General features: G+C 66.8%; 47 protein-coding genes and 1 tRNA gene (2 of these 48 cut by a window edge). 19 read left to right on the top strand and 29 right to left on the bottom strand.

Features of this window, described 5'->3' with window-relative positions; genetic code table 11:
• The 6 genes from ACWEO2_RS20465 to ACWEO2_RS20440 all read right to left on the bottom strand — a co-directional run.
• Window positions 1-8155 carry the 5' portion of an amino acid adenylation domain-containing protein gene (locus tag ACWEO2_RS20465; RefSeq protein ID WP_452406750.1) on the bottom strand. It extends 5303 nt beyond the left edge of the window, so 8155 of the gene's 13458 nt are visible here — the first part of the coding sequence; the start codon lies at window positions 8153-8155; its stop codon lies beyond the left edge, outside the window.
• A 15-nt stretch (window positions 8156-8170) separates the two neighbouring features.
• Complete coding sequence (locus ACWEO2_RS20460; protein WP_452406749.1) at window positions 8171-8575, bottom strand: DUF6875 domain-containing protein; 405 nt, start codon at window positions 8573-8575, stop codon at window positions 8171-8173.
• 426 nt (window positions 8576-9001) lie between these two features.
• Window positions 9002-10162: an acyl-CoA dehydrogenase gene (locus ACWEO2_RS20455; protein ID WP_452406748.1), complete on the bottom strand. Its 1161-nt coding sequence runs from the start codon at window positions 10160-10162 to the stop codon at window positions 9002-9004.
• Window positions 10163-10319: 157 nt separating this feature from the next.
• A complete protein-coding gene (locus ACWEO2_RS20450; RefSeq protein ID WP_452406747.1) occupies window positions 10320-11006 on the bottom strand; it encodes a TetR/AcrR family transcriptional regulator in 687 nt (228 codons plus the stop codon).
• A gap of 271 nt (window positions 11007-11277) precedes the next feature.
• Window positions 11278-11778: a 5-(carboxyamino)imidazole ribonucleotide mutase gene (gene purE / locus ACWEO2_RS20445; RefSeq protein ID WP_452406746.1), complete on the bottom strand. Its 501-nt coding sequence runs from the start codon at window positions 11776-11778 to the stop codon at window positions 11278-11280.
• On the bottom strand, window positions 11771-12997 hold the full coding sequence (locus tag ACWEO2_RS20440) for a 5-(carboxyamino)imidazole ribonucleotide synthase (RefSeq protein WP_452406745.1): 1227 nt from the start codon (window positions 12995-12997) through the stop codon (window positions 11771-11773). Before ACWEO2_RS20440 ends, purE begins: the two co-directional genes overlap by 8 nt.
• Before the next feature lie 39 nt (window positions 12998-13036).
• On the opposite strand from ACWEO2_RS20440, the gene ACWEO2_RS20435 reads away from it, so the two are divergent.
• Complete coding sequence (locus ACWEO2_RS20435) at window positions 13037-13579, top strand: GtrA family protein (protein ID WP_452406744.1); 543 nt, start codon at window positions 13037-13039, stop codon at window positions 13577-13579.
• On the opposite strand, the gene ACWEO2_RS20430 is transcribed toward ACWEO2_RS20435, so the two are convergent.
• From ACWEO2_RS20430 to ACWEO2_RS20420, 3 genes are read right to left on the bottom strand one after another with little or no spacing between them, the layout of a single operon-like run.
• The gene (locus ACWEO2_RS20430; RefSeq protein ID WP_452406743.1) at window positions 13576-14892 is read right to left on the bottom strand and encodes a sensor histidine kinase; all 1317 of its coding nucleotides are present in this window, start codon (window positions 14890-14892) and stop codon (window positions 13576-13578) included. The two genes, ACWEO2_RS20435 and ACWEO2_RS20430, sit on opposite strands and share 4 nt — an antisense overlap.
• A gap of 18 nt (window positions 14893-14910) precedes the next feature.
• Window positions 14911-15588, bottom strand: coding sequence for a response regulator transcription factor (locus tag ACWEO2_RS20425; protein ID WP_330252467.1), 678 nt, complete (start codon window positions 15586-15588; stop codon window positions 14911-14913).
• Window positions 15585-16097, bottom strand: a complete 513-nt coding sequence (locus ACWEO2_RS20420) for a PH domain-containing protein (protein WP_355189573.1) — start codon at window positions 16095-16097, stop codon at window positions 15585-15587. Before ACWEO2_RS20420 ends, ACWEO2_RS20425 begins: the two co-directional genes overlap by 4 nt.
• Window positions 16098-16404: 307 nt before the next feature.
• On the opposite strand from ACWEO2_RS20420, the gene ACWEO2_RS20415 reads away from it, so the two are divergent.
• Window positions 16405-17358: an acyl-ACP desaturase gene (locus ACWEO2_RS20415; protein ID WP_452406742.1), complete on the top strand. Its 954-nt coding sequence runs from the start codon at window positions 16405-16407 to the stop codon at window positions 17356-17358.
• Window positions 17359-17461: 103 nt separating this feature from the next.
• Here ACWEO2_RS20415 and ACWEO2_RS20410 read toward each other — a convergent pair whose 3' ends face one another.
• Entirely contained in the window at window positions 17462-18262 is an 801-nt protein-coding gene (locus tag ACWEO2_RS20410; RefSeq protein WP_452406741.1) for a biotin--[acetyl-CoA-carboxylase] ligase, read from the bottom strand.
• Between the two features lie 81 nt (window positions 18263-18343).
• A complete protein-coding gene (locus ACWEO2_RS20405; protein WP_452406740.1) occupies window positions 18344-18526 on the bottom strand; it encodes a hypothetical protein in 183 nt (60 codons plus the stop codon).
• A 312-nt stretch (window positions 18527-18838) separates the two neighbouring features.
• Here ACWEO2_RS20405 and ACWEO2_RS20400 point away from each other — a divergent pair, with 312 nt between their 5' ends.
• The 3 genes from ACWEO2_RS20400 to ACWEO2_RS20390 all read left to right on the top strand — a co-directional run bounded on the left by ACWEO2_RS20400 (window position 18839) and on the right by ACWEO2_RS20390 (window position 21585).
• On the top strand, window positions 18839-20479 hold the full coding sequence (locus tag ACWEO2_RS20400) for an acyl-CoA carboxylase subunit beta (protein ID WP_452406739.1): 1641 nt from the start codon (window positions 18839-18841) through the stop codon (window positions 20477-20479).
• A 136-nt stretch (window positions 20480-20615) separates the two neighbouring features.
• A complete protein-coding gene (locus tag ACWEO2_RS20395) occupies window positions 20616-20945 on the top strand; it encodes an acyl-CoA carboxylase subunit epsilon (RefSeq protein ID WP_452406738.1) in 330 nt (109 codons plus the stop codon).
• A gap of 4 nt (window positions 20946-20949) precedes the next feature.
• Complete coding sequence (locus ACWEO2_RS20390) at window positions 20950-21585, top strand: Maf family protein (RefSeq protein WP_452406737.1); 636 nt, start codon at window positions 20950-20952, stop codon at window positions 21583-21585.
• On the opposite strand, the gene ACWEO2_RS20385 is transcribed toward ACWEO2_RS20390, so the two are convergent.
• Window positions 21511-22350, bottom strand: coding sequence for a helix-turn-helix transcriptional regulator (locus tag ACWEO2_RS20385; protein WP_452406736.1), 840 nt, complete (start codon window positions 22348-22350; stop codon window positions 21511-21513). The genes ACWEO2_RS20390 and ACWEO2_RS20385 overlap by 75 nt on opposite strands.
• Before the next feature lie 167 nt (window positions 22351-22517).
• Here ACWEO2_RS20385 and ACWEO2_RS20380 point away from each other — a divergent pair, with 167 nt between their 5' ends.
• The 3 genes from ACWEO2_RS20380 to ACWEO2_RS20370 all read left to right on the top strand — a co-directional run bounded on the left by ACWEO2_RS20380 (window position 22518) and on the right by ACWEO2_RS20370 (window position 26486).
• Complete coding sequence (locus ACWEO2_RS20380) at window positions 22518-23432, top strand: sulfurtransferase (RefSeq protein ID WP_452406735.1); 915 nt, start codon at window positions 22518-22520, stop codon at window positions 23430-23432.
• A gap of 219 nt (window positions 23433-23651) precedes the next feature.
• On the top strand, window positions 23652-25457 hold the full coding sequence (locus tag ACWEO2_RS20375) for an acetyl/propionyl/methylcrotonyl-CoA carboxylase subunit alpha (protein WP_452406734.1): 1806 nt from the start codon (window positions 23652-23654) through the stop codon (window positions 25455-25457).
• A 78-nt stretch (window positions 25458-25535) separates the two neighbouring features.
• Window positions 25536-26486: a patatin-like phospholipase family protein gene (locus ACWEO2_RS20370; RefSeq protein ID WP_452406733.1), complete on the top strand. Its 951-nt coding sequence runs from the start codon at window positions 25536-25538 to the stop codon at window positions 26484-26486.
• A 24-nt stretch (window positions 26487-26510) separates the two neighbouring features.
• On the opposite strand, the gene ACWEO2_RS20365 is transcribed toward ACWEO2_RS20370, so the two are convergent.
• The 4 genes from ACWEO2_RS20365 to ACWEO2_RS20350 form a co-directional block, all read right to left on the bottom strand.
• Entirely contained in the window at window positions 26511-28391 is a 1881-nt protein-coding gene (locus tag ACWEO2_RS20365; protein ID WP_452406732.1) for a protein kinase domain-containing protein, read from the bottom strand.
• Between the two features lie 196 nt (window positions 28392-28587).
• Window positions 28588-28944: a hypothetical protein gene (locus ACWEO2_RS20360; RefSeq protein WP_452406731.1), complete on the bottom strand. Its 357-nt coding sequence runs from the start codon at window positions 28942-28944 to the stop codon at window positions 28588-28590.
• A gap of 93 nt (window positions 28945-29037) precedes the next feature.
• The gene (locus tag ACWEO2_RS20355) at window positions 29038-29688 is read right to left on the bottom strand and encodes a cutinase family protein (protein ID WP_452406730.1); all 651 of its coding nucleotides are present in this window, start codon (window positions 29686-29688) and stop codon (window positions 29038-29040) included.
• A gap of 342 nt (window positions 29689-30030) precedes the next feature.
• Window positions 30031-32532 carry a protein kinase domain-containing protein gene (locus ACWEO2_RS20350; RefSeq protein ID WP_452406729.1) on the bottom strand — a complete coding sequence of 834 codons (2502 nt, stop codon included), beginning with the start codon at window positions 32530-32532 and terminating at the stop codon, window positions 30031-30033.
• Between the two features lie 216 nt (window positions 32533-32748).
• On the opposite strand from ACWEO2_RS20350, the gene ACWEO2_RS20345 reads away from it, so the two are divergent.
• Entirely contained in the window at window positions 32749-33159 is a 411-nt protein-coding gene (locus ACWEO2_RS20345; protein WP_452406728.1) for a DUF1707 SHOCT-like domain-containing protein, read from the top strand.
• Window positions 33159-33497 (top strand): hypothetical protein, encoded by a 339-nt coding sequence (locus ACWEO2_RS20340; protein WP_452406727.1) that lies wholly within the window; start codon window positions 33159-33161, stop codon window positions 33495-33497. The genes ACWEO2_RS20345 and ACWEO2_RS20340 overlap by 1 nt, the downstream gene beginning before the upstream one ends.
• 162 nt (window positions 33498-33659) lie before the next feature.
• On the opposite strand, the gene ACWEO2_RS20335 is transcribed toward ACWEO2_RS20340, so the two are convergent.
• Window positions 33660-34688: a YVTN family beta-propeller repeat protein gene (locus ACWEO2_RS20335; protein WP_452406726.1), complete on the bottom strand. Its 1029-nt coding sequence runs from the start codon at window positions 34686-34688 to the stop codon at window positions 33660-33662.
• On the opposite strand from ACWEO2_RS20335, the gene ACWEO2_RS20330 reads away from it, so the two are divergent.
• On the top strand, window positions 34687-34887 hold the full coding sequence (locus ACWEO2_RS20330; protein ID WP_452406725.1) for a hypothetical protein: 201 nt from the start codon (window positions 34687-34689) through the stop codon (window positions 34885-34887). The two genes, ACWEO2_RS20335 and ACWEO2_RS20330, sit on opposite strands and share 2 nt — an antisense overlap.
• A 189-nt stretch (window positions 34888-35076) precedes the next feature.
• On the opposite strand, the gene lat is transcribed toward ACWEO2_RS20330, so the two are convergent.
• Together lat and ACWEO2_RS20320 are read right to left on the bottom strand one after the other, a co-directional pair.
• On the bottom strand, window positions 35077-36426 hold the full coding sequence (gene lat, locus ACWEO2_RS20325) for an L-lysine 6-transaminase (RefSeq protein ID WP_452406724.1): 1350 nt from the start codon (window positions 36424-36426) through the stop codon (window positions 35077-35079).
• A gap of 66 nt (window positions 36427-36492) precedes the next feature.
• On the bottom strand, window positions 36493-36945 hold the full coding sequence (locus tag ACWEO2_RS20320) for an Lrp/AsnC family transcriptional regulator (protein WP_040686931.1): 453 nt from the start codon (window positions 36943-36945) through the stop codon (window positions 36493-36495).
• A gap of 109 nt (window positions 36946-37054) precedes the next feature.
• On the opposite strand from ACWEO2_RS20320, the gene amaB reads away from it, so the two are divergent.
• The 3 genes from amaB (at window position 37055) to ACWEO2_RS20305 (ending at window position 39390) form a co-directional block, all read left to right on the top strand.
• Window positions 37055-38584: an L-piperidine-6-carboxylate dehydrogenase gene (gene amaB / locus ACWEO2_RS20315; protein WP_452406723.1), complete on the top strand. Its 1530-nt coding sequence runs from the start codon at window positions 37055-37057 to the stop codon at window positions 38582-38584.
• Between the two features lie 74 nt (window positions 38585-38658).
• A tRNA-Met gene (locus tag ACWEO2_RS20310) sits at window positions 38659-38732 on the top strand.
• 181 nt (window positions 38733-38913) lie between these two features.
• Window positions 38914-39390, top strand: a complete 477-nt coding sequence (locus ACWEO2_RS20305) for a DUF3761 domain-containing protein (protein WP_452406722.1) — start codon at window positions 38914-38916, stop codon at window positions 39388-39390.
• Window positions 39391-39510: 120 nt separating this feature from the next.
• On the opposite strand, the gene ACWEO2_RS20300 is transcribed toward ACWEO2_RS20305, so the two are convergent.
• The 6 genes from ACWEO2_RS20300 to ACWEO2_RS20275 form a co-directional block, all read right to left on the bottom strand.
• The gene (locus ACWEO2_RS20300) at window positions 39511-39915 is read right to left on the bottom strand and encodes a hypothetical protein (RefSeq protein WP_452406721.1); all 405 of its coding nucleotides are present in this window, start codon (window positions 39913-39915) and stop codon (window positions 39511-39513) included.
• A gap of 10 nt (window positions 39916-39925) precedes the next feature.
• A complete protein-coding gene (locus ACWEO2_RS20295; protein WP_452406720.1) occupies window positions 39926-40183 on the bottom strand; it encodes a hypothetical protein in 258 nt (85 codons plus the stop codon).
• Between the two features lie 314 nt (window positions 40184-40497).
• Window positions 40498-40716: a hypothetical protein gene (locus tag ACWEO2_RS20290; protein ID WP_452406719.1), complete on the bottom strand. Its 219-nt coding sequence runs from the start codon at window positions 40714-40716 to the stop codon at window positions 40498-40500.
• 90 nt (window positions 40717-40806) lie between these two features.
• A complete protein-coding gene (locus ACWEO2_RS20285) occupies window positions 40807-41286 on the bottom strand; it encodes a DNA-directed RNA polymerase subunit beta (RefSeq protein ID WP_452406718.1) in 480 nt (159 codons plus the stop codon).
• Window positions 41286-41774 (bottom strand): hypothetical protein, encoded by a 489-nt coding sequence (locus ACWEO2_RS20280; RefSeq protein ID WP_452406717.1) that lies wholly within the window; start codon window positions 41772-41774, stop codon window positions 41286-41288. The genes ACWEO2_RS20285 and ACWEO2_RS20280 overlap by 1 nt, the downstream gene beginning before the upstream one ends.
• Before the next feature lie 114 nt (window positions 41775-41888).
• Window positions 41889-42635: a GntR family transcriptional regulator gene (locus tag ACWEO2_RS20275; protein WP_452406716.1), complete on the bottom strand. Its 747-nt coding sequence runs from the start codon at window positions 42633-42635 to the stop codon at window positions 41889-41891.
• Window positions 42636-42707: 72 nt separating this feature from the next.
• Between ACWEO2_RS20275 and ACWEO2_RS20270 the strand changes: the two genes are divergently transcribed.
• The gene (locus ACWEO2_RS20270; protein WP_452406715.1) at window positions 42708-43817 is read left to right on the top strand and encodes a DUF1152 domain-containing protein; all 1110 of its coding nucleotides are present in this window, start codon (window positions 42708-42710) and stop codon (window positions 43815-43817) included.
• Here ACWEO2_RS20270 and ACWEO2_RS20265 read toward each other — a convergent pair.
• A complete protein-coding gene (locus tag ACWEO2_RS20265; RefSeq protein ID WP_452406714.1) occupies window positions 43814-47287 on the bottom strand; it encodes an indolepyruvate ferredoxin oxidoreductase family protein in 3474 nt (1157 codons plus the stop codon). The two genes, ACWEO2_RS20270 and ACWEO2_RS20265, sit on opposite strands and share 4 nt — an antisense overlap.
• A 621-nt stretch (window positions 47288-47908) precedes the next feature.
• On the opposite strand from ACWEO2_RS20265, the gene ACWEO2_RS20260 reads away from it, so the two are divergent.
• Complete coding sequence (locus ACWEO2_RS20260) at window positions 47909-49063, top strand: lipase family protein (RefSeq protein WP_354958142.1); 1155 nt, start codon at window positions 47909-47911, stop codon at window positions 49061-49063.
• A gap of 55 nt (window positions 49064-49118) precedes the next feature.
• On the opposite strand, the gene ACWEO2_RS20255 is transcribed toward ACWEO2_RS20260, so the two are convergent.
• Both ACWEO2_RS20255 and ACWEO2_RS20250 read right to left on the bottom strand, forming a co-directional pair.
• Complete coding sequence (locus tag ACWEO2_RS20255) at window positions 49119-49958, bottom strand: SDR family oxidoreductase (RefSeq protein ID WP_452406713.1); 840 nt, start codon at window positions 49956-49958, stop codon at window positions 49119-49121.
• On the bottom strand, window positions 49955-50902 hold the full coding sequence (locus ACWEO2_RS20250; RefSeq protein ID WP_452406712.1) for a patatin-like phospholipase family protein: 948 nt from the start codon (window positions 50900-50902) through the stop codon (window positions 49955-49957). Before ACWEO2_RS20250 ends, ACWEO2_RS20255 begins: the two co-directional genes overlap by 4 nt.
• Before the next feature lie 69 nt (window positions 50903-50971).
• On the opposite strand from ACWEO2_RS20250, the gene ACWEO2_RS20245 reads away from it, so the two are divergent.
• A complete protein-coding gene (locus tag ACWEO2_RS20245) occupies window positions 50972-51601 on the top strand; it encodes a TetR/AcrR family transcriptional regulator (protein ID WP_452406711.1) in 630 nt (209 codons plus the stop codon).
• On the opposite strand, the gene ACWEO2_RS20240 is transcribed toward ACWEO2_RS20245, so the two are convergent.
• On the bottom strand, window positions 51591-52136 hold the full coding sequence (locus tag ACWEO2_RS20240; RefSeq protein ID WP_354958123.1) for a histidine phosphatase family protein: 546 nt from the start codon (window positions 52134-52136) through the stop codon (window positions 51591-51593). The genes ACWEO2_RS20245 and ACWEO2_RS20240 overlap by 11 nt on opposite strands.
• 148 nt (window positions 52137-52284) lie before the next feature.
• Between ACWEO2_RS20240 and ACWEO2_RS20235 the strand changes: the two genes are divergently transcribed.
• The gene (locus tag ACWEO2_RS20235) at window positions 52285-57099 is read left to right on the top strand and encodes an ATP-dependent helicase (protein ID WP_452406710.1); all 4815 of its coding nucleotides are present in this window, start codon (window positions 52285-52287) and stop codon (window positions 57097-57099) included.
• A 123-nt stretch (window positions 57100-57222) separates the two neighbouring features.
• Window positions 57223-57671, top strand: partial view of a DNA-formamidopyrimidine glycosylase family protein gene (locus ACWEO2_RS20230; RefSeq protein ID WP_452406709.1) — the 5' portion only. It continues 364 nt past the right edge of the window; 449 of the gene's 813 nt are visible here — the first part of the coding sequence; it begins with the start codon at window positions 57223-57225; its stop codon lies off the right edge, out of view.

Raw genomic sequence — 57671 nt, 5'->3', positions numbered from 1 at the left:
TATCGGCGACAGCGAGCGGAACCAGCTCCGGCACAGCGGAATCCGTTGGCACGATGACCTGATATCCGACACCGTCGCGGGCCGGATACCTGGTCCGCAGTGATTCGTGCCGTTCCAGCACGTCACGCATGGCGGCTTCGAGGACTGCCGGGTCCACCTGGCCGGTGAGCCGCAGCGCGATCGGTACGTTGTAGGCGCCGGAATCCGGATCGTATTGGTTGACGAACCACATCCGCTGCTGCGCGGGTGACAGCGGAATCCGCTGTGGCCGTTGCCCACGGCGCAGACCGGTGGTGTCCATCGCGACGGTGTCGCCGAGTGCCGCGGCGAGCGCCCGTACCGTCGGTTCTTCGAAAATCATGCCGACCGGGACCGAGGTCGCCAGGGCCGAGCCGAGCCGGGCCGCGACCCTGGTCGCCGATAGCGAATCGCCGCCGAGTGCGAAGAAGTCATCGGCCGCGCCGACCCGTTCGCGGCCGAGCACCGCGCCGAAGATGTCGGCGACAATGTGCTCCCGGCCGACCGGCTCGACGTAATCGGCCACCGCCGGTTCGAGTTCGGGCAGTGCGCGCTGGTCGACCTTGCCGTTCGCGGTCAGCGGGAGCTCCCTCAGCACGGTGATCGTCGCGGGCACGAGGTATCTCGGCAGACGGTGCGACAGGTACTCGCGCAATTGTGCCGCCGTCAGGACAGCATCCCCGGTCGGCACCACATAGGTGGCCAGCACCTGATCTCCGGCCGGGCCTCGGCGCGGCATCGTGATCGCCGTCTCGACCCCGTGGCACTTGCGCAGCACGGCGTCGACCTCACCCGGCTCGACTCGGATGCCGTGCACTTTCAGCTGGGAGTCATTGCGCCCCAGGTACTCCAGTCGCCGTCGGGAGCTGCGACGGACCAGATCGCCGGTGCGGTACATCCGCTCGCCCGCCGTGCCGAACGGGTTCGCCACGAACCGCCGCGCCGACAGCCCTGGCTGACCGACATAGCACCGAGCCAGTCCAGGCCCCATTACATACAGTTCGCCAGTCGCGCCGAGCGGGACGGGCCGCAACCATGAATCCAGCACAGCCAGACCAGTTCCCGGCAGTGGTGCGCCGAGATCCACCGGCTCGTCCGGACATAACGGTCCGGTGCAGGTCGCCGCCACTGTCGTTTCCGCCGGACCATACGAGTTCAGCACTATCCGGCCGGTGCCGAGGCGCGCGGGCAGGTCGGGTGGGCACGGCTCGCCACCGATGACGAGCACCCGCACCCCGGCCATCGCGGTCGCGGGCACCGTGGCCAGCACTGCGGGCGGTATGAATACGTGAGTGGCGGCGGATTCGATGATCACCGCGGACAGTTCGGCACCGATACTCGCCGATGGCGGCGCGATGACCAGGGTCGCTCCGCAGTAGAAGGTCGACAGCCACACCATGATGGCGGCATCGAAACTCGGGTTCATACAGTGCAGTACGCGGTCACCGGACCGGGCTCCGATGTGCGCGGCGGTACCGGCCACCAGCCCGCTCAGCCCGGCATGGGTGACCACCACGCCCTTCGGCGCTCCGGTCGAGCCGGAGGTGTACACGATGTAGGCCGGATGCCCTGCGCGCAATGGCCGGCGCGCCAGCGGAGTTGCCGTGCGGGCCGCGACGGCCGGATCGTCGAGCAGCAGCCACGACAGCGAATGGGGCAACCGATCCCGCACCGCCGATACGGTCAGCCCGCATAGCGCGCCGCAGTCGGCTGCGATATCCGCGAGACGCTGTGCGGGCTGCGTCGAATCGACCGGTACGAATGCCGCGCCCGTCTTCGCAATGGCCCAGACCGCGACCATGCATTCGGGTGAGCGTGGCACCGCGATCAGCACAGCGGTTTCCGGTTTCGCACCGGCATCGATCAGTACCCTGGCCCATCGATTCGACTGCTCGTCGAGTTCACGGTAGGTCAATTCCGTTGTGCCATAACGTATCGCGACCCGATCCGGCCGCATTCCGCCCGCCAGGATATCGGGGAGCAGCAGCAGTGGCTGCGGACGCGCACGCAGCACATCGCCGGGCTCGGCTCCGCTCATCCCGATGACCAGCTGGTTCGGATCCGCCCCCATGCGCGCGAATATCCGGGTCAGTCGATCCGCCAGCCGGTTGGTCTGGGCGGCATCGAAATACCGCGCCGAACTGTTCAGCACCAGACGCAGACGGTCCCTGCCGTGCGCGGCCAGCGACAGCGGATAGTGCGTGCCATCATGGGCGCGGAACCCGCCGATCCGTAGTGCGGCCCGCTGCGCGGCCGTCATGAGTGCCGCCGCATCCACCGGATAGGACTCGAAGACGAGCGCGGTATCGAACAGCTGGCCGATCCCGGCCGCCGCCTGAATATCGGTGAGCCCCATCGTGTGCTGCTCGAGCAGCGCCGCCTGCTCGCGGTGCACGCGGGCCAGCAGGCCCGCGACCGACTCGTCGGGGGCGAGGGTGATCCGGACCGGAATGGTGTTCACGAGCATGCCGACAATGCGTTCGGCCCCTGCTAGACCGGGCGGACGTCCGGACACGGTCGCTCCGAAGACGATGTCGTGCTCACCCGTCAACTCCGCCAGCAGTAACCCCCACCCGACCTGCACGACCGTATTGAGCGTCACGCCGTAGTCAGCGGTAATACGGTGGAGCGCGGACACATTCGATGCGGTCAACGCAACGTCGATTTTGTGCGTGGATTTCGGTGCCGAGTCGATGGCGGACCGCCCGACGGTCACCAGGGTCGGTCCCGCCAGGCCCTCCAGCGCATCGGCCCATGCGGCGCGGGCGGCGGCATCGTCTCGGGCCGTGAGCCATTCCAGGTAATGGCGATAGGAGACCACCGGCGCGAATGCCGAACTATCGCCGTCTGTTTCGTACAGCGCGAGCAGCTCGCCGAACAGCAGCGGCATCGACCAGCCGTCGAGGATCAGATGGTGATTCGTGATCACCAACCGGACGTCATCCGCGCCGCACCGGACGCACAGCATGCGCAGCAGCGGTGGCCGATCCGGGGCGAAGGGTGTCGCCAGTTCCGTGTCGGCGAGTCGGTCGAAGTCCGCCGGATCCGCCTCGACATAGGTCCAGGGCACGGTTGCCTGCGCCAGTACCAGCTGAACCGGCGCATCGTCCCCGGCCAGGAATGCGGTGCGCAATACCTGGTGCCGCCGCACCAGCGCGTCGGCGGCCCGCGCCAGGCGCGCGGCGTCCACCGGACCCTCGAACTGGATCACCGTCTGCACCGAGTACCCGTCGGTGCGACCGGCAGCCAGCTGCACGTGGAACAGCAGTCCCTGCTGCAGCGGTGCCAGCGGCCACACATCCTCGAATGCCGGGTACCGCGACTCCCATTCCTCGATCCGCTGTTGCGTGGCGGATACCAGCGGCAAATCCGAAGGGGTGAATCCACCCGCGTCCGGTGCGCGCAGCAGGTCCGCGAGCGCGATCAGCTCCGATATCCATTGCCGGGCGATCACATCCACTTCGGCACCATCCAGCACCGCAGGCAGGAACTGCCAAACCGCCTGCAGGACCGGTCCATCGGCGGTCGCTACGGTCACGGCATCGATCGTGACCGCACCGGCCGCGGGCAGATCCTGATCCCCACTGCCCAGAGCCTCGACAATCGAATCCGGCAGCCACGGCGTCCCCGTACCGACGGCAGCCACCTGACCGAGATAGTTGAACCCGAGCTGCGGCCACTTCCCTGACAACTGTTCCCGCCCAACCGGATTCAGATACCGCAACAGCCCGAATCCGATACCACCACGCGGTACCGCACGCAGTTGCTCTTTGACCGCTTTCAATGTCGCAACGGGCCCACCCGCCGCCGCGACATGTAACCGCACCGGGAACTGACCGGTGAACCAACCCACCGTCCGCGAAAGATCCGCCCCCGGCACCAACCCCTCATCGCGCCCGAGCCGCTCAACGCCCACCAACACCGCCCCTTGGTCCCCGCGCCACCGCGTCACCGCGGTCGCCAGGGCGCTCAATAACGCCTCCTCCACCCCACACCGGAACGCCACCGGCAGCCGCTCGACGAGCGTCCTGCTCACCTCGACCGACAACCGCACTTCGATCCGCTCGCGCCTGCCCGGCACCTCGGCATCGACCCGTCCGGGCCGCACAACCGAGTCGCTGTCGCGAGCATCGCATCGCCGCGCCTCGACGGCCGTATCACCGCGCCCGTTCGGCACCGCAGTGTCCCGCTCGCGGCGCTCGGACAGCGCAGTATCGTCTCTGCCCGGCGAGGCACCACGCTCATCGTCCGCAACGCGTGTGCGCATCGAGTCACCATGTGCCTCGGCAACACGATGACCGCGCGACATCCCATCGGCGGAGTCGAGGCCGCGACCGTGCATCGGCGGATCGGGTGTGGCGAGCACCGCCGACCAGTAGTCCAACTCGTCGACCACGGAATCGTCGGCGGCGACCACGGCCAGTGCGTGCGCCCAGGTCCGCATCGACGTGCCGACGGGTGGGAGCACCGGCTCCGCACCCGCCGCGATCTGCCCCCACGCGACGATCAGATCGGCCAGCACGATCCGCCAGGACACCGCGTCGATCACCAGATGATGCGCGACGACGACGAGGCGACCGGCCCGCCCCGGTCCCTCATCCAGCCACACCAGGGCCAGCATTACCCCGTGCGCCGGATCGAGACGGTCCGTGGCTTCCGCGATCACCTGCGCGACGCCGACCCGTTCCGACGCACCGACCAGCAGGGTGTCGGCATCGACCGCACCGACCGGACGGACCTCGAGCTCGCCGTTGACGAGGATGGCGCGCAGCATGTCGTGCCGATCGAGCACGGCCTGCACGGTGCGCACCAGCGGAGTTCGCGCGATGCCGACCGGCAGGGTAAGGACCATCGTTTGGACGAAGCGACGGATGTCGGTCGGCTGTTCGAGCAGCCAGGAGACGATCGGGGTGCGGGGTACCCGGCCGATGCCCGCGCCGGGTAGTTCGTGCAGCACCGGACGGGTCTCGGACCGGGTCGTGACGAATCCGGCCAGTTCGGCGGGGGTCGGATGCTCGAAAACATCGCGTGGCGTGCAGATCAGGCCCGCGGCGCGAGCACGGGACACCAGTTGGATCGCCATGATCGAATCGCCGCCGAGGGCGAAGAACGACGATTCCGCGCCGACCGCAGACGTGCCCAGGATCTCCGTGAACATCGTGCACAGCGTGCGTTCGGTTGCCGTACCCGCCGCACGCACCGGGGCGGTATCGGCCGGTTCGGGTTCCGGTAGGGCGCGGCGGTCGATCTTGCCATTGCCGGTCAGTGGTAGCGCGTCCAATACCGTGATCGATCCAGGTACCAGATGTCCCGGCAGCCGGTGTGCGCAGTACTCGCGCACCTCCGAAATATCCAGGCGCACCGGATTTTCCCGGTGCACAACCGGAACCACATACGATGCCAATATCGATCCGCCCGCGTCGGTGCGCCGCAATACCGTTACCGCGATCTCGACCCCGGGATGGGCGTCCAGCACGGCGTCCACTTCACCCGGCTCGACTCGCATGCCGCGCAGCTTCACCTGGAAGTCCGTGCGGCCCAGGTATTCCAGCACCGAATCCGCGCGCTCGGACGCCCCGTTGCCGCTCGGATCGAACGGCCGACCGGCCTGCCAGCGGACCAGATCACCGGTCCGATACATCCGAGTTCCGGCCGGTCCGAAGGGATCGGCTACGAACCGCTCCGCGGTCATTGCCGCGCGCCCCGCATAGCCCCTGGCCAGCGCGGACCCCGCGATATACAGCTCACCGGCAACTCCGATCGGCACCGGGCGCAACCAACGGTCCAGCACCAGCAATTCGGCCCCGGGCACCGGCCGACCCAAGCCGGACGGGCGCGCCAGCGTCAATGGCTCGGTGAAGGTCACCGCGACCGTGGTCTCGGTCGGCCCATAGGAATTCCGCAGCGTCCGCCCGACTCCGAACCGCGCCACCAACTCCGGCGGGCAGATATCACCGCCGGAAGACAGCGATCGCACCCCGTCCATCGAACCAGCGGGCAGGGTCGCCAATACCGCTGGCGTCGAGTACATCTGCGTCACGCCGAAGTCGCGGACCAGCCGCGCCAGCTCACCTCCGGCCGTGTGATCCCCCGCCGCCACCACAAGTGTCGCACCGACCGAGAAGGCGCCGAGCAACTCCAGCAGCGAGGCGTCGAAACTCGGATTCAAACAATGCAGGACCCGCGACCCCGGCCCGGCCCCGGACGAATCAGCAGCTGCGGCAACAAGTCCCGTCAAACCGGTATGGGTGACCACAACCCCCTTCGGTACGCCGGTCGACCCCGAAGTGAATACCACGTAGGCGGCCTGCTCTGCCCGCACGGCTCGGGCATGCCCGGGCTGCGCGGACTCGGCAATATTCGAGTCATCGAGCACCATCCAAGTCACCTCGTCGGGCAACTCGGAAACCAGCGCCGACATGGTAATTCCCAGCCGCGCACCGCATTCCGCCGCCATCTGCGACACCCGCGCACGCGGATTCCCGGCACCGATCGGCACGAACGCCGCACCCGATCGAGCCGCCCCCCAGAGCGCCAGCACCGATTCCATCGATCGAGGCAGCGCGACCATCACCGGCACCTCCGCACCGGCACCGAGCCCGATCAGCTTGCTCGCCAGCCGATTCGACAGCAGATCGAGTTCGCCATAGGACAGCGTCCGATCGCCACAGACCACCGCGGCCGCATCGGATCCCGCGGCGCGCAGTCCCGCCGCCAGCACCTCGGGCAACGTCCGCGCCGCCGGAGCCCGTGGCCCGCACACCGCACCGTGCAGGTGTCGCTCGTCGTCGAGGAAGTAGTCGAGATCGCGAACCGGCGTATCCGGCGCGGCCGCGAGCATCGATTCGAACAGCCCGATGAACCGGTGATGGTGCCGGGCCAGCGAATCCGCGTCGTACAGTTCCGGATTGGCGGTGAAATCGACGTGGATCGGGCTGTGTGCGCCATGCTGGTACAGGTTGACGAACAGGTCCTCGATCGGGCCCGAGGTCAGCAGGTGCAGGGTGGTTCGGACACCGGTGAAATCGACCTCGGTCGGGAACACCATGATATTGAAAACCGGTCCGACGAATCCCCGCCCGGGTACGGCATCATCGGTATCGCCCGTACCGTTGCGGATCTCCTCGTGCCGATACCGCTGGTGCCGCAGCGCCCCCGATAGCTCGAGCCGCACCGACCCGACGATATCGGCGACCGTGCTGCGATCGGTGACCTCGATCCGCACCGGCACCACATTGGCCAGCATGCCGCCCGAACGCCGCAGCATCGCGGTGGTCCGCCCGGAGACCGGCAGGCTCAGCACCACATCCCGCTGACCGGTCGTGCGCGCGTAGTACAGCGCCAGCGCCGCCATGGCCAGTGCGGGCGATCCGATGCCGAAACGTGCTGCCGCGGTATCGATCCGGTGGGTCGTCAGCTCCGAAAGCTCGATCCGATGCTGGCGCCCCAGCGCATGCGCTGGCGCCACCGCGTCCACCAGACTGCACCGCCGCGGCATACCAGCCATTCGCTCGGACCAGTACGCGGCATCGGCCACGAACCGCGTCGAGGTGCGATAGCTCATCTCGGATTCGTGCACCTCGCGCAGGCTCGACGCCGTCGCGGGCGGCGGCTCGACACCCGCCAGCTCCGAGTTGTACAGCTGCGCAATGCGATACAGTCCGCTCATCGAGCCGAAGCCGTCCGTAACGATGTGATGTACCCGCGTGTACCACAGCACCCGGTCGGCACCGACCCGCAGCAGCATCGATGCCCCGAGCCGATCGCCGAGCAGATCGATCGGCGCGGCCACATCGGCGCGCATCCAGCGCAGCGCCTCGGCATCCGGATCGGCCGCGGACCGGAAGTCCAAATACCCGACCTCGGTCTCGATCTGGTGGTCGACGACCTGATAGGGCCGACCATCCAGCTCGATCAACCGCAGCACACCGGATTCGAACTCGCGCGCGGCCCGACAGCCCGCCCGGATCAGCAGCTCGGTATCGAGCGGCCCGCACATCTCGATGTACTGCGCCTCGTAGAGCGGTACATCGGGATCCAGCTGCTGGGCGTACCACATGCCCAGCTGCGCTGGTGAGAGCGGGAAAACCTGCATCCCGGGAGCCCTGGCCTTGGCAGGCGACAGGCCGTGCGCCATGACGAACCGCCCAGATCAGTCGCTTCGATGCGGTCCGGCGGGCACCGGTTTTCCGTTGGTGCGGGCGAGCGCTTCGATCTCTACCTCCTCCGGTTCGAGCGGATACGCCTCGACATCCCCGGTCGGCCCCGCGGTCAGCCTCGGCTCCATCGCATCGGAAGGCACCAGCCGAACGAACGACGGCCACGGATGCGCGCCGGGTATCCGGCCGGTGCGCATCAGGTCTCGGCGCATGGACGGTGCGACATACCGACAGACCGGCCCATCGCGACCCAACTCCTGGTTATCGGCCGTCAAATGGTCCTCGGCCCACATTCGGACCATGTCCAGCGCGCTTCTCGCGAATGGACATGACATTTCGGTCATGGACAGCGGGACCGAATTCATCCCCGACCGCGGCCCAATTACGATCTTGATCATGACCCCACCTCGTATTGTTTACGAAATAGAGTATCCCCCAATGATAGCTAGTTAAATAGGTAACGAAGCGCCCGAATTCCTTCGGCAACTTCTGCACAAAGTAGCGTGCAAGAAAGCGTAACGATTCGCCGATCAGATCCGACATAACTACGAAGACCATGCTCAGCGCATCGCAGGCCAGCGCATAAGGCTGTGCCAATTCCAGCGAATTCCGGCCGAATCGGCCCGTGACCTATTTCGCAACTTTTTTGTCCGCGATGCCATGTATCGAATCGCTGCTGCCGCGGACACGAACAAACAACCGAACGGCTTCGAAATTATTTAGATGCAAGACCGTGCCCCAAAATATTGGGGGTTTCGAGGGCATAAAAAAGACCGGGTGTTCCATACTCGGAAGAATTCGGAACACCCGGTCGGTATGAGCCGTCAGCCCCGCAGCAGCGCGCGCGACATGACGACGCGCTGGATCTGGTTGGTGCCCTCGTAGATCTGGGTGATCTTCGCGTCGCGCATCATCCGCTCCACCGGGAAGTCGGTGGTGTAGCCCGCGCCGCCGAAGAGCTGCACGGCGTTGGTGGTGACCTCCATGGCCACATCCGAAGCGAAGCACTTGGCAGCGGCGGAGATGAAGCCGAGGTTCTTCTCGCCACGCTCGGCACGGGCGGCCGAGGTGTAGACCATGAGGCGGGCGGCCTCGATCTTCATCGCCATATCGGCGAGCATGAACTGGGTGTTCTGGAAGTCGGCGATCGCGGTGCCGAACTGCTTGCGATCCTTGGTGTACGCGATCGCGGCGTCCAGCGCGCCCTGCGCGATACCGACGGCCTGCGCGCCGATGGTCGGGCGGGTGTGGTCGAGGGTCTGCAGCGCGGTCTTGAAACCGGTGCCCGGCGCGCCGACGATCCGATCACCCGGCACCCGGCAGTTCTCGAAATACAGTTCGGCAGTCGGCGATCCCTTGATGCCGAGCTTGTGCTCGAGCGGGCCGACCACGAAGCCCTCGTCATCCTTGTGCACCAGGAACGCCGAAATGCCGTTGGCACCCTTGTCCGCGTCGGTCACCGCCATCACGGTGTACCAGGAGGACTTGCCGCCGTTGGTGATCCAGCACTTGGAGCCGTTGATGACCCAGTCGTCGCCGTCCCGCTTGGCGCGGGTGCGCATACTGGCGGCATCGGAGCCCGCCTCACGCTCGGACAGCGCGTAGGAGGCCATCTCGCCGTTGACGATATCCGGCAGCACCTGCTTCTTGAGTTCCTCGGAGCCGTTGAGGATCAGGCCCATGGTGCCGAGCTTGTTAACGGCCGGAATCAGCGAGGACGAACCGCAGACGCGGGCGACCTCTTCGATCACGATGCAGGTGGCGACCGAGTCCGCACCCTGACCGCCGTAGGCCTCCGGCACGTGCACCGCGTTGAAGCCCGCGGCGGTCAGCGCGGTGAGCGCCTCCTCGGGGAAGCGGGAGTTGCCGTCGACGTCCTTGGCGTAGGGGGCGATTTCCTTCTCCGCCAGTCCGCGGATGGCCGCGCGCAGTTCGTCGTGGAAGTCCTCCAACTGGAACAGGTTGAAGTCCGGATTTCCCGCCATGGGGCACACTCCTGGTTTGTCGGTCGTGATGGTGCCGGGTCGATATCCAGCGCTCGGCACTCAGTGCCATCTTCTTATCAGTATACGTCCAGAAGACGGCGTCAAGTGCAGTTACATCATGGCACTGAGTGTCAGATAGTGCATACTATGATTCCGGTCACAGGCTGCCGAGCTGCCTGGTCACCAGATCGGCGACCTGCCGCGGGGGCATATCCCTCGGGAACACCGCGACCACCAACTCCCCGGCGCTCGGCCCCCGGCCCGCACCGCGCGGAATCGCCGCCAACTCCACCCGCAGATCCGCCGCCCCCGCATCCGATTCACCACGCACCATGCGCCGCAACAGGTAGTTGTGCGTGGCCGTCACCGCGGCCGTGAACTGCACCCGCGCCAGATCCGGCACCTCGGGCAGCCGCTCCCGCAGATAGTCGGTGAACAGCCGCTCGTACCGGAATACGGTCACGATCTCGCGCTCGCGCAGCGCTGGCACCCGCCGCACCACCCGGTACCGCCGCTCGGCGATCTCGCGCCACTGCGTGAACCGCTCGAATACCTGCACCACCGCGGCGCAGACCGCCTCCCAAGGATCCCCCTGCGCCGCCGCCAAGAACTCCGCCGCCTGCGCCAACTGCGATTCGTGATCAGCGAAGATCACGTCCTCCTTCGAGCGGAACTGCCGAAAGAACGTCCGCCGGGAAATCCCAGCCGCCTCCGCGATCTCATCCACGGTCGTCGCCTCATACCCCTGCTCAGCGAACAATCGCAGTGCCTGATCCACGACCGTCAGCCGAAACCGAGCCGTCTCGTCGCCATTGCGCGGCCGCCCACTCTCATCAGTCACCACGCGATCACCGTACTGAGCCCCGTCGGCCGCATGTGGTCGACCTGCTCGAGGGAAGCGACATTTCGACTGGTCGCGACGCACTGCTGAACAGTTCGCCCGACCTCCGAGGAGTATCCGCATCGAACGGAGGCCGCGCCGCCGCTGACGAACCTCACCGACCGCGGACCGGGACTCCTGACATGCGAGCCGCCCGAGACCACGATGATGCACCGAGCAGCCGCGAGAGCGCGGGGCTTGTCGAATCGATCGCCGCGCTCCAGGGGCGGCTCGGTCAGCCGAGGAGCTTGGTGCGGAGGGCTTCGTCCTTTTCCAGGACCATTGTTTCGAGACCGGCCTGGAACTGTTCCATGCGGGTGCGCAGGGCGGCATCGTGGGCGGCGAGGATGCGGACGGCGAGTAGGCCCGCATTGCGGGCACCGCCGATGGAGACGGTGGCGACCGGGACGCCCGCGGGCATCTGCACGATGGACAGCAGGGAGTCCATGCCGTCGAGGTATTTGAGGGGGACGGGAACGCCGATCACGGGGAGCGGGGTGGCGGAGGCGACCATACCGGGCAGGTGGGCCGCGCCGCCGGCGCCCGCGATGATGACCTGCAGACCGCGGCCCGCCGCGTCACGGGCGTAGTCGAGCATGCGCTGGGGGGTGCGGTGGGCCGAGACGACGCCGACCTCGAACCGAATATCGAACTCCGCCAAGGCAATCGCGGCGGCCTCCATGGTCGGCCAGTCCGAGTCACTGCCCATGATCAGGCCAACTTGCGCATTACTCACCGTGGGGATCCCATCCGTCGGTCCAAATCGCGTGCGACATCCAATGCGCCGCCCGCTCGGCCTGCTCGCGCACCACGGCGACATTGTCGCCGAGCACGTTGATATGCCCGATCTTGCGATCCGGACGTTCGCTCTTGCCGTACAGATGCACCTTCGCCTGCGGCATTCTGGCGAAGAGGTGGTGCAGCCGCTCGTCCATCGACATGGTCGGCGCCTCGGGCGCGCCGAGAATATTGGCCATCACGGTGACCGGGGCCAGCGGGCGGGTATCACCGAGTGGATAGTCGAGCACCGCGCGCAGATGCTGCTCGAACTGGCCGGTGCACGCGCCGTCCATGCCCCAGTGCCCGGAGTTGTGCGGGCGCATGGCCAGTTCATTGATCAGGATCGCGCCGTCATTGGTTTCGAAGAGCTCGACCGCCATCGCACCGACGACGCCGAGTTCGCTGGCCAGGTTCAGCGCGAGCGTCTCGGCCCGGGTGGCCGATTCATCGCTCAGGTCCGGCGCCGGCGCGATCACCACGGCGCACTGGCCATTGCGCTGCACCGTCTCCACCACCGGCCAGGTCGCGGCCTGACCGAACGGCGAACGGGCCACCATCGCCGACAGTTCGCGCTTGAGGTCCACCTTGGCCTCGGCGAGCAGTTGCACACCGTGCGCAAGCTGATCGGCCACGATCGTCTCGGCCTCGGCCGCCGACTCCGGCATCCAGACGCCGCGCCCGTCGTAACCGCCGCGCACCGCCTTCAGCACCACCCGCCAGTCGTGCTCGGCACCGAACCGCACGGCGTCGGCCACCGAGGTGACCGGGGTGAAGGCGGGCACCGGCAATCCGAGTTCGGACAGTTTGGTCCGCATGGCGAGCTTGTCCTGCGCGAAGACCAGTGCGCGCGGCGGCGGCTGCACATTCACGCCCTCGGCGACCAGCGCCTCCAGATATTCGGTCGGCACATGCTCATGGTCGAAGGTCAGTGCATGCGAGCCGACGGCGGCCTTGCGCAGCGCGGCCAGATCGGTGTGACTGCCGAGCACGACCTCCGGGCTCACCTGGGCGGCCGGGTCGTCCGGACGCTCGGCGAGCACCCGTAGCCGCTGGCCCAAGGCGATGGCAGCCTGGTGCGTCATGCGCGCGAGCTGACCACCACCGATCATGGTGACGGTGGGCATGGCGGCAGAATCGAACGAACGGCGGGAGCTCACGTCGTGCAATCTTGTCATGTCCGAGTGCCGGGATTCGTACCGGTACACTCGGGCCTTGTGTCATTCGTCGACGACGTGGTCAACGTCCTCCCCAAACCGCTGCGGGAGATCGCGTACCGCCACCACGAGCTGATCAAATTCGCCATCGTCGGCGCCACCACCTTCATCATCGACTCGGGCATCTTCTACGTGCTCAAGTGGACGGTGCTGGAGACCAAGCCGGTCACCGCGAAGATCATCTCCGGGGTGATCGCGGTCATCTGCTCCTACATCCTCAACCGCGAGTGGTCGTTCAAGAACCGCGGCGGGCGCGAGAAGCATCATGAGGCGCTGCTGTTCTTCGGTGTCAGCGGTGTCGGGGTGGTGCTGAGCTTCATCCCGCTATGGATCTCCAGCTACGTCTTCGACCTGCGCCAACCCGATGTGAGCTTCACCGTCGAGAACATCGCGGACTTCATCAGCGCCTTCATCATCGGCAATCTGCTGCAGATGGCCTTCCGCTACTGGGCGATGCGCCGCTGGGTGTTCCCGGACGAAATCAGTGAGCTGGTCGAGGAGATCGAAGAGATGCTCGAGGAAGAGCAGCTCGGCCGCAGCTAGCGCGGCTCCGGCACCTGCGCGCCATTGGACGTGCGCGGCGGCGACGCACTGGACCCCAGGAACATCGCGAACAGCGCAGGCCGGCGCCGCTGCAACTCCAGCCGCCCACCATCGGCCTCGACGAGCGCCCTGGCCAGGGCCAGCCCGACACCGGTGGAGCCACCCGCCGAGAAGCCGCGATCGAAGATGTGCGGCGCGAGTTCGTCACGCACACCATCGCCCTCATCGGCCACCTCGACCACCACCAGCGGTTCGCGATCGCTGACCGTGCGCACGGTGCGCACCGACACCGTGCAGGTGCCGCCACCGTGCATCAGCGCATTGTCGACCAGCACGGCCAGTGATTCGCGCAGGCGGGATCCGGTGATCGGGGCGCGCAGGGATTCGTCGCCGATCAGTCGCAGTGTGCGGCCCGCCTCGGTGAACGGATGCGACCACTCCTCGACGACACCGCGCAATTCATCCATCACCGGCACCGGATCGCGGTCGGCGGCATCCTCGTCGCGCGAGGCGCGGACCAGATCATCGATGGCATCGGTGAGCCGGTCGACCTGCGCCATCGCCTCCTCGGCCTCGTGTACCACGGCCGGATCGGAGTGCGCGGACAGCTCGTCGAGCCGCAGGCGCACCGCGGTCAGGCGGCTGCGCAGCTGATGCGAAACATCGGCGACCAGCGCGTGCTCGCGCTGCAGCCGCCCGGCGATCTCGACGGTCGCCGAATCGAGCACATCGGAGACCCGGTCCAGTTCGGAGATCCCGTGCCGACGCGGATCCGGCCGGAAGTCGCCCATGGCCAGCCGTGCCGCCCTGGCCGCCACATCACGCAGCGGATCGGCGACCCGGCGCGCGGTGATCATCGCCACCGACACCGCCGCGCCGAGCGAGGCGAGCACCGCGAAGGCCACCACCGCGACGGCCTGGATCTGCATCATATGCATCGGTCCGGACGGAATCTCCAACCGCAGCGAACCCTTTGTGCCCATGGACAGCGATTCGACCAGTGGGTCTTCGACCTCTTCCGCACCGATATCGAGCCGGGACGCATTGTCCTGCGGCGCCGGATAGATGATGGTCAGCCTGCCGTCCTTGGGGATCAGCGGCCGCACCAACCGGGTGTCGAGTTCGCCGAGCACCATGCCGTCACCGCGTTCCTGGGCAATGATCTCGGTGGCGATCCGCTCCAGCCGGTTCTCCAGATCACTGCGGGTGATGTCCTCGACCCATAGCCACGCGGTATAGATCAGCGGAACGCCGAGCACCACCGTGGTGATGGTCAGCACGGTGAGGATCGATCGCAGAATTCTGCGTCTCATATCAGTTGCGCCGCACCATCAGTCGGTGTTCAGACGGAAGCCGACCCCGCGCACGGTGACAATGCGCCGCTCCGCCATCGGGCCCTCGTCGCCGATCTTGCGGCGCAGCCAGGACATGTGCATATCCAAGGTCTTCGAACCGCGCAGTTCGGCGTCGCCCCATACCTCGCGCAGGATCGTCTCGCGCGGGACCACCTGGCCCGCCCGATCGATCAGCACCTTGAGCAATTCGTATTCCTTATTGGCCAAACCGACTTCGACGCCGTTGACCAGCACCCGTCGCGCGGCGGGCTCCAGCCGGATGCCGCCCACCTCGACGGCCTCATCGCCGATTCCACTGCGCCGCAACAACGCTCGCACCCGTGCGAGCAATTCGGCCAGCCGGAACGGTTTGCCGACATAGTCGTCGGCGCCCGCGTCCAACCCGACGACGAAATCCACCTCGTCGGTGCGCGCGGTGAGCATGAGCACGGCCAGATCGGCGCCACGGGCACGGACCTGACGGCATACCTCGAGTCCGTCCATACCGGGCAGGCCGAGATCGAGAATGAGCAGATCGTGATCGCCCTCGAGGGCCCGTTTCAGCACCGCGGGCCCGAAACGCTCGACGGTGACCGAATAGCCCTCGCGCCCCAGCGCACGCGAGAGCGGTGCGGCGATGGCCTCATCGTCTTCGGCCAGCAGTACGGCGGTCATTGACCCAGATTATCGCGCGACTGTTCGAATACCTGGTGGTACAGCAGCGCATGCACCTGCTGCACCTGCGGAATGTCGTCGTATTCGAGCGGTTCCTCCGAAGACGAACCGATGATCAGGGTGCCGGTGCCGAGCAGCCGGTCGAACAGACCGTGGCGGAATTGCACGCTGGAAATCCGGCTCATCGGGATATCGATGCCGGTGTGGGTGAGCACGCCCTGACGGATCAGCACTCGCCGGTCGGTCACGATGAAATGCGTCGACTTCCAGCTGATAACCGGTGCGGCACAACGCCATACGAGGATGCCGAGCCAGACCACGAGCACCACGATCAGCAGCACCGAACGATTCGTGCCCTCGGCCTTGCGCGAGATGAACCCCCCGGCGAATCCGGCCAGCGCGGTGGCGACGATGAGCGTCACAATCGGCCAGAACAGCATTTTCCAATGCGGATGACGATGGAGTATCAACTGCTCGTCCGGGGCGAGCACCTCCTCCGGATAACCCATGACGGAACCCTACCGCGAGAACACGCCCGAAAGCGTGGACAATGACGCGTGCCGTGCTGCACAATCGTCACCTCGCCGCATCGGCGGCTCGAGCCCTTCTCGAGTCGGCTCGAGTTTCGGCACAGGTTCACCTCATACCGTAGCGACTGCTTGCAGATCGCTCGAAACGACCAGCCTCGACCCGACGGCAGCCGCTCGACCCGGCTCTGCCCGTTCGACCAGCTCTCGTTGTGTTCTGCTCAATGCCCTGCCTGTGAAAAGACAAGTCCGGCTTGACAAGACGTCGATAACGACCGCGGAGGCCGCTGTGACCCGAGATCTGACCCAATTGGAAATCCTGACCGAACTCGAACCGGTGGCCGAACAGAATCTCGACCGCCACCTCTCGATGGCCAAGGACTGGCACCCGCACGACTACGTCCCATGGGACGAGGGGCGCAACTTCGCCGCAATGGGCGGTATGGACTGGGCACCGGAGCAGTCCAAGCTGAACGAGGTTGCCAAGGCCGCCATGATCACCAATCTGCTCACCGAGGACAACCTGCCCTCCTATCACCGACTGATCGCCGAGCACTTCTCCCAGGACGGCGCCTGGGGCAGCTGGGTGGGCCGCTGGACGGCCGAGGAGAACCGGCACGGCATCGTCATGCGCGACTACCTCGTGGTCACCCGCGGCGTCGATCCGGTCGCGCTGGAACAGGCCCGCATGACCCATATGACCCGCGGCGTGCCCTCGCCCGAGGGCGGGGCCGGATTCCTGGTGAACGTCGCGTATGTGACGTTCCAGGAGCTCGCCACCCGGGTCAGCCACCGCAATACCGGCAGGGTCTGCGATGACGCCATCGCCGACCGCATGCTGCAGCGCATCGCCGCCGACGAGAACCTGCACATGATCTTCTACCGCAATATGTGCGGCGCAGGCCTGGACCTGGTACCCGATCAGGCCATGGCCGCGATCACCGCGATCCTCACCAACTTCGTCATGCCCGGCTACGGAATGCCGAACTTCCGCCGCAACGGCGCGCTGATGGCCAAACACGGCATCTACGACCTGCGCCAGCACCTCGAAGAGGTGGTACAGCCGGTGCTCAAGAAGTGGAACATCTTCGAGCGCACCGACTTCGGCCCGCGCGGCGAGCAGGCCCGCGAGCAACTCGGCGCATTCCTGGCGAAGCTGGAGAAGGATGTGCTCAGGTTCGAAGAACAGCGCGACCGCCTGCTCGCCAGGGAAGCGGCACGCGGCGTCATGCAGCCTGTCTGATCCGAACATCATGCCCGGCAACAGGTTCCGGCCCAACCAGCCGCACACCCTGTCGGGATCCGCAGTGGCGCTCCATAAGGGTGCGGCGCTCGGTCAGCGCGGATCAGTAGTTGGCGCGCAGATGGGTGACGTCGGCCGCGGACACGGCGTGGTCGCCGATCAGCAGGCGGCCCGCGGTATCGATATCGGTGGCAATGCCCTCGATGGTCTGGCCGCCCGGCAGTTCGGCGCGCACAAGGGCGCCGAGGGTGGCGCACCGGTCGCGGTAGACGCCGATCAGGTCGGTGGTATCCCAACCGGCGTCGCGCCACGCGGTGAAGCGGCGGGCGAATTCGGCCAGCAGTGACTGCACGAGCTCGGTGCGGTCGGTGACCTTCGCACCCGCCAGCGCGAGCGAAGTGGCATGCGGCACCGGCAGTTCCGCCTCGGTGAGATCGACGTTCAGGCCGACCCCGACGACAATGGCGGGTGCCCCACCACCGGAGGCGACTTCGGCCAGGATGCCCGCGACTTTGCGGCCATCGATCAGCACATCGTTGGGCCACTTCAGATTCGCGTCCACACCGGCGCTCGCTCGCAGTGCGTCCACTACCGCGACGCCGGTGAGCAGTGGCAGCCAGCCGAGCGCCGACGGCTCGATGCCGCGCAGCCGCACCAACAGCGACATCGCTATCTGTGCGCGCGGCGGGCTGATCCAGGTCCTGGCATGCCGCCCGCGGCCCTGCTCTTGGGTTTCCGCGAGCAGAACCGCGCGATCGGCTTCGGCATCCCCGGCCCGGGCGATCAGGTCCGCATTGGTGGACCCGGTCGACTCCACCACCTCGATGTGAGAGAAGAACGACAGCTCGGGCAACTCGATGAGACTGCGCCGCAACTGCTCTGCATCCAATGGTGGCCTGTGCACACCGGCAGGTTACTCGGTACGCACCGACCTGCCGCGATAGGTCGACGCCGTCGTTATCGCGGCAGGTCGCGAGGGTCGTAGCTATCCGCAGAGGACGTATTCGACAGACTCCGCCATGGCGGGGCTCTCCTCCGCCGTGGCGGATTCGGTGGCCTCAGCCCGGTGCTCCGGCTCGACCACGGTCGGTTCGGTGCGCACGGTCTGCCAACTGGTCCAGGACGCCGCCGACGCGTATTCGGCGGTCCTTCGACTCCACTCCCACATGTTTCCCTCCCCTCGGTCAGTTCAGTGCGGCTCAGGTCGCCATGCGCGCGGCGCGCGCTCGCCTCCGATCGAACATTTCTCGGACCTCCCCTCGGTCGAATTACTGACGCCCCCAGGCTATCTGGGCACGAGAACGACCCGCCACCGATTTTCGCGGCGCCGGACACTTCACAAGCCCGCCCCGGTTCGCCGATCAACCAGGAAGTTTGTCGCCATTCGCATACCGGAACATGATCTAGCTGGGGTTTTTTACTCACCGGTAAGCGACACTCGGTTAGAGCGAAGCACTGGCACTGGTTACACTCCGGAGCCATGACGAGTGTCCAGCAGCAGCCCGCATCGGAATCGGCGGGCACCCCCGATATCCACACCACCGCTGGGAAGCTGGCTGACCTGCGCAATCGGCTGGAAGAAGCGCAGCACCCCATGGGTGAGGCCGCGGTCGACAAGGTGCACGCCAAGGGCAAGATGACCGCCCGCGAGCGCATCCTCGCACTGCTGGACGAGGGCTCTTTCGTCGAGCTCGACGCACTGGCCCGCCACCGCAGCGTGAACTTCGGCCTGGAGAGCAACCGGCCGCTCGGCGATGGTGTGGTGACCGGCTACGGCACCATCGACGGCCGCGACGTCTGCATCTTCAGCCAGGACGTTACGGTCTTCGGCGGCAGCCTCGGCGAGGTCTACGGCGAGAAGATCGTCAAGGTGATGGACCTGGCACTCAAGACCGGCCGGCCGCTGATCGGCATCAACGAGGGTGCGGGCGCGCGCATCCAGGAGGGCGTCGTCTCGCTCGGCCTCTACGGCGAGATCTTCCACCGCAACATCCAGGCCTCGGGCGTCATCCCGCAGATCTCGCTGATCATGGGCCCGGCCGCCGGTGGCCATGTCTACTCCCCCGCGCTGACCGACTTCGTCGTCATGGTCGACGGCACCAGCCAGATGTTCGTCACCGGCCCGGATGTCATCAAGACGGTCACCGGCGAGGACGTCACCATGGAGGACCTGGGTGGCGCGCACACGCATATGACGAAATCCGGTGTCGCACACTATGTCGCCTCCGGTGAGCAGGACGCCCTCGATTACGTCAAGGACCTGCTGAGCTACCTGCCGAGCAATAACCGTGCCGAGGCGCCGCGCTTCCCGGCCACCGATCCGATCACCGGCGCCATCGAGGATTCGCTCACCGAGGAAGACCTCGAGCTGGACACGATCATCCCGGATTCGCCGAACCAGCCCTATGACATGCACGAGGTCATCCGTCGCCTGCTCGACGACGACGAATTCCTCGAGGTGCAGGCCGAGCGCGCGATGAACATCATCGTCGGCTTCGGTCGGGTCGACGGCCGCAGCGTCGGCATCGTCGCCAACCAGCCCACCCAGTTCGCGGGCTGCCTCGATATCGACGCCTCGGAGAAGGCCGCGCGCTTCGTGCGCACCTGCGACGCCTTCAACGTCCCGATCATCACCCTGGTGGACGTCCCTGGCTTCCTGCCCGGCACCGGCCAGGAGTACAACGGCATCATCCGGCGCGGCGCGAAGCTGCTCTACGCCTACGGTGAGGCCACTGTGGGCAAAATCACCATCATCACCCGCAAGGCCTACGGCGGCGCCTATGACGTCATGGGTTCCAAGCACATGGGCGCCGATGTGAACCTGGCGTGGCCGACCGCCCAGATCGCCGTCATGGGCGCCTCGGGCGCGGTCGGGTTCGTCTACCGCAAGCAGCTGCAAGAGGCCGCGAAGAGCGGAAACGATGTGGATGCACTGCGCCTGGAGTTGCAGAACGAGTACGAGGACACCCTGGTGAACCCCTACGTCGCCGCCGAGCGCGGCTACGTGGACGCGGTCATTCCGCCCTCGCACACCCGTGGCCAGATCGTCTCGGCACTGCGCCTGCTCGAGCGCAAGATGGTGACGCTGCCGCCGAAGAAGCACGGCAACATACCGCTGTGATCAAGCGATAGCCTCGATGGGCCGCGCACACTGGTTGTAGAGACACAATGAGTGAATTCGACGATGATGGTCGCTTGCTCCACATGACATCGCGTTGGGCATGGGCTCGATCGATATAGAGAGAGGATCTGGCACTGTGACGACCGTGGCAGAAGAAGACGTGTTGACCGCCGCCGAACTGGATCTCACAGTCGACCCGATCGCGGACGTGGTCGAGGTGGTCGCACCCGCGACGAACCCGGCCGCCGAGGCGACCGAGCAACCGTTCATTCGAGTCATCAAGGGCGCGCCGTCCGATGAGGAAGTCGCGGCGCTCGTCTGCGTGCTGTCGGCGGCCGCGAATAGCGGCAGCGGAAGCCGACCTAACGGTCCGTCCGACACCTGGGGTCGCCCGACGCTGATGCACCGCGGCACCTCGCCGTTCTCCCCGTACGCGTTCCCACAGCTGTCACACCTGCGCGACTGATCGGATGACGAGACTCGTTCTCGCCTCCGCCTCGCCCGCCCGTCGCGAGGTGCTGCGCTCGGCGGGCATCGACCCCGTCGTCCGTATCTCCGATGTCGACGAGGACGCCGTTGCCGCGGCACTGCCGCCCGGCACGGCACCCGAGGTCGTCGTAGTCGAGCTGGCGCGGGCCAAGGCCAGGGCGGTGGCGGCGACAATTCCGGACTTCGCCGCGGATTGCGTTGTGGTCGGCTGCGATTCGATGCTGCTGGTCGACGGCGAATTACAGGGCAAGCCCCACACGCCCGAGGTGGCGCGCTCGCGCTGGGCCGAAATGGCCGGGCGCAGTGCCGATCTCATCACCGGCCACTGCGTACTGCGGCTGCGGGACGGCGAGGTCATCGCCGAATCCGTCGATTGCAGTTCCACCACAGTGCACTTCGCCAAACCCGACCCCGAAGAGCTGGACGCCTACATCGCGACCGGCGAGCCCTTGCAGGTGGCTGGCGCGTTCACACTCGACGGCATGGGCGGTTGGTTCGTCGATCGCATCGATGGCGATCCGTCGAGCGTTATCGGAATCGGATTACCACTGCTGCGCCGACTGCTTGGCGACGTTGGGATCGGCATTGCGCAGCTGTGGAGCCATTCGGCCCGCTGACGGCGGCGCGATCCGCGGCTCGCCGGGGGCCATCCGCGGCTCCGCCCCGGACTCCGCGCCGATCGATACCGGCGCCACCTCGCGGTCGTGCTCCGGCTCCCGCAGCACGCCCTGGTTGCGCCGGGCGTCGTGGGCGATGAGCTCCAAACGGACCAGACAGAGCTCCGGCTCGACGAACGGGTGCAGCCGGACATTCACCTCGCCGCGCGCGCCATTGCGGTCGAGAACTTCCTTGATCAGGCCCAGATGCACACCGCACACCACTTCGGAGTGGGTGCGTGCGAGTTCACGCAGCGGGCAGGCGGTCAGCCGGACCAGCACCTGATCATTGGTCTCGGCGGCCGGATCGCGCTCCGGGGCGAAGCCGAGCTCGGAGAGCAGCGTGATGGTGACGTCCTTGGCGTCCTCCAGCGATTCGACCGCGTGATCGCCCGCATCGAGCTTGGCGCCCCAGGCGCGTCCGGCGGCGACGGCCGCCTCGGAGCGGCGCCGTGGATCGGGGCCGAGTTGATCGGCTAGTACCTGGGCCAGCTCCTGATAACCGACCGATCGCTGGACAGCGCTATAGCCGATGCGCGGGCGGCCGCGGCCGCGCGGGGGCTGCTGGAACTGCCGCACCAGCGATTCCCTGGTGAGTACATCCAGATGGAATCGAACAGTGGTGACGTGCTGTCCAGTGATTCTGGCCAGTTCTTGGGCATCGAGAGGTTCGCTGGCGCCACGTAGGATCGCGAGCAGTCGACGCCTCGGCCAAGAATCGGACATAGCTCACCCCTCCTCCCGGGAGACTTTATCGGATGAGGGTGCGATTTATTCGCCCATTCAGCCGATTTGTGATCTGAAACGAGTTTCCCAAACGCCTCACACCTAACATCGCTGTGAGACCCGAATCGCTATAACCACCCGTCTACCTCGTGTGAAGGACCCATATCGTGCCCGTTGCCCCGGACCCTCGTCCCGCTTTCGGTTCTTACGCACATCCTCACCGACTAGTAACCACAGAGTGGCTGTCGGCAAACATCGGCGCGCCGGGACTGAAGATCATCGAATCCAATGAGGACATACTGCTCTATGACATAGGGCATGTTCCAGGCGCCACCAAGATCGATTGGCGGGGCGACCTGAATGATGCGGTTACGCGTGACTATATCGACGGGGCCCGGTTCACCGAGTTGATGCGCGCCAAGGGCATCGAGCGCGACGATACCGTGGTGATCTACGGCGATCGCGGCAACGCGCAGGCAGCGCACGCCTGCTGGGTCTTCACCCTGTTCGGGCATCCGGATGTGCGGCTACTCGACGGTGGCCGGGACGCGTGGATCTCCGAGGCGCGCGATACCACTTTCGACCCGCCCTATCTCACCCGCAGCGAGTATCCGCTCGTCAGTCGCGACGACGCCACCGTGCGCGCGTTCCGCGAGGACGTGCTCGCGCATCTCGGCAGACCGCTGATCGACGTGCGCTCCCCCGAGGAGTACTCCGGTGAGCTGATCCAGCCGCCGATCAATCCCGAGGATGCGGCATTGCGCGGCGGGCATATTCCTACCGCGGTCAACATCGCGTGGACCGAGGCCTTCCACAGTGACGGCCGCTTCCGTTCCCGCGCCGAATTGGACGAGATCTACGGTGCGCTGGCGACCGCCGACGATCTGGTGGTCTACAGCCGGGTCGGCGAGCGATCCAGCCATACCTGGTTCGTCCTGACCTATCTGCTCGGCCTCGACGGCGTGCGCAATTACGATGGCTCCTGGACCGAATGGGGCAACTCGGTGCGCATGCCGATTGCCAAGGGGTATGAACCCGGCGACGCACCCGCGGGCAGTGCCCGCAAGGTACGCGCCAGGTAGTCCCGATTCGCCTCCGGCGCACCTGATCACCGAATCCGATCCGCGGATTCGCGACCTACCTCCCCCGGCCCCACGCCGCCGCCGACGAGGTGTGATCCACGACCTACTGTTGAGTAGGGCTATCCGAGTTCGGGCTCTGTTGGCAGACTGCCTACACTCGCCCCAGACGTAAGTTTGTCGACCACGGGGCGACCAAAAAGATTGCTAACAGGAGGCTCAGTGCCCAGCCATGCCAGCGCGCGGATATCGAAGGTACTCGTAGCTAACCGAGGCGAGATCGCCGTTCGCGTGATCCGGGCGGCCAAGGATGCCGGTATCGGCAGCGTCGCGGTATACGCGGAGCCCGATGCCGATGCCCCATTCGTGAAGCTCGCCGACGAGGCCTTTGCCCTGGGTGGTCAGACCTCGGCCGAGTCGTACCTCGTATTCGACAAGATCCTCGACGCCGCGGCCAAGTCCGGCGCCGACGCCATCCACCCCGGCTACGGATTCCTTTCCGAGAACGCCGACTTCGCCCAGGCCGTCATCGACGCCGGGCTGATCTGGATCGGCCCGTCCCCGCAGTCCATCCGCGACCTCGGTGACAAGGTCACCGCGCGCCACATCGCCGAGCGCGCCAAGGCGCCGATGGCCGCTGGCACCAAGGATCCGGTCAAGAACGCGGCCGAAGTGGTCGAGTTCGCCAAGGAGTACGGCGTACCGGTCGCGATCAAGGCCGCCTTCGGTGGTGGTGGCCGCGGCATGAAGGTCGCGCACTCCATCGAGGAGATTCCGGAGCTGTTCGAATCGGCGACCCGGGAGGCGATTGCCGCCTTCGGTCGCGGCGAATGCTTCGTCGAGCAGTACCTGGACAAGGCTCGCCACGTCGAGGCACAGGTCATCGCCGACAAGCACGGCAACGTTGTGGTGGCGGGCACCCGTGACTGCTCGCTGCAGCGCCGGTTCCAGAAGCTGGTCGAGGAGGCGCCCGCGCCGTTCCTCACCGACGATCAGCGCGCGCGCATCCACGCTTCGGCCAAGGCCATCTGCCGGGAGGCCGGTTACTACGGCGCTGGCACCGTGGAGTACCTGGTGCAGGGCGACACCGTGTCGTTCCTCGAGGTGAACACCCGCCTGCAGGTCGAGCACCCGGTCACCGAGGAGACCGCGGGCATCGACCTGGTGCGTCAGCAGTTCCGCATTGCCGAGGGCCACGCGCTGGAGATCACCGAGGATCCGACGCCGCGCGGGCACTCCTTCGAATTCCGGATCAACGGTGAGGATGCCGGTCGTGGCTTCCTGCCCGCCCCCGGCCCGGTCGCGGTCTACTCCGAGCCGAGCGGTCCCGGTGTGCGCGTCGACTCCGGTGTGGTGCAGGGCAGCGTGATCGGCGGTCAGTTCGACTCGATGCTGGCCAAGCTGATCGTCACCGGCGAGAACCGTGAGCAGGCGCTGCAGCGGGCCCGGCGCGCGCTGGCCGAATTCCACGTCGAGGGGCTGGCCACGGTCATCCCGTTCCACCGCGCGATCGTCGAGGATCCGGCGTTCATCGGTGACGGCGAGAAGTTCGACGTCTACACCAAGTGGATCGAAACCGAGTGGGTCAACAACGTCGAGCCGTACACCCCGGCCGGTGTCACCGAGACCGAGGACGAGGAACTGCCGCGGCAGAAGGTCGTCGTCGAGGTCGGTGGGCGTCGGGTCGAGGTGTCGCTGCCCGGTAGCTTCACCGTCGGCGCGGGTGCCGCGGGTGCGGGCGGCAATGGCGCCGGAGTGATCCGCAAGAAGCCCAAGCCGCGCAAGCGCGGCGGCGCCGGTGCCGGTGCGGCCTCCGGTGACGCGGTCACCGCGCCGATGCAGGGCACCGTGGTGAAGGTCGCGGTCGAGGAGGGCCAGTCCGTCGAGGCGGGCGATCTGATCGTGGTGCTCGAGGCCATGAAGATGGAGAACCCGGTCAACGCGCACAAGGCGGGTGTGGTCACCGGACTGTCCGTCGAGGCCGGTGCGGCCATCACCCAGGGCACCGTGCTCGCCGAGATCAAATAAGTAAACAGCTGGCGAAGACCGTTTCGGAGCGGGCGCGCGACGACGACGTCCGCGCCCGCTCTGTCGTATCGTGGTCCGGTGACCAGCTCTGCCGTCGTGCCCACCGCCGCGGACGTCATCCGCGGCCGACGTGAATCAGCAAGCCGCGCCGACGGATATCGCCTCGCCCTGGTCATCGAGGGCGGTGGCAGCCGGGGCGTGTACTCCAGCGGAATGGTGCTTGCGCTAGAGGAACTCGGGCTGGCCTCGATCTTCGACGCCGTGTACGGCACTTCGGCGGGCGCGATCAATGGCGCGTGGTTCCTGTCCGGGCGAGCGTTGTCCGGCATGCGCGCCTGGACCGATCCGGTGATCATGCGGCGCGCGGTCGATCCGGCTCGGCTGCTGCGCGGACGTCCCGCCTTCGACCTGGACTACCTGGTGCACCAGGTGTACGACGGCATCGAGCCGATGGACTTTCCGGCGATTCTGGCCAACGCCACCACCTTTCACCCGATCGGCACCGATATCCGCTCCGGGCGCGCGGTCGACCTGCACCATCACATCATCGATAAACGCACCCTGATGACCGCGCTGCGGGCTTCAGCGGGGCTGCCGATACTCGCGGGACCGCCGGTGCCACTGGGCGATGCCGAGTACCTCGACGGCGGGCTCGCCGAAACCGTGCCTATTCGCACCGCGGTTCGCGACGGTGCGACGCATGCGCTGGTGCTGCGCACCCGACGCACCGATGAACAGCGCCCGCCCGCCTCCCGTTTGCATCGGGTCGTCGGGGGCGGCTATCTGCGCGTGCGCGCCCCCGGGGCCTACCGTGCGTGGCTCCAGCGGCCGCACCAGCAGTCCATCGAGGACCGCTTCCTCGCGGGTCTCGGGGATGCGGCGCTCCAGATCCACCCACCCCTCGGCTCCCCGAATATCGACAGCGCGGCACGCGATACCGCCTTGCTGGCCGAGGCACTGACCATTGGACGTCAGGCCGTGCATGCGTCGATGGCGGCGCTGGTCGATTCGGCCGACCGCGCGCGCTGAACGCTGACCAGCTTGTGGCACAGGTCAACTCAGGTGGACGGTGACGCCGTTGGAGAGCATGAAGTCGTGTAGTTCGAGCTGGCTCGGGGTGGCGTCCGTTGGGACGTCGAAGACCAGTTGGGTGGTGGCGGACTGGCCGGGCTGGAGTTCGAAGGAGTAGTTGTAGCGGCGTTGGGTGTTCTGCCACATGCTCGCGATGGCATTGTGGTCGACCTGGCGGCCCTGGGTATCGACGAGACGTTGTCCGACGGGCAGGAACCACTTCGGCTCGTCGGAGATATTGCGCACGGCGACCGTGACGACGGAGTAGGTACCGCCCGCATTCTGCAGCCCGATCCGCGAAATCCCGGAATCGACCGCGGTGACCACGAATTCGAATTTGCCATCCCGCACCGGGGTATTCAGGCCGGAGAACCCGGGAGCGGGCGGTTCGGCCGATTGCGCGGTACCACCATCGCGCACGGCGGCGGACGGATCGGCCGTGCGCGGACCGCCGCCACTGCCGGTATTGCCGAATGCGACCAGCGCCGCACACCCAGCCGCCAGCATGAAGGGGGTCAGAAACATGACGACGAGCGCGCCGATCACCCTGGATAGGAAGGACTTACGCCGTGGCCGACGCCGTGCGACCCGGCGCGCGGGCGGGGCGATCCAGGGACGGCGCTGCGAGACCGTCCAGCGGGGAGCCACCGGGATGCGCGCGGCCCGCTTCGGTTGCGCCACCGCCCGTTCGGCCGCCGACGGCGGACGGACGTGCGATCTCGGCGGTACCGCTGCACGTTGCGGCGACCACGGCGAATTCTGTTGCGGCGCAGCACTTCCCACTGAGGCAAAAGGTGGAGCTGGGTCCAACCGCGTCGCCACCAGCGTCGGCGTCGGACCGGGTTCCGGCAACACCTTGGTCGCCGCAAGCGGCTTCGGCGATGACTTGACCAGCGGCACCGGAGATGGCGCCGATGACATCGGCGCGCGCGTCTCCACCCGCGTCGGACTCGGCTGGTGATCCGCCAGTTGCTGCGGTACCGCAGCGTGCGCGGTCGAGGGTGTTGCCGGTTCCGCCCTTGACGATTGTGGGGCGGAATCGTTCGGCACGCGGGACAGTGCGGTTGCCGCATATGCCGCGGCGGCGAACTCGCGTGCCGTCGGATAGCGCGCGGCCTGATCCTTGGCCATGCCGCGGGCGATGACTGTGTCCAATTCCGCTGGTACCGCTGGGTTTACCGTCGACGCGTGGGGTGGGGCGGTCATCAGGTGGCCGTGCATTTGGCGGGCCGGGTCGGTGTCGCCGTAGGGGCGGCGGCCGGTCAGGCATTCGTAGAGGACGCAGGCAAGTGAGTAGACGTCGGAGCGGGCGTCGACGGTGCCATTGAAGCGCTCTGGCGCCATATAGGCCCAGCTGCCGATGGCCATTCCGGTGGCGGTGACGGACGTCTGGCCCAGGCTCCGGGCAATGCCGAAGTCGATGAGATACGCGTGCCCCCCGGTGCCGATCAGGATGTTCGACGGTTTGACGTCACGGTGGATCAGCCCGGCCCGATGCGCGGCATCCAGACCCGAGGCCACCTGCGTCACGAAGTCCGCGGCCGCGGTGGGTGTCAATGTGCCGACCCTGGTCAGCATTTCGGCCAGGTCGATGCCATCGATGTACTCCATATCGATGAACAACCGGCCGTCGAGCTCCCCGAACCCGTAAATTTTCACGATATTCGGATGCCGCAGACTCGACCCGAGCCGCGCCTCCCGCTCGAACCGCTGCCGATACTCCGCATCGGTGGCCACCTGCTCGGCCAACACCTTCAGCGCAACCGTGCGCCCGGTGTCGGTATCACACGCCAGCCATACCGCCCCCATACCGCCCCGCCCGAGCAATCGGTCGAGCCGGTACTTTCCGAACTGTTCCCCCATCACTGACCTCCCGGTGGCCGCGCCGTTGCGGAGTGGGGCGGCAACCCGATCGAAACCGCATCGCCCGAACCTATCCCGACCCTAGCCCCGCCCCTCCCCCTCGAACAGTGTGACTTCCCCTACGTACTCCTACTCAGGAGACACCCCAGACCTCGACGCAACTGTCCCTCGAGCAATCCGGTCCCCGAGCTGCTGGCTAATCAACCTCGTTCAGGCGCACACTGACGCTGACACGGCCCTTATCGTCGCGTCGTGCGACGGCGTGCCCGGATCGTTCGACGCCGTCCAGCCGAAGCGAGATGGGGCCGCCCGCGCCGAGAAAGTTGCGCCACCACGTCTTCTGGTCCGGCAGGGCCACAGCGATGGTGATCTCGTCGCCAGCGCGTCGAAAGCTCACCGGTGTGCTGATGGTGCGCCCCGAACGTCGGCCGACATAGGTGGCCTCAGTGATCGACCGGCCCAGCCGAGGTCCGATCCACGGTGCCTTGGTCAACGCCATGACCCCCGCGTTGAACCCACGCGCAACCGGTCCCAGCACCGCTTTGAGTTCCATCGAATCTCCTGATCATCGAATGAGCATCGAGCACCAAACTAGCGAACTCGGGCAGCGATGGCCGCATACGCCTCATGCAGAGCAGGAAGGATGCTAGAGGTGCGCGGCGCTGAATCCCACTGCGGCGCCGATGAAATCCTCGTAGCGGGCGTGCGCAGTGGGGTCGACTCCCCCTCCGCAGACCGGGTCACCGGCCACACAGAAATCGGCGGTGCGGTTCAGGTACTGGTCGGGAACGCTCGACCCGAGCAGGCGCAGCGGGTCACCGAAGAGCAGTACTACGGCCACGCGGCCGACGAGATCACCGGGCAGCTGCACCACGCCCGGCAGTCCGGCGACGATACCGGTGCCGAGTGCGGCGTGTACCACGCCCGCGCCCAGCGAGTAGCCAGCCAGGATGAACTCTTCGTTCGGACATGCCGCGGCCTGATCGGCGACGTGCGCGACCAGATCGGCGCTACCGGTACTCACGGACGACAGATCCGTCGGATTCGCAGGGTAGTTCACCGGATATGCCTGCACGCTCATCGGCAGCACCGCCCGCATCGCGGCGTACAGCCGATCACCGACGAAGGTTCCGAGATACCCGGGTTCCTGAGTTCCCCTGGCCACCACCAGGTCCACCGCCGCACACGATTGTGCCGCCGCGTGCGGAGCGAACAGGACGCTAGCTGCGACCAGCAAGACCGCGAATGCCGATGCCATCCGCCAATTCTTGAACGGACCCACCTTTCGGTCGCCCATCTTCCTCACCTCTCACGCCGTTGTGAGAAGTGCTTCCTCAGCCCGCACGTCACTGTGCGGCGCCGAGTGACACTTGTCAGAGACAAATAACAATGTACTCCGCTACGAGGGATGGTGCCGGCGACCGCCACCCGCGCTCGAGCCCACCAAACGCGGCAGGACCAGGGCGCACCCGGCCGCTCGTTCCGGTATGTACAGATGGTCCGGCCACCAACCGGGATGCCCCTGGCCGGGCCGGTCCACCGCGATGGGTGCCCCGTCCAGTGCCAGCGCCATTACTCCGGCTCATCGCCACTGAGCGAAAGATCCACTGCCCCAAGCCAAGTGTTCGCCTGGCGACGCCTACTTACCCGGCTTGAAACGGTTGCCGTGACCGGGCTTGCCATTGTTCGGCTTATCGTCGGCCGAATCGCTGTTGCCCGAGTTGCCGGGTGCAGCTGGGCCGGAGGCCGATTGCCCGGCGTCGGGTTTCGGGCTGCCCTCAGCAGGCTGCGTCGGGATCCAGGTCGCTACATGGCCACCTATGGAACGACACGTGAGCGGGGTGCCGTCACCGGCGACGGCATTGCCGTCCACATCGGGATTGCACGGCTGTTCGGCGACCGGGATCGACGCGTTGGGCGCCGCCGCATGGGCCGACTCGGCCGGGGCCGATCCCAGTGCCGGGCCGGGATGCGACGGCGTCGCCCGGGCGGATGACGGTGCCGCCGATGTTGTTTCGGCTCCTCCGGGCCGCCCCAGCCAGAGCGCAACTCCGATCAGGGCGACAAGCGCCGCGATGGCGGCAGCCGCATGCCCCGGCCCGACTATCCACTCGCCCTCGCGATCGCCCCACGGCTCGGTGTCCCGCCCCCGCGCACCCGCACCCCCGCCACCCCGTTTCCGCGCACCTACATCCCCTGCTTCCGCCCCACCCCACTCGACCACACCCCGCGACCCAACCGCACCCGAACCCCGCTCCGCCACAGCAGCCTTCGGCGATTCGCCCCCACCCGCACCGAGCGCCCCAACCGCACCCACACTCAGCAAGCCCACCGGCTCCACACCCCGCGAGCCGACTGCGTCTACACCTCGCGACCCGGCCGCACCCGCACTCCAAGACTCGACCGCACCCCCATCCGGCGCCTCAACCACCCCCTGCACCCGCGACTCAACCGCCCCCAGCACCCGCGACTCAACCGCCCCCAGCACCCGCGACTCAACCGCCCCCAGCACCCGCGACTCAACCGCCCCCAGCACCCGCGACTCGACCACACCCACATCCCGCGACCCCACCGCCGCCACTCTCGGCGACTCCGCTGCACTCGTGCCCCACGCCCCAACTGCGGCCGCGCCCGGTGACCCCACCGCGCACCGTGACGCGGACACAGGCACACTCGGCAACCCAGCCGGGTGCTGCCCCCGCGACCCGACCGCCGCCGCACCCGGCGACCCAACCTGAGCCCTGCCTTGCGGCCCCACCACCGATGCATCCGGCGACCCGACCGCAGCCGCACTGGGCGACCCAACCGCCCACCGCGACTCGGACACAGGCAAACCCAGCAACCCGGCCGCGCTCAGACCCCACGACTCGACCACACCCGCAGCCCGCGACCCAGCCGCGTCCCCGCCCGGCCACCCGACGCCCCCAGCGCCCAGCACCCCGACGGCGCTCGTGCTCTGTGCCGCACCCGAGTACCGCGGCTCCACTGCAGCCGCACCCAACGACTCGTCCCCACCTGCCCACTGCGGCTCGGACACAGACACACCCCGGGTCCCGACCGCGGCCGCACCCTGCGCATCCATCGGATCCGTGCCCGGCGACTCCATCGCGACCCCACCCAGCGACTCCACCCCACCCGCACGCCGCGTGTCGGGCTCGGCTGCCCCCAGCGACTCCACCCCGCTCACACACCGCGACCCGAACTCACCCCCACCCGACGACTCCGCCCCGCAGGCATCCCGCGCCCGGGCAACATCCCCCTGCCACCCATCGGGCAGCGGGCATGTAATGGACATAGTCCGCGCTGCGATTTCCACGGTCGATGCCTCGTGACCCGTTACCGCGGCATAGGCGGCGGATGCGAATTCGCCTGCGCTGGACCAGCGTTGACCAGGGTCCTTGGCCATGGCTCGGGCGATGGCGGCATCGAGAGCAGGAGGCACAGCGGGATTCAGGGCGGCGGCGCGGGGTGGATCGGCGAGCAGGTGGGCGTGGAATTGCTGCGGCGAATCGATATTGCCGAAAGGTCGTTCGCCGGTGAGGCATTCGTGCAGGACGCAGGCCAGTGAGTATTGGTCGGCGCGGGCGTCGGTGATGCCGCTGAAGCGCTCCGGCGCCATATACGCCAGGGTGCCGACCACATTGCCGTGCGATGTGATGGCTGGCTGATCGATCCGCTGCGCAATGCCGAAATCGATCAGTCGGACGAAACCGCAGGGACTGACCATGATGTTGGATGGTTTGACGTCGCGGTGCACCAACCCCGCCCGGTGGGCGGTATCGAGTGCCATCGCGGTCTGTCCGATGATCGCCACCGCCATGGCCGGGGACATCGGCCCGTCGCGACGCAGCAGGGCGGCGACGTCGGTGCCCTCGATGAACTCCATGTCGATATATAGGCGGCCGTCGAGTTCGCCGAAGTTGTGGATCGGCACCATATGTGGCCCAGGAGCGTGGGCCGCCAGGCGGGCCTCCCTGGTGAACCGCAGCCGATAGGTCGGATCCGCGGCGTGCGTCGCGGCCAGCACCTTCAGCGCCACATCACGGTCGGCGACGGTATCGCGAGCGAGCCAGACCTGCCCGGTACCGCCGCTGCCGAGCAACCGGTCGAGGCGGTAGTGACCGAACCGCGTCTCGCCCATTCGAAACCTCCCGATAGCCTTGCACTCATCTTCGAGTTACCCGAAATCCTCACCGGCTCCACATAATCCGCGAAACTGATGCGGCGGCCGACCGATCATGCCGCAACCCGGCGCGTCAGATCGTGAAATCGCCGACCGCGCCGCTGCGGCATGCCACGACGGCGCTACCGCGAGACGGTGAGATCGGGTACGGCGATAGCCGCTAGCCTTGCTGCTATGAGTGACGTGCCCGAGATCCGCATCGGCACCGCGGAGCGTGAGCAAGCGATGCAGCGACTCTCCGATCATTTCGCCGCCGGGCGGCTCAGCGTGGCCGAGTTCGACGAGCGCAGCGCCGCGGTCGCGGCCGCGCTGACCCGAGGTGACCTGGACAAAGTCTTCGTCGACCTGCCCGGCCCCGCCCCCGTCGCCGCAGTCCCCGCCAAACGCGACGGTTTCCTCGACGAATGGCCCGAGCGAGTGATGGCGGTGATCCCGATCCTCGCGGTCATCCTCTTCTTCGCCACCGGCAGTTGGCTCTGGTTCCTGGCCATCCCATTGGCGGGCGCACTGCTGTTCGGCAACCGGCACGAGCACCAGCAGCGCCGCCGCCAGCGCCGCCGCGGCCGCAGGGAGATCGAGGACTAGTGGAACCCGTCGAAATCAATGCGGGCACCTGGTACCTGCGCGCACTGCGCGCCGACGACCGCATCGATGACCGCCCCGCCCTGGCCGACGGCGGCATCACCGATCCGGACTATGTCGCCCGCCGCACCGCACAGTGGGCCGAGGAAACCAACTTCTCCTGGGCCGTCTGCGAACCCACCACGGCCGAATTGGTCGCCGAGATCGTGGTGACCCCCGGCACCGACGACACCGCCGAACTCACCGGCTGGGCCCGCCCCGGATATGAAACCGCCCTCGACACGGGCACGACGGCGGTCCGCCGCTTCGTCGAAGGCGGCCTCGGCCTCCGACTGCCCTGAGCCGGTGGCCAATTGGCCAACGGCAGCAGCACGCAGACGCCGGTGCCGCTGCTGCAGAAGCGGATCGGCGGGCCCGAGCATGACAGAAAGGCCGTTCCGGTTGTCGGAAGCAGCCTTTCGTGCCTCATGAATACCCGCGCCGCTACGTCGCGCGCTACCCACTCAGCGCATGACCCCGGTGTGGCCGGTGGAATAGCGCCCCGGCTGCGGCCAGATGGTGAGACCGTGCGCCCCACGCCCAACAGGTATGCGCGCCAAAAGATTCCAGTTCACGATATCGATTGCGTAGACCTCACCGTGATGGCGACCGGATACCCAGAAGACCCGCCCGTCCGCGGAGATATTGCCCATATCCGGACTGCCCCCGCCCGGGATGAACCACTTGTGTACCAGTTTGTTCTCGGCGAAATCCCACACCGAGATGCTGCCCTCGTGCCGGTTGGTGATGAGCAGCTGTTTGGAATCGCGGGTGACGTACAAACCGTGCGCCCCCTTGCCGGTCGGCACGAAACCGGTATTCTCCCACGATGATGCGTCGATTGTGTAGATGCCGTCGGCGACCATATCGGCAACGAAGAAGGTGCGTCCGTCCGGCGAGAGCTTGACGTCCTGCGGTTTACCGCCGCGACCGTCCGGCAGATCGATCATCTTGACTACCGCGCGCTCGGCGACATCGAACACCAGCATCCGGCCGATGAATTCGCAACTGGCCAAGGCGAATCTGCCGTCGGCGGTGAAGTCCATGTGGTCGATGCCCGCGCAGTCGGGCACCGCGAGCGCGTGCACCTGCTGCCAGGTGTGCGGATCGTAGAAGTCCAGCGACTTATCCGCCTCGGCGACGACGAGTGCGTATTGGCCGTCCGGCGTGAAGTACATGTTGTAGGGATCGCGGACCGGGAATGGTTCACCGGGTTCACCGGTGCGCGGATCGATCGGCAGCAGGCTGCCACCGCCGATCGGCAGATCATTGGTCACATACAGCGTCTGCATGTCATAGGACGGCACCACATGCTGTGGCTCCCGGCCGCCCGCCGGATAGCTGTCGATCACCTGGAAGGTGCCCGGATCGATCACCGTGACCGAATGCGATTCGCTATTGGGCACGTAGACCAGGGACCGATGGTCGGCCACCGCCGGACTCAGCTCCCGGTCCGCGGCATAGACGTCGGTCGGCGACAGCGGTGGCGGCATGCCGGGTAGCAGTTTCTCCAGATTCGGCGGCGCCGCGCTCGCGGCCGCGACCGGCCTGGAGGGTGGCGGATTCGCCACACCTGCCGATCCGGCCTCGCTGGAGGCACACCCCGCGACCGTCACGAGGACGGTCAGCGAGGCGACCAGTGAATGGATGGCGGACCTGCTGGTCTCGCCGTTCGGTGCGCAGCTTCGGTGATTGCGCTGTCGGTTCACGCGCTGCACCGTGCCAGGAGGTGGTGAAGACGAGATGACATGGGTGCGAAGCCTAGGCGTTGCCGCCCGGATTCCGCAGCATCCCCGCCGACGTGGGACGGATTGCCCGAATCATCCGGAAATGTGTACTCGGGCAGTCGAACTTCCGATCGTGGCCGAATACCCGACGCCACTACCCCGCGTCGCTGAGCACCCGTTCGAGCGCGTCGACCGCGGCATCCAATTCGGCCTCGGTGACGGTGAGCGGCGGCCGGAAGCGAATGCCACGCTCGCCCGTGCCGAGGATCAGCACACGCTCGCGTTCCCACAGCGCGGTCAGCAGCTCGTCCCGCAGTTCGGTCGTGGCGAGCGTGATCGCGCACATCAGCCCGCGCCCGCGCGGCTCGGTGATCCGAGGATGGTCCGCGGAAAGCTGCTCCAGACGCCGCAGCAGATGCGCGCCGAGCGCCTGCGATCGCTCGATCAGTTCGTCGCGCTCGAGCACCTCGAGAATGCGCCGGGCGCGCACCATATCGGTGAGGTTGCCGCCCCAGGTGGAGTTCAGCCGGGAGCTGACGACGAAGACGTTATCGGGCACCTCGTCCACCCGACCGCCTGCCATCACGCCACAGACCTGGGTCTTCTTACCGAATACGACCACATCCGGCGCGAGCCCGAGTTGCTGGTAGGCCCAAGTGGTTCCGGTCATGCCGACACCGGTCTGCACCTCGTCGAGGATGAACAGCGCATCGTGCTCATGGCAGAGTCGCTGCACGGCCTGCAGGAATTCCGGACGCAGATGACGGTCGCCGCCCTCGCCCTGGATCGGCTCGGCGATGAAACATGCTATGTCGTTCGGATTTTCGGCGAAGGCGCGACGCATCTGGTCGAGCGCGTTCGTCTCGGCGGCGACGATATCGACGCCGTCGGCGAGGTAGGGCGCGTCAATGCGCGGCCAATCGAACTTGGGGAAGCGCGCCACCTTCACCGGATCGGTGTTGGTCAGCGACATGGTGTAGCCGGTGCGGCCGTGGAACGCTCCGGTCAGATGCAGCACCTTGGTACCGAGTTCCGGTGCCCGGCCGTGGGATTCGTTATGCCTGCTCTTCCAGTCGAACGCGACCTTGAGCGCGTTCTCCACCGCGAGTCCGCCGCCTTCGATGAAGAACAGGTGCGGTAGCCGGGGGTCGCCGAGTACCCGCACGAAGGTCTCCACGAAGCGGGCCATTTCGACGGTATAGATATCGGAGTTGCTCGGCTTGTTGAGCGCGGCTACGCCCAGATCGGCACGGAACTCTTCGTCATCGGCCAAGGCGGGATGGTTCATGCCAAGGGCATTCGAGGCGAAGAAGCCGAACATGTCGAGGTAGGAGCTGCCGTCGCGTTCGTCGACGATACGGCAGCCACGGGATTTCCGTAGATCCAGCACCAAGTCGAATCCGTCGGCAAGGATGTGCGCCGACAGGATCTCGTGTACCCGGGTGGCGGGGGCGACAGGTGCAGTGCCACTCCCCGCGCGGGTGCGCTCCAGTTCGATGGTCACATCCGTAGGGTACGGAAATCTTTACGAAAGATCTACATAACAAACGTACTAATTACGGTTCGGCGGCTATCTGTCGTAGAATGTCTGCAAGATGATGGTGCTTCGAGTTCTCACGTTGGCGGTCGCCCTGATCTCCTGTAGCAACTGCTCGAGGTGCCGAGGAGAGGCCACCCGCACCAGCAGCACGTAACTCTCGTCACCGGCCACGGAGTGGCATGCCTCGATACCCGGGATATGTTGCAGCACGGCAGGCGCGTCATCGGGTTGCGAGGGGTCGAGAGGAGTGATGGCGACGAATGCCGACAACAGTTGTCCGAGCGCCTCGGGGTCGACATGCGCGGTATACCCGCGAATCACCCCGCGCGCCTCTAATCTGCGGACCCGCGATTGCACAGCCGACACCGATAGGCTCGCCTTCTCGGCCAGATTCGACAGGGTGGCGCGACCATCGGCCATCAGTTCACGAATCAGCAGTCGATCGATGTCATCGAGTACGGGTCTTGCCGGTGTATCCGCCATCAGCGAAGGCTAACCCAGCGGACGCTGCTCGGTGCAAAAACTTTCAGTCGTTAACTCGCCGTACCCATCCGAGACCGTCCAGCGACCCAAAGCCACAGCGGAGCAACCGATGACACACACGCTCGACCACCATCTGACCAAGGATCTCGCCGCCCGCGCGGCACAGCTGCTGCACACGCTCGGCGCGCAGCAGCCGGTAGCCGGGGAGTTACCGGCGCGTACCCCGATCACCGGTGGCACGCTGATGACCCTGCGCGCCGATGCCCTCGACGAGGTGGATGCCGCGATCGACAGAGCGGCACGGGCATTCCGCGATTGGCGCGCCGTGCCAGCGCCGGTGCGCGCCGCCGTGGTGCGGCGGCTGGCCGAACTGCTCACCGCGCACAAGGCCGAACTCGGCGAACTGGTCACCCTGGAGGCGGGGAAGATCGGCGCCGAGGCGGTCGGCGAGGTGCAGGAGATGATCGACATCTGCGAGTTCGCGATCGGGTTGTCACGGCAGCTGTACGGCAGGACCATGCCATCGGAGCGGCCGGGGCATCGACTGATGGAGACCTGGCATCCGCTCGGCGTGGTCGGGGTGATCTCGGCCTTCAACTTCCCGGTCGCGGTGTGGGCGTGGAATACCGCGATCGCGCTGGTCTGCGGTGACACGGTGGTGTGGAAGCCGTCGGAGACGACACCGCTGACCGCACTTGCCTGCCACACCCTGTTGCGCCGCGCGGCCGCCGATGTCGGCGCGGATCCCGAAGTGCACCAACTGATCCAGGGCGGTGCGGAAGTCGGATCCAGGCTGGTCGACGACGAGCGCGTTGCGCTGGTCAGCGCGACCGGTTCGGTGCGGATGGGTCGCATCGTCGCACCACGGGTGGCCGCTCGATTCGGGCGGTGCCTGCTGGAGCTGGGTGGCAACAACGGTGCGATCGTCACGCCGACAGCGGATCTGGAGCTGGCGGCGCGCGGTATCGTCTTCGCCGCGGCGGGCACGGCCGGGCAGCGCTGTACGACATTGCGGCGGCTGATCGCGCACGTCGATATCGTCGGTCCGCTGCTCGATCAGGTCGCTGGCGCGTATCGACAACTGCGCGTGGGCAATCCGCTCGATGACGGCGTGCTGGTCGGCCCGCTTGTCAATGGCCGGGCCTACGAGGGAATGCGCGCGGCGATCGACCGCGCACTGGCCGACGGCGGCGAACTGGTATGCGGCGGTGAGCGCGTAGCCGGCTTCGGCGACGACGCCTTCTACGTGCGGCCCGCGATCGTGCGCATGCCCGCCCAGACCGCCGTGGTTCGCGAGGAGACCTTCGCACCGATCCTGTACGTGCTGACCTACCACGATTTCGACGCCGCCGTCGCCATGCACAACGGCGTGCCACAGGGGCTTTCCTCCGCCGTCTTCACCGGGGACCAGCGCGAGGCCGAACGCTTCCTCGCCGCCGACGGCTCGGACTGTGGCATCGCCAATGTCAATATCGGCACCTCCGGCGCGGAGATCGGCGGCGCGTTCGGCGGTGAGAAGCAAACCGGCGGTGGACGGGAGTCCGGCTCGGATTCGTGGAAGGCGTATATGCGTCGAGCCACCAATACCGTCAACTACTCCGACCAGCTGCCCCTCGCCCAGGGCATCCAATTCGGCTGAGCCGCGACCAGTTCGGCCCCGCGATAAATCACTCGCGCCGCCTCGCCGCCCCTGCGTACCCTCGAAAGCGACGACGCAGGGTGGAGCAGCTAGGTAGCTCGCTGGGCTCATAATCCAGAGGTCGCAGGTTCGAATCCTGTCCCTGCCACTAACGGTCCGGGCCGGTCGGTTTGCAAACCGACTGGCCCGGACCATTTTTCATCGATAGGTGGCCGTACGGCGAGTCGCCACGAGTGTCGGTAACGGGCCGTCTGCTGGACCGATGGAGCGGGTAGTCCAGGCAGCACACCCACACTGACCGGCCTGGCCGCGACTTCCGTAGGGGACCCATGAGAAACCGCTTCACCGCAGTGCTCGGCATCGTCTTCGTGGGCGCGTTCGCACTCCTACTCGGCGGCTGCGCATCGCCACCGAGTGGCCCCGGCCTCGTCGCCGCGACGACGTCGACCGTAGCCAAGACCACCTCGGCACCGACGACAACGCCGAAGCCCGCGCCGACAACGCCGGCCCCCACACCGCTGACCACGGCGTCACCACCCGCCGCCGCGGCCCCCATCACGCCCGAGCCGATCGCCTCGCCGCCAACGACCACGGCCTACCAACCGCCCGCGGCAGCCGCACCGGCCCAGCCGATCTGCGGCGACGATTCCTACCTCAACTCCGACAACCAGTGCGTCCACCGCCCACAGTCGGCCCCCGCCGCCCCACCCGGCGCCACCGCCCGCTGCACGGACGGCACCTACAGCTATAGCCAGCACCGCTCCGGCACCTGCTCCCACCACGGCGGCGTATCCGCCTGGCTGTAGCCCTCGGCCACTGCGGCGGCGATCCGCAGGTATCCGTCTTTATGGCTGAGCACCCGCACGGGGGATGCCCGGCGCTAAAGGGTGGAGCCCTCAGCCTGCTGACTGGGGGCTCCATATTGGTTACTCAGCCCCGTCGATCTGGGCTCGAAACACGTCGGCATCCGGCCCCGACAGTTCGTAGGTGACAGTGACCGGCTCGGCCGGGTTCAACTCGTCACGACCAGCGGGCCCTGGCACCATCGAGGCCACCAGCTCCACCAATTCCGTGTAGGTCAACGCCTTCTGCGGCGCAGACGGATCGAAATCGTTGATGACACCGCGCTGCAACGGTTTTCCGCCACCCCGCGGCCACCACACCTCGAGTGTCGACCATGGGATGCCCTGCAGCAGGGCTACTTGCAGATCCTCGGGTGCCAGATCGTTGCGGCCATGTTGTTCGGCCACCCGCACGGCACGACGAAGCAGTGAAATCACTGCCGGGCTCGCCCCCGTGATCGTGGTGACGGAACCAAATCGTGAGGTCATGGCATCGAGACTATCGCCCGTACTTGCTATTGCCGCCGGTATCGAAGACCTCCATCGGGGAGCCGTCCGGCATGGTGTAGAACCGCGTCCCGACACACCACAGTCGGATTGTCTTGCCCGGTGCTGGACAGGCGACTTTGTCGTTCTTGGTCACAGGCTGCTCGGCGCATCGGATGACTACACCGCCCGACTCCTCGCATTGCTGGACGGTGACGGCCTCGGCCGAGCCAATGGCGGCCATAACGGCTGCGATGCAGGCGGCGGTCACGAAGATTGAGCGTTTGATGGCAGTTTGCATGATTCCCCCGCGGAATACAGGTATTGAACGGACACAGCGGTCCATATTTCGGACGCCCCTGGTGGTGTCTGATCCAGGAGATGCCGTCTACCACCCCGGTCCGGCAAAGCAGGCCCAGGGCGGCGTCGAATAACGGTGTTCTGGTGTTGATTTGGTGGGCGGCGCGCGGCTGTTTCGCAGCTCGGCTGTCATGGCGAGACCCCTTGCTCGTACATCTCCAGCTGTTCCGGGCGTAGCTTGAAGGCAAGCAATGTTGCTGACGTGCAAAGCGTTTGGCGTTTCATTCATGGTTCGAGGTACAGCCGTTCGTTGGGCAGGCACGGCAGGCCACGGGTGGGTCCGGGAATCACCGTTACCGCGTCGGGGTAGTGGTGATCGCGCCAGTCCTCCACAAAGATCAGCGCGGCTGTGAGGCAGACCGCGAAGTCGAATCGTGCGCCATGCAGGAACACCGACAAATGCACATCCGGATCACCCGGCCGCGGGGAAGCCTGCGCACTCATCACGCGGATCCGTGATCGACCGATGCTGATGCAGCCCGCTCACATCGAGCGAAATAGCCCCAATTGCCTTGGCAGTTCCAGGGTTACCGCTCATCGGTCGGCGTCTGGTGGACGGATGACGACGCATGCGCGGATCGCATCGACTACGGCGACTCCCGATGGCCGGAATGTATCACGTGGCAGTTCGATCCAGACCCGCAGTCCGGCTTGCCAGTCGGCGGGTGACGGCAACGCGATTTGCGCCCCGGACCGAGCGACAGTCACGTTCAGCCGGAACAACTCTGAGAACAATGGCACGTCGTCGGGCAGATCGGGTCTGACGATGAATGTCCATCGTCGCGAGCGAGGGTGGGAGATGATCGGGCCGGTCGCCTGCTGCCGAATTTGCATGTGGGCCTTGACCATCTGACCGAGGTCGGCGGGCATGGTGACCGCGGATACGCTGCCCGCCCGCACCGTAATCCGCCCCATCGCGGGGTCGACCTCAGCCGCAAGCCCACAGGTCTGCTGATAGAACAAACATCGGCTCGTAGGGGTATCGGCCAGCAGTTCAGGTGTCAACTCGTGCATCACTGGTCACCAGCCACGATAGTCAGGGGCACAGGCCATTGATGACCGCATGGATACACCTGCTCGGGGGTGACCAGGTCACAGACGAGGGTGATAGCCCGCTTCAACTCGTCGACGTGCTCGAGGCTGGGTGCAAGGACAGCGACAGCTTCAGCGTCTCCAATGTGCTGCGACAACAACAGCGCTGCAGCGCGGGAGTCCACATCGAACACGACGACCTCGACGAGGAAGTAATTATGCTCTGCCGCTATGCGTTTCAGCTCTATGGCGGTTGACGCGCTCTGCGCTGCGCTGCCCCAGCGGACCACGCCGATCGCATTCGACCCCAGTTCCCCGCCTGCGATCGGCACAGCGTCTTCGATTGGGGGCTCCCACTCATTGAGGGCACCGATGTAGCGCATCAGCACTTCGGCTGATGCATCGCAGTACACAGGACCTTGCGGCCCAATGAACGGTGCGGCCCGATTCGGTAGCGCGTGGTTTGGCATTACGGGCTCCCAGGTTGGTTCCGTTGCGTCACAACTGGATCACGCCACTATTTGGATAGTGGCACATGCCACTTGCTTGAATCAGGAAATATTTCGAAGAGACTGCCATGTCGGTCAGAAAGCTATCGGGTACTCCTGGCGAAACGCCCATCGTTGCGGCGGATAGACCGCCTCATCGAACTGGATCGGACTGTCATCGGAGTCGTAGGCCACCAGCCAATAGACCAAGGCCGGTGATGCATCCGGCAGATCGAGTGCCGCCCGCTCGTCATCGCTGGCGGGCCGAGCGCAGACCTGGTCACGGGCATAGGCGGCGCGCATATCGAGGGCGTCGGCGAGATATGGGAGAGTGCCGCCCCGGATCCTCTCGGCGACCAGCAGCCGCGGCGCGGAATCGGCCAAGGCTGCCGGAAACCACGACGTCGATAGCTCCGTCGGCCCGCTCACCTCGTTGTATATGACGCGCCGCCGCTGCACTACAGGGCTGCCCTCGTCGAGCCCGAGCGCAGTCGCGACATAGTCGGGCGCGTCCACTCTGCCGACAAGCGGGAACTCGACACGCTCGGTGTCGGAGTACATCGTGCCCATCGTCGCGGCACGCTCGAATCGTTCACGCGCTCGCGGCGCGGCATTCGGTTCACGGACGAACGTGCCGGACCCGCGGCGTGATTCGACCAATCCCTGCTGCCGCAATGCCTGCAAGGCCTTGGTTGCAGTCGGCCGGGACACCTTCCATGCGGCGGCGAGTTCCCGTTCGGACGGGACCTCCGCGCCTGGCGGTAGGTCGCCACGAACGATCTGATCCCGCAGGTATCCTGCGATTTGCAGGTATTTCGGAAGTACCTCTTCGATCTCGGGCAACGCTTCATCCTTGGTCTGAGTACCATATGCCACTGGCCAGTTTATGAGTCGCGGATTGGTTGGTGAACGACGATGACGACAGTAGCGATCGCTGCGGGTGGGGGCGGCGACGCGGTCACGGCGGCCATGCTCGCCGACAAAATGCCAGCTCTGGGCGTGGTAGCCATCATGAGCTACTCATGGGACCGGCTAATTGTCGACCCGACACCCGGCCCGAGGACGCGGGCCGACTTCCATGGGTTGATCGACCACGGCGGAGTCTTCGAAGTGCCACCCACGGCGGCCCTGCACGGCGACGGGAAATCGACACTCCCGCGCCTTGCGGGGCATGTCGCACAACCGCTGCTGCTGATGGACATCGAGGCTGGGGTAAACGGTCTCGCGCGTCAGATCCGTTATGCGGCTTCCGCGTTCGACGCTGATGAGGTCGTGGTGATCGATACGGGCGGCGACATCCTGGCCACTGGCAATGAGCCAGGGTTGCGTAGCCCGCTGGCCGACTCTGTTGCTTTGGCCGCTGCAATTACGTCCGGGCTGCCGACTCAGGTGCTCGTCGCCGGTGCCGGTCTTGACGGCGAATTGTCCCGTGCCGAGCTCAACGGTCGGTTGCACGCTCTGGATGCCGAGATTGTCGGCGATCTGATAGCCAGGGATGCGGAAGGACTGGCGAGCATCTGGTCATGGCACCCATCGGAGGCCAATGCTCTGCTGGCCGTGGCTGCGTCCGGCTGGCGCGGCTCCGTCGAGACCCAGCGCGGTGTCGTCATCGAGGTCACCGACGCGGCCACGCGCGTCTACCGGATTGCAGCCACCGCTCTTTCGGAATCGTCGCTGGCAGCGTTGTTCACGCAGACCTCATCTCTCGAAGAGATCGAGCGGTTGCTGCGTGAGCGGCGCGGATACAGTGACATCGACATCGAGCGTGAGCGACTGGAGCACCGCCGCCGACCCCAGCGGCCCACACCCGATGCGCTCGACATCATCGACGACTATGTCGCCGACGCCGAAGCCCGCGGCGTTGACGCTCTAACAGTGCGCCGCGTTATCGAAATGACTCACGCGACCGACCCCTCGGCAACAGAAGCATTGCGCGCCCAGCTGGCTCACTGTCGATCGAACAACTTCAAGCCGCCGCTGTACCTCGTGCGGCCGATTGCCGATGGTCGGCACGTCTGCGATTAGAGCTGTGGTGGCTCGATGCCGAGCTCCTGCAGGCCGTTTCGATAGAGCTCGACATTGGCGAGTTTGATGTCCTCGTAGCCGCGGACCATATCGGGGAGTGCGGCGGCTCGGACGGCGCGGTCGTAGCCTGCTCGGTCGAGGTCGGCGGCCAGCATGGTCACCATCTCGGTGTAGTGCGCCAGCAAGGCCCGCTCCACCCGGCGAACGTGGGCATAGCCGAAGGGATCGAACTTGGTGCCGCGCAGGCGCTTTCCCTGCGCCAGCACCCGCAGCGCGAAGTGGCTGCGCGGGCCGAGGCCGATCTTCTTCTTGCGGCCCATGGCACGCAGGACGGGCGGATGCAGCCGGTAGGTGAGGTTGGCGCCGTCGGGGAGTTGACCGGCGACCTCGTCGAGGAAGGCCGGATCGGTCAGTCGGCGGGCGACTTCGTATTCGTCCTTGTAGGCGGTGAATTTGTAGAGGCCGCGGGCCACCTGCTCGCTGAACTCGGTGCGGTCGGTGATGCGCTGCTCGGCCTCCCAAACCCGTTGCACGGTGCGGACGTAATCGCGGGCCGTGCGCACGCCCTGGAAGCCGATCAGCTCAGCGGCCCGCAGTTCGAGCAGCCGCCTGGTTTCACCCGCCGCGGTCACACCATCGAAAAGATCTGCCGGAATGGCGATCTCGGTACGTTCACGCACCTTGCGGCCGGTAGCGGCGGCGAATTCGGCCGGGCGGGCGATGGCCACCCGGCCCCAGCGAAATGCCGCGATATTGGCCTGCACGGCGACACCGTTGATCTCGATGGCCTCCTCGATCGCCGATGCGGGCAGGCGCAGACCACCGATCTGGTAGGCGGCGCCGACCAGCAGGAAGTTGGCGGCGGCGGTACTGCCGAACAGCACCTCGGCCGCGGCCAGTGCATCGAAGGATTGCACCGCATACGATACCTGCTCGAGCCGGGCAAGCAGTTCGCGCTCTTCGGGATACGCGATGGTCCGGTCGTAGACCATATCGCCGGTCGGGGTCTTGCTGGTCGACGCGACGGACAGCGTGGTCTGCTTCGAGCCGTAGGCCAGATTCTTGTTATCGGTGGCGGCGAGCAGGTCGAAGGCGACGATGCAGTCGGCCGAACCGGGTGCCAGCCGGTTCGCCGGTTCCAGCTCGCCACTAGCGAAACGCAGGTGCGAGACCACCGGTCCGGCCTTCTGGCTCAGGCCGATCTGATCCAGGCTCGCCACCTCGTATCCGGCGCGCAGCGCCGCCGTCGCCAGCACCTGGTTCACCGTCACGATGCCGGTTCCGCCGATGCCAGCGAGGAAGACATTCTGGGTTGTCGCCGGGGCGGAATTCGGCAGGTCGGGCAGCACCGGCGGCTCGGCGTGTCGAATTCCCTTACGCTTCTTCGCTTTGGCCGGATCCGGCAGTTCGACGGTGACGAAGGACGGGCAGTCGCCGTCCATACAGCTGTAGTCGGTATTGCACGAGGTCTGATCGATCCGGGTCTTGCTGCCGAATTCGGTATCGACCGGCTGCACCGAGAGGCAGTTGCTCTTGACCCCGCAGTCGCCGCAGCCCTCGCAGACCGCCTCGTTGATGACCACCCGGGTCCGCCGGACCGGCAGGGTGCCCCGCTTGCGTCGGCGGCGCGCGTCGGCGGCGCAGTGCTGGTCATAGATGAGCACGGTCACGCCCGGAATCTCACGCAGCGTGCGCTGCGCCTCGTCGAGCCGATCGCGGTGCCAGAGCAGGGTTCCGGCGGCGAGGTCGCGCTTGCGGTACTTCTTGGGATCGTCGGCGCAGACGATGATCTGGCGCACACCCTCGGTAGTGAGCTTATGGGTCAGCATCGGCACCGCGAGTGCGCCCTCGGCGTCCTGTGCGCCGGTCATCGCGACGACATCGTTGTAGAGCAGCTTGTAGGTGATGTTCACCCCCGCGGCGACACAGGCCTGCACGGCGAGTTGGCCGGAGTGGAAATACGTTCCGTCACCGATGTTCTGGAACAGATGCGGCACCGTGGTGAACGGTGCCTGCCCGATCCACTGCGTACCCTCACCACCCATCTGGGTCAACCCGGTGACCTTGCTGTCATCACGCCCCGACATCGTCACCATGGTGTGGCAGCCGATGCCGCCACCGGCCAGCGATCCCTCCGGTACGGCGGTGGACCGGTTGTGCGGGCAGCCGCTGCAGAAGTAGGCGGCGCGCTTCGCGGGCAGCACGGCGAGCGACAGCGGCCGCGGCAAGGGACGCTTCATCTCCAGATGGCCGTGGAGCGCGCGGCGCAGCGGTGCGGCGATCCGACCCGAAGTGAGCTCGCCGTCCTGGGCGAACAGCGGCCGGTTCGCGGCATCGCGCTTACCGATGATCTGCGGCGCGGCTGTCGTGCCATAGAGGATCTCGCGGATCTGGGTTTCGATGAACGCGGTCTTATCCTCGACGACCACGATCCGCTCCAGCCCGTCGGCGAACTGCCGGACCCGCTCGGGTGCGATGGGATACGGCATGCCGATGCGCAGCAGCCGCACGCCCGCGCGCAGCAGTGCGTCATCGTCGACGCCGAGATCGATCAGCGCCTGGCGCACGGCGTCGAATGTGGTTCCGGTGGCGGCGATTCCGACGGTGGCACGGGCCGGGTTCACCTCGATGATATCGAGTTCATTGCATGTGCTGTAGGCCTTGACCAGCTCCCAGCGCGGTCCGTACAGATCCGCCTCGGCGATCACGCTGTCGGTCGGCGCGGCCATCGGCCGCTGTAGGTAGGTGAACGGCGCACCCTCCCATTCGATCTCGGGCACGGTGATATCAATATCGCCCACCGTGCCATCGACCGTCCACGCGCCATCGGCGACATCGGCGACGATCTTCAGTGCCACCAGACATCCCGACGCCCGCGACAGCGCGACACCGTGCAGACCCATGGTGATGATCTCGCGCGCATTGCGCGGGAACAGCACCGGAATGCCCATCGCGGCCAACGAGCGCTCACTCACCGCCGGCACGGTGGAGGATTTCGAGGCCGGATCGTCGCCGACCAGCAGGAGTACGCCGCCATGGGCATTGGCGCCGTACATATTGGCGTGCCGCAGCGCATCCGTCGCGCGGTCGAGCCCGGGACCCTTGCCGTACCAGACCCCGACAACCCCATCATGGGTCGCATTGCCCGCGGGCAGATCGGCCTGACTGCCCCACACCGAAGTCGCGGCGAGTTCCTCGTTCAAGCCGGGCACAAAGGAAATATCGTGCTCGGCCAAAACATTCGGCATACCGTTCAGCATCTTGTCGACGCCGCCCAGCGGGCTGCCCTGATATCCGGAGACGAAGGTGCCGATCCGTCGTCCGGCACGCAGATCACGAACATGCTGCTCGACGAGCTGTCGAGCGATCGCCTGGACGCCGGTGAGGACGACGGTGCCCGCGCCGACGCGGTAGCGGTCGGCAAGGTCATAGGGGGCTGGGATCAGTTCGCGGTCGGCGAGCTCGGTCATATCGTCCACCCGTCCGCTAGGCGCCGATCTGACGCTTCGCCTCGTTGAGCATTTCTTGCCGCCATACTGTCCTTGATGAGCTGAACGCACAACCGATGTGCGACAGATTGAGCAGACTGCTCAATTTCGCCTCCTCGCGATGGGCACTGGCTATGCAGGATGCGAGGTGAAATGTGACCCCGGACACGCGAGCGGAAATGCGCGGCGTCATGCCCCGCGCGCCCGGCCGTCCAGCGGCAGTTCCGACAGCACAAGATCGTGAGCGCGGGGCAATAGGGCGCCTTCCACATTGTGAGGTATCTCATTCCACCGGAATCGCATCGCGAAATCGCCCGGCCTTGCGCTAATTTCGCAGATGGTGTCGCTTCTCGCGGCAACCGGATGGCCGCGGAGCCGAAGGAGGTGCGAGAAGTCTGCCGCGATCGGCTCGCGTTCGGTTCGGCCGCCGGTTCCTTCTTCCGATCCGTGCAGTGAACGAGGTAGTTCGCTGCGAATCCCCCTTGTAGTGCCGGTCCGTCCGACGTCGGCCGAGGTGTCTCGGGGCCTTCGGTCGTATCGTCGGTGGCGGCTGACCATCGAAGGAAAGTCTTGTCCAGAGTTCCCTTCAGGATCGCGATCCTGATGCTGAGTATCGCCTCGCTCGGGCTGCTGGGCCTGCCAGCGCAGGCCGATCCGCTCTATCCGACCCCCGACCCCGATCCGTTCTACGGTGCACCGGCCGATCTCGGTGCGCTACAGCCCGGCGACGTGGTGCGCACCCGCAAGATCGACACCGGACCCTATGTCGGCACCGAGGGCTGGCAGGTGGCGTTCCGCTCCACCAACTCGCAGGGCAACCCGGTCATGGGCGTGACCACCGTATTGCTCCCGGCCGGTGTCAAGAACCCACCGCTGGTCTCCTATCAGGCGCTGATCAATTCCCTTGGCACCCAGTGCAATCCATCGCGGTCACTGTTCAATGGCGAACTGCAGGACGCGCCCGGCGCCATGCTGCCCATCGGCCGCGGCTGGGCGATCTCACTGCCCGACTATCTCGGCCCCACCTCTGCCTACGGTGCGGCGCGGTTGAGCGGCATGATGACGCTGGACAGCGTCAAGGCCGTGCAGAAGGTGGCCGACCTCGGTCTGGCCAACTCACCGGTCGCGATCGCGGGCTATTCCGGCGGCGGCATGGCCACCGCCTGGGCGGCCGCGCTGCAACCCACCTACGCCCCCGACCTGAAGCTGACCGCCGCGGTCGCGGGCGGCATCCCCGCCGATATGGAGGAGATGGCCCTCGCCCTCGGCTTCGAACCGCACCCCGGCTTCGGGTTGGCCTTCGCCGCCGCCATGGGCTTGGAGCGCGAATACCCGAACCGGCTGCCGATTTCGGATCAGCTCAACCAGAACGGTTTGTGGTTCCGCGAATTCACGCACGACGCCTGCCGGCGCTTCCTGCTGTTCCACGGGGCCTTCCGCAGTGCCGAGCAGATGGCGGCATCGAAGAGTCTGATGGACAGTCCGGAGGCGCGAGCGGTGTTGCGGGAGAACAGCTTGCGGTACTTCCCCGGAGTTCCGACGGTTCCCACCTTTATCTGGCAGGGCCGCTTCGACACGCTGACCTTCTTCAATCCGGTGGCCGAGGTCGCCGACCGCTACTGCAAGGCGGGCGCGCCGATCGACTTCCACCCCTATGAAATCGCGGAGCATATGACCACCGCGGTCGCCGGTTTCGCCGACGCGTGGAACTACGTGGAAGCCCGCTTCCGCGGCGATCCGGTCCCGACCAGCTGCTGAAAATAAAAGCGGTCCCGGAGATGTTCTCCGGGACCGCTTTTCGTGGTACGGCTGGTTATTCGATGATCGAACGAACCTGCTGTTCGTACTTCGCGCGGGTTTCGCCGTCGGCGGGGTGCAGGGCGCGGTCACCGTCGAAGAGCCTGCGTACCAGGCGGACCGCGCGTTCGGGAGCGGCGGCCAGGGCTATGTCGATGGGGCCGAGGTAGTTCGGGACGGCTACCTCGGCCTTGCGGGTGTGGCAGGTTTGCAGGATGGCCGCGGCGACGTCTTCCGGATCGACGGTGGGCATGCCCTTGCCGAGGGTCAGGCCCGAGGAGAGGCGGGTGCGTACCGCCGATGGCATGACGCAGCTGACGCTGACGCCCTGCGGCGCGAACTCCAAACGGGTTGCGGCGGACAGGCCAACGGCGGCGAACTTGCTGGCGTTGTAGACGGCGAGGCCGGGCACCGGCACCTTGCCCGCAAGCGAGGCGACATTGACGACGTGGCCGCGGCGGCGCTCGATCATGCCGGGCACCACGGCGCGCATGCCGTGGATGAGGCCCCAGACATTGATATCGAAGGTGGCGTGGCCGACCGCATCGGGTTCGTCGAGGAACGCGCCCGCTGGCATGACACCCGCATTGTTGACGAGCACGTCCACCACACCGAAGTCGGCGACAACCCTGTCCCACCGATCGCGGGCACGCACGTCGAGCTCGTATGCGCGTGCGCCGATCGCAGCCGCGGTGGATTCCGCCGCGGCGGTGTCCACATCGGCGATCGCGACCTGAGCGCCCGCGTCCGCGAACAGCTCCGCGGTCGACCGGCCGATGCCGCGACCCGCGCCGGTGATCAGGACTCGCGCGCCCTTCAGATCGATATCCGGATAACCGTGACCGAGGATTTTCATGCGAATTCTCCTTGTTCCAGCGCCGTTCGGGTGCTGTGCAGACTGTGCTCGAATGTCGCGAGGCGGCGACGGGCGTCCATGAAGTTGGGGCCCATCTCCGCGAGATCGGCCGCGGTGGCGCCGATTACCAGCACGCGGGTGCCGGCCGCGCGCAGCACGGCGACCTCGGCCGCGAGCTGGGCGCTCATCCGATTGCGCAGCTGCCGTTCCAGGAAATGGCCGGGACCGGTCGCGGCAACCTTGTCGACGGAGGCCATCGGCGCGAGCACCAGCACCTCATCGAGTTGTTGTGCCGCGAGCAGATCCACCGATGCGGTCGATCCGGCGCCGCCGTCGACGAAGCGTCGACCCGCGATCGATACGGGCGGGAACCAGCCGGGCACCGCCCAGGATGCGCGCAGCGCCGCACCCAAGGCGGCCGGCGGCGCATCGGGTGCGCCGAACGGAACCCGGACTCCCGTCGCGTAATCCATGCTCACCAGCCACGTCGCGGGATGGGATACCCAGGAGCGGCCCGGATTCAGCCGATCCGCCAGGTGCTGCAGCCAACTCGCATCGCCACCGCCCACCGGCAGCAGCCCGCTGCCCGCGGTCAGCAATCGCTGTCCGGTCTTCGGCGCACGCAAGCTCAGGCCCAACTCACCCAGCCGCGGGCGGGGCAGCGGTGGGAACCGTCCGGGCTGGGCCCGCATATGCGCGAGCAGAACCGGATTCGCCGACGTCCCGCGTTGCATAGCGACGAGTTCGTCCACCGCGATGCCGCTGCCGAGCATGGTGACCGTCTCAGCACCCGCGGACGTGCCGATCAGCACATCCGCCTCGCGCGGATCCCAGTCCAGCACGTCGCGGGTGGCGGCCAGCGCGGCGACGATCCAGGCGAACCCCAGCGTGCCACCGCAGCCGATAGCCAGGCCGCGCCGCTGCGACCCGTTCTTGTTACCCATGGTTCCAAACACTAGCAGAATTCAAATACCTTCAGTATCTGAAATCTATCGGTACGTAGAATCACCGGTATGGCACGTCTGACCCGGTCCGAAAGTCAGGCCCGCACCAGGGCCGACCTGATCGCGACCGCACGCGACCTCTTCCTGGCCGAGGGCTATGCGAAGACCAGCCTCGAGCGCGTCGCCGAGGAGGCGGGCTATTCGAAGGGTGCGGTCTACTCGAATTTCCGCACCAAGAAGGAGCTGTGCCTGGAGGTACTGGCCCTGATCCACGCGACGAAATTCGGCGAGGTGACCGATCTGCTCGCGGCGGGCGAGACCTTGGACGATCAGCTGGCGCGGTTCCACGAATGGGCCGAGCGGACCATCGGCGACGTCGGCTGGACCCTGCTCGAATTCGAATTCGCCACCGTTGCCCGCGACGATCCGGAACTGCAGGCCGCACTGGTCTCCAGCCTCGCCATGATGCGCGGGGCCGTCGCGGCACAGCTGCAGACGCTCTCGGACACGATCGCAATCCCACTGCCGATGCCCGCCGAAGATGCCGCGACCGCGGTCCTGAGCATGGGGATCGGCCTGGGCATGCAACGGGCCGTTGATCCTTCGATACCCGCTCGGCTGATCACCGACGCGGTACGGCTGCTCGTGACGGTCGGCGCGGGACCGCTGCGCGGGATGAGTACGAATCTCAGGCCGTGAAGTGCAACGTCCATTCGCCGCGGTAGTGCAGTCGGGTGACGCTGCCCGGCGGAATGTCGATCCGCCAGAACGATTTCGGCGGCGCGTCCAGGGTCACCAACAGCGCCGCACGGATTACCGCCGGGTGGGTAACCGCGATGGTCGACATGCCCTCGGAAGCGATTTCGGCCATCCAGTACCTGGTCCGCTCGACCACATCGATCACGGATTCGCCGCCGTGGCCACGGAATTGCGGGTCGGTCAGCCAGGCGTACAGCTCGTCCTGCGGCACCGACATCAACTCACCTCCGCGCCACGCGCCCGCGTCCAGATCGCGTAGTCGAGTGTCCTCCTCGCCCGGAAGTCCCATCAGCGCAGCGGTTTCCACGGCCCTGCGCTCGGGTCCGGTGAGTACTCGAGCCGCGGTCAGGCGCCCACTTGCCGCGATTGCTCGGCGACCGGCCTCGGTCAGCGACTCGTCGACTGGAAAACGTGCCTTTCGCATCGCCTCGGTCATACCATGGCTGACCAGGTCGAGTCTGAGCACCTTCTGCACGGTTGGAAGCGTACGGCGCGGCAGTGGTGGTCGTACTTCGATTGCCAACCCTTCGCTCGGACTCCCCTGCCGCCGCGGGCCATTTGCCGAACTCGAGCGTTTCACCAGCGCCCGCTGGGCTGTCGGTGCCCAGGTGCACACTGATGCTATGGCTCAGTTCTCCACCGCGACCCAGGAGTGGTTCGACGGCGCCTTTCCCGCGCCGACGGCCGCCCAGCTCGGCGCGTGGAAAGCCATTGCCGCAGGTGAACACACGTTGGTCGTCGCACCGACCGGTTCGGGTAAGACGCTGTCGGCATTTCTGTGGGCCATCGATCAGCTGGCAACCAGGGCGAAGCCGGAGGGAAAGACGACGCGCGGCACCTCGGTGCTCTATGTGTCACCGCTCAAGGCCCTGGCGGTGGATGTCGAGCGAAATCTGCGGGCGCCGCTGGTCGGGGTCACCCAGACCGCCAAACGGCTGGGGCTGGATCCGCCCGCGATCAGCGTCGGTGTCCGCTCCGGCGATACCAGTGCGGCGGATCGGCGATCGATGCAGCGCACACCGCCCGACATTCTGATCACCACGCCCGAATCGCTGTTCCTCATGCTCACCTCGGCGGCCAAGGAGACACTGCGCGAGGTCGGTACGGTCATCGTGGACGAGGTGCATGCCATTGCGGGTGGTAAACGCGGTGCGCATCTGGCGCTGTCGCTGGCCCGGTTGGATCTGCTGACCGAGCGGCCCGCCCAGCGGATCGGCCTCTCCGCGACGGTGCGGCCGCCCGAGGAGGTCGGACGATTCCTGGTGGGAAATGCGCCCATCACCATCGTCTCGCCGCCCGCGCCCAAGACCTTCGATCTGTCAGTGCGTGTGCCGATCGCGGATATGACCGAGCCGGGCGACTCCGATCAGCCCGGCTCGATCTGGCCGCATGTGGACGAGGCGATCGTGGATCTGGTGCTGCAACACCGGTCTTCGATCGTCTTCGCGAACTCACGCAGGCTCGCCGAGCGGCTGACTGCGCGGCTCAATGAGGCCTACGCGGCTCGGCTCGGCGATGCGGTCGACATGGACCACAAACCCCCTGCCCAGCTGGGTGCGTCCACCGAAGTGATCCATGGCGCGGAACCGCTGCTGGCCCGCGCGCACCACGGTTCGGTGAGCAAGGAGCAGCGGGCGATCATCGAGGACGATCTCAAGAGCGGACGGCTGCGCTGCGTGGTGGCCACCAGCAGTCTCGAACTCGGCATCGATATGGGCGCGGTCGATTTGGTGGTGCAGGTGGAGGCGCCGCCGTCGGTGGCCAGCGGATTGCAGCGGGTCGGGCGGGCCGGACACCAGGTCGGCGAGATCTCGCGCGGAGTGCTGTTCCCGAAGCATCGCACCGATGTCATCCATTGCGCGGTCGCCTCGCAGCGGATGACGGCGGGGCAGATCGAGGCGCTGCAGATTCCGGCGCATCCCTTGGACATTCTGGCCCAGCAGACCGTCGCGGCCTGTGCACTCGAACCGATCGATGTCGACGCGTGGTTCGAAACCGTGCGCGGCACCGGCAGTTACGCCACACTGCCCCGGTCGGCGTACGAGTCGGTACTCGATCTGCTCGCCGGTCGCTATCCGTCGGATGAGTTCGCCGAGCTGCGGCCGCGGCTGGTGTGGGACCGCGACGCGGGCACGCTCACCGGTCGGCCCGGAGCGCAACGACTGGCGGTGACTTCCGGCGGCGCGATTCCGGACCGTGGGCTGTTCGCGGTCTACATGGTCGGCGAAAAGGCCTCGCGGGTGGGTGAACTCGATGAGGAGATGGTGTACGAATCGCGGGTGGGCGATGTTTTCGCGCTCGGCGCGACCAGCTGGCGCATCGAGGAGATCACCTTCGACCGGGTGCTGGTCACGCCCGCGTTCGGACAGCCGGGACGGTTGCCGTTCTGGCACGGCGACGGACTCGGACGCCCCGCCGAACTCGGCGCCGCACTCGGGGAATTCATCCGCAAGGCCGGTGCGCACGCGCCGCGGCGAATCGAGTCCGATCCGGATTCGGATCCCGGAACCAGGGGCAACGGAAAGAAGAGCGCCCGGACGACGTCGGCCGACCCGGTGACCGACGAGCTCATCCGCGGTGCGGGCCTCGACGACAATGCGACCGCCAACCTGGTGGCCCTGCTCGACGAACAGCGCACGGCCACCGGCCAATTGCCCACCGACAAGACGCTGATCGTCGAGCGGTTCCGTGACGAACTCGGCGACTGGCGGCTGGTATTGCATTCGCCCTACGGGTTGCCGGTGCACGCGCCATTGGCATTGGCGATCGGGGCGCGGTTGCGGGAGCGGTTCGGGGTCGATGTGTCGCCCAACGCCTCCGATGACGGCATTGTGGTGCGGCTGCCCGATACCACCGACGATCCGCCAGGTGCGGAGCTGTTCGTCTTCGATCCCGATGAGATCGACGAGATCGTCACCGAGCAGGTCGGCGGGTCGGCACTGTTCGCGTCGCGGTTCCGGGAGTGCGCGGCGCGGGCGCTGCTGCTGCCCCGGCGCGATCCCGGTAAGCGCGCGCCATTGTGGCAGCAGCGGCAGCGGTCGGCGCAGCTGCTCGATGTGGCTCGGAAGTTCCCGGACTTTCCGATCCTGTTGGAGACGGTGCGCGAATGTCTGCGTGACGTCTACGATCTGCCGTCACTGCGGGATCTGCTCGGTCGGGTGGCGCGGCGTCAGGTGCGACTGGTCGAGGTGGAAACCGCGTCACCCTCGCCCTTTGCCAATTCCCTGCTGTTCGACTACATCGGGCAGTTCATGTACGACGGTGACAGTCCGCTGGCCGAGCGCCGGGCCGCCGCGCTGTCCCTGGATTCGAGTCTGCTCGCCGAACTGCTCGGCCGGGTGGAGCTGCGAGAACTGTTGGACGCCAGCATTATCGAGCAGACCGAGCAGGAGTTGCAGCGGCTCACCCCCGAACGGCAGGCGCGGGATGCGGAGGGACTGGCCGATCTGCTGCGGCTGCTCGGACCGCTCACCGCCGAGGAGGCCGCGCTGCGATGTGTCGGTACGGCGGCTGCCGTTGCGCTCGACGATGACGAGCCGAGCGCACCGCATGGTGACGCGACCGAATGGTTCGCCAGCCTGCTGCAGGCCAAGCGCGCGCTGGAGGTTACCTTCGCCGGTCGAACCTGGTGGGTGGCGGTGGAGGACGCCGCACGCCTGCGCGATGCGCTCGGCGTACCGCTGCCGATCGGCACCCCGGCCGCCTTCATCGAACCGGTCGCCGACCCGCTCGGCGATCTGATCGGGCGCTACGCCCGCACCCATGGACCGTTCACCACCGAGGCGGTGGCCGCCCGCTTCGGCCTCGGCACCGCGGTCGCCGCGACCGCGCTGCATCGGCTGGTCATTGAAAAACGCGTGGTAGAAGGCGAATTCACCCCTGCTGCCAGCGGTTCGGAGTGGTGTGACGCGCAGGTGCTGCGCCGGTTGCGCCGCCGCTCGCTCGCGGCCGCCCGGCATGAGGTGGAGCCGGTCGCCACCGCCGCCTTCGGCCGCTTCCTGCCCGCCTGGCAGCACGTCGGCACCGGTGAACTGCGCGGCGTCGACGGGGTCGCGGCCGTGGTGGAACAGCTTGCGGGAGTGCCGATTCCCGCCTCCGCGTGGGAGTCGCTCGTACTGCCCGCCCGGATCCGCGACTACTCCCCCGCCATGCTGGACGAACTGATGGCCACCGGCGAGGTCATCTGGTCCGGACACGGTGCCATTACCGCGAAGGACGGCTGGATCGCACTGCATCTGGCCGATCAGGCACCGTTCACCCTGACCCCCGCCGATGAGATCGAGCTGTCCGAGGTGCACCTGCGCCTGCTCAGCGCATTGGGGGCATCGATCACGCCATGGACTCCCATCGATTCCGATGGGCAGAGACCGCTCGATGCACCAGGATCGGGCACCGACCAGGTCGTATCGCTGGATGATGAGGCGGCACCGGGAGTTTCCGCGGAGCCGGACCGCCCGGCGGGCCGAGGCGGTGCGCCACCACGACTTCCACCGGTCCTGCACGGCGGCGGCGCGTACTTCTTCCGACAGCTCGCCGACGCCACCGGACTACTCGACGACCCACAGGTCGCGGCCGCGCTGTGGGAGCTCGTCTGGGCGGGCGTCGTCTCCGGTGACACGTTCGCACCCGTGCGTGCGCTGCTCTCGGGTACGGCACGGACCACAACGGCCCATCGCACGCCGCGGCGCGCACCGCGCGGACGGGCGTATCTGCCGCGGCCGAACCTGCCGACCAGGTCGGGACCACCCGCGGTGGCGGGCCGCTGGTCGCTGCTACCGGAACGGGTGGCCGACAACACCCTGCGCGCGCACGCGACCGCCGACACCCTGCTGGAGCGATACGGCGTGCTGACCCGCGGCTCGGTGCAGAACGAGGGCGTGCCCGGCGGCTTCGCGCTGATGTACCGCGTGCTCACCGAATTCGAGGATCGCGGCCGGTGCCGCCGTGGCTATTTCGTCGATTCGCTCGGCGGCGCCCAGTTCTCCACCACCGATGTGGTGGACCGGCTGCGCTCCTTCGATACCGATCGCGCCCGCCAGGTCACCGGCGGACCACGCCGAAGCACCGCATTCGCCTTGGCCGCCAGCGATCCCGCGAACCCCTACGGCGCTGCACTCCCCTGGCCGAAGGGTCCGTCCGAGGGCGCTGGCCACCGCCCCGGACGCAAGGCGGGCGCGATAGTCGTACTCATCGACGGCGAACCGGCGCTGTACCTGGAGCGCGGCGGCAAAACCCTGCTCACCTTCACCGAGGACCCGAACACTCGCCAAGCCGCGGCCACCGCCCTGGCCGATCTGGTGCGCGACCGCCGCGTCGACTCCTTGGTGATCGACCGAGTCGACGGAGAAACGGTGCACGGCAATACCTTCGCCGGTTTCCTGACCGAGGCCGGATTCTCGGCGACACCGCGCGGCCTGCGACTACGGAGCAAGCCGTGACCCGACGGGGAACCACCGCACGGCCCCGGACTCCGCGGCGATGCAGGACCCGACGCGGCCGCGAGCGGACCCGTACGGAGCCGACGATGATCCGTTCGATCCCGACCGGCCTATGGTCGAACCATGCCTGAAGGCGACACCGTTTTCCTGACCGCGGCTCGACTGCGGCTCGCATTGGCGGGAAAGACGCTGATCCGCAGCGACTTCCGGGTGCCGCGCTATGCCACGGTGGATCTGGTCGGACAGCGGGTCGAGGGTGTCGCCAGCTATGGCAAACATCTTTTCGTCAGGACCGACGAGGTCAGCGTGCACACCCACCTGAAGATGGAGGGCGAGTGGCGGACCTACTGCGCCGGTGAGCGGTGGACGCGACCGCCGGTCACCGCCCGGCTGGTGCTCGGCACCGACGACACCGAGGCGGTGGGCTTTTCGCTCGGTACCGTCGAGGTACTGCGGCGCGCGGACGAACACACCGCCACCGACCATCTCGGTCCGGACCTGCTCGGCGACAACTGGGATGTGACCGAGGCGGTGCGCCGGCTGTCCCGGCATCCGGCCCAGCCGATCGGCCT

The sequence above is a fragment of the Nocardia sp. NPDC004278 genome (genome assembly GCF_053602975.1).
This window is presented reverse-complemented; position numbering and strand designations above follow the sequence as displayed.

Excerpts from the sequence above, each read along its gene's own strand:
- ACWEO2_RS20460 (WP_452406749.1), bottom strand. The coding sequence starts at position 8,575 with ATGATCAAGATCGTAATTGGGCCGCGGTCGGGGATGAATTCGGTCCCG.
- ACWEO2_RS20455 (WP_452406748.1), bottom strand. The coding sequence starts at position 10,162 with ATGGCGGGAAATCCGGACTTCAACCTGTTCCAGTTGGAGGACTTCCAC.
- ACWEO2_RS20440 (WP_452406745.1), bottom strand. The coding sequence starts at position 12,997 with ATGACAAGATTGCACGACGTGAGCTCCCGCCGTTCGTTCGATTCTGCC.
- ACWEO2_RS20430 (WP_452406743.1), bottom strand. The coding sequence starts at position 14,892 with ATGAGACGCAGAATTCTGCGATCGATCCTCACCGTGCTGACCATCACC.
- ACWEO2_RS20425 (WP_330252467.1), bottom strand. The coding sequence starts at position 15,588 with ATGACCGCCGTACTGCTGGCCGAAGACGATGAGGCCATCGCCGCACCG.
- ACWEO2_RS20420 (WP_355189573.1), bottom strand. The coding sequence starts at position 16,097 with ATGGGTTATCCGGAGGAGGTGCTCGCCCCGGACGAGCAGTTGATACTC.
- ACWEO2_RS20405 (WP_452406740.1), bottom strand. The coding sequence starts at position 18,526 with ATGTGGGAGTGGAGTCGAAGGACCGCCGAATACGCGTCGGCGGCGTCC.
- ACWEO2_RS20400 (WP_452406739.1), top strand. The coding sequence starts at position 18,839 with ATGACGAGTGTCCAGCAGCAGCCCGCATCGGAATCGGCGGGCACCCCC.
- ACWEO2_RS20390 (WP_452406737.1), top strand. The coding sequence starts at position 20,950 with ATGACGAGACTCGTTCTCGCCTCCGCCTCGCCCGCCCGTCGCGAGGTG.
- ACWEO2_RS20385 (WP_452406736.1), bottom strand. The coding sequence starts at position 22,350 with ATGTCCGATTCTTGGCCGAGGCGTCGACTGCTCGCGATCCTACGTGGC.
- ACWEO2_RS20365 (WP_452406732.1), bottom strand. The coding sequence starts at position 28,391 with ATGGGGGAACAGTTCGGAAAGTACCGGCTCGACCGATTGCTCGGGCGG.
- ACWEO2_RS20360 (WP_452406731.1), bottom strand. The coding sequence starts at position 28,944 with ATGGAACTCAAAGCGGTGCTGGGACCGGTTGCGCGTGGGTTCAACGCG.
- ACWEO2_RS20355 (WP_452406730.1), bottom strand. The coding sequence starts at position 29,688 with ATGGGCGACCGAAAGGTGGGTCCGTTCAAGAATTGGCGGATGGCATCG.
- ACWEO2_RS20350 (WP_452406729.1), bottom strand. The coding sequence starts at position 32,532 with ATGGGCGAGACGCGGTTCGGTCACTACCGCCTCGACCGGTTGCTCGGC.
- ACWEO2_RS20345 (WP_452406728.1), top strand. The coding sequence starts at position 32,749 with ATGAGTGACGTGCCCGAGATCCGCATCGGCACCGCGGAGCGTGAGCAA.
- ACWEO2_RS20330 (WP_452406725.1), top strand. The coding sequence starts at position 34,687 with ATGCCGGGTAGCAGTTTCTCCAGATTCGGCGGCGCCGCGCTCGCGGCC.
- ACWEO2_RS20335 (WP_452406726.1), bottom strand. The coding sequence starts at position 34,688 with ATGCCGCCACCGCTGTCGCCGACCGACGTCTATGCCGCGGACCGGGAG.
- ACWEO2_RS20320 (WP_040686931.1), bottom strand. The coding sequence starts at position 36,945 with ATGGCGGATACACCGGCAAGACCCGTACTCGATGACATCGATCGACTG.
- amaB (WP_452406723.1), top strand. The coding sequence starts at position 37,055 with ATGACACACACGCTCGACCACCATCTGACCAAGGATCTCGCCGCCCGC.
- ACWEO2_RS20305 (WP_452406722.1), top strand. The coding sequence starts at position 38,914 with ATGAGAAACCGCTTCACCGCAGTGCTCGGCATCGTCTTCGTGGGCGCG.
- ACWEO2_RS20300 (WP_452406721.1), bottom strand. The coding sequence starts at position 39,915 with ATGACCTCACGATTTGGTTCCGTCACCACGATCACGGGGGCGAGCCCG.
- ACWEO2_RS20290 (WP_452406719.1), bottom strand. The coding sequence starts at position 40,716 with ATGAGTGCGCAGGCTTCCCCGCGGCCGGGTGATCCGGATGTGCATTTG.
- ACWEO2_RS20285 (WP_452406718.1), bottom strand. The coding sequence starts at position 41,286 with ATGCACGAGTTGACACCTGAACTGCTGGCCGATACCCCTACGAGCCGA.
- ACWEO2_RS20280 (WP_452406717.1), bottom strand. The coding sequence starts at position 41,774 with ATGCCAAACCACGCGCTACCGAATCGGGCCGCACCGTTCATTGGGCCG.
- ACWEO2_RS20270 (WP_452406715.1), top strand. The coding sequence starts at position 42,708 with ATGACGACAGTAGCGATCGCTGCGGGTGGGGGCGGCGACGCGGTCACG.
- ACWEO2_RS20265 (WP_452406714.1), bottom strand. The coding sequence starts at position 47,287 with ATGACCGAGCTCGCCGACCGCGAACTGATCCCAGCCCCCTATGACCTT.
- ACWEO2_RS20260 (WP_354958142.1), top strand. The coding sequence starts at position 47,909 with ATGCTGAGTATCGCCTCGCTCGGGCTGCTGGGCCTGCCAGCGCAGGCC.
- ACWEO2_RS20255 (WP_452406713.1), bottom strand. The coding sequence starts at position 49,958 with ATGAAAATCCTCGGTCACGGTTATCCGGATATCGATCTGAAGGGCGCG.
- ACWEO2_RS20250 (WP_452406712.1), bottom strand. The coding sequence starts at position 50,902 with ATGGGTAACAAGAACGGGTCGCAGCGGCGCGGCCTGGCTATCGGCTGC.
- ACWEO2_RS20245 (WP_452406711.1), top strand. The coding sequence starts at position 50,972 with ATGGCACGTCTGACCCGGTCCGAAAGTCAGGCCCGCACCAGGGCCGAC.
- ACWEO2_RS20235 (WP_452406710.1), top strand. The coding sequence starts at position 52,285 with ATGGCTCAGTTCTCCACCGCGACCCAGGAGTGGTTCGACGGCGCCTTT.